This is a genomic window from Oxalobacter paeniformigenes, from assembly GCF_027158465.1.
Taxonomy (GTDB): Bacteria; Pseudomonadota; Gammaproteobacteria; order Burkholderiales; family Burkholderiaceae_D; genus Oxalobacter; species Oxalobacter paeniformigenes.
Genome location: NZ_JAMKYL010000002.1, coordinates 115,343 through 173,013, shown reverse-complemented (window position 1 = coordinate 173,013; position 57,671 = coordinate 115,343). Strand labels below are relative to the sequence as shown.

The window sequence follows — 57,671 nt, the reverse complement described above, 5'->3', positions numbered from 1 at the left end:
GATGATCGCGATCCGGTGCAACAACGTCCCCAGATCCTGGAGCGCCGTATTGTAAGAAAGACTGCGCGCCGCCATTTCATCGGCGACGGAAAGCAATCCCGCACCGTCGCGAGCTGCCAGACAGTCCAGCAAACGTACCAGATAGGTCTGATCCAGCGCGCCCAGCATGTCCTGGACCGCCTGCGCCGTCACATTACCTGCCGTATAGGCAATCGCCTGATCCGTCAGCGACAACGCATCACGCATGGAACCATGAGCCCCCTTGGCCAACAACTGGAGCGCCGTTTTTTCGCAGGCAATTCCCTCTTTCGCCAGAATACCTTCCAGATGCGTCACGATCTGCGGCACCGGCATTTGTTTGAGATTGAATTGCAGGCAACGGGAAAGAACCGTTACCGGAATTTTCTGCGGATCGGTCGTCGCCAGAATGAATTTGACATATTCCGGCGGTTCCTCGAGCGTTTTCAGCATGGCATTGAAAGCCTGCTGGGTCAGCATATGCACTTCGTCGATCATGTAGACCTTGAAACGTGCAGCCGTCGGTGCATAAACCGCCTGTTCCAGAATCTGTAGCATGTCGGCGATGCCACGGTTGGATGCAGCATCCATTTCGACATAATCGACAAAACGGTCCGAATCGATCGCCCTGCATGCTTCGCAGGTCCCACAGGGAGATGCCGTGATGCCTTTTTCGCAATTGAGCGATTTGGCCAGGATTCTGGACAATGTCGTTTTACCGATACCACGTGTACCGGTAAACAAATAGGCATGATGCAAGCGCCCACTTTCAAGCGCGTGCGTCAGGGCACGGACAACGTGATCCTGTCCGACGATACTTTCGAAATCCTTCGGACGATATTTTCGTGCAAGAACCAAATATGACATGGTGGAAATTGTACCTTATTGCTCCCGGTTTCCATACTGGCAAGCCTACCTGTCTTGCGCAGGCACATTTTTCCGGAACCCACTGAACATTCCGCCACGCACCGTTCGTCAGCACCATTCCGGCATCGCACAAAACAGGGAAATACGAAAGACGTAACAAAAGAAAAGGCGAGCCTTGACTGCGGCACTCACGGAGGTTGGCTGTGGCTGCTTCGTTCCCGACCTGACCAGATTCACCATTCCGCGATGCGCAGGGGCCCGCCTGCGTGCATTGTACAGCAATCCGTGGTTTGCGCAAAAAACAATGTCACAACGCCAGCTTTTCCCAGAGCGCATCCACCTTCTTTTGCACGGCATCATCCATGACAATGCGTTTTCCCCAAATCCGAGAGGTTTCCTCCTTCCATTTGTTCGTGGCATCGATCCCCATCTTGCCGCCCAATCCGCTGACCGGCGAGGCGAAGTCCAGATAATCGATCGGTGTATTGTCAACCAGCAGCGTATCGCGTACCGGATCGACACGTGTCGAAATGGCCCAGAGCACATCCGCCCAGTTGCGAATATCGATATCTTCATCAACGACAATAATGAACTTGGTATACAAGAACTGGCGCAAAAAACTCCAGATCCCGAACATCACACGCCGTGCATGGCCAGGATAGGCTTTCCGGATTTTCGCGATGGCGAACCGGTAGCTGCATGTTTCGGCCGGCAAATAAAAATCGGCGATTTCCGGAAACTGTTTTTGCAAAAGCGGTACGAACACTTCATTGAGCGCCAGCCCCAGCATGGCAGGCTCGTCAGGCGGACGCCCTGTATAGGTCGACAGATACACGGGATTGCGGCGCATGGTGATCCGCTCGATGGTCATGACCGGGAACCAGTCCTGTTCATTGTAATAACCGGTATGGTCGCCGAACGGCCCTTCTAGCGCATGCTCATATCCCGTTTCATGACTTTCATCCGGCAAGATATGCCCTTCCAGCACGATTTCCGCATTGGCCGGAACGAACAAATCACTGCCGATCGTTTTCACCAGTTCAGTACGCCCGCCCCGGAGCAAACCCGCGAACTGGTATTCCGACAAATCGTCCGGTATCGGCGTCACCGCACTAAGCATGGTCGCGGGATCTGCCCCAATCACCACGGCGACAGGGAAAGGGCGTCCCTTGTTCACCATCCGGTATTCCCTGAAATCCTGCGCACCACCCCGATGCGGCAGCCATCGCATGATGACTTTGTTCGCACCGATCACCTGTTGACGATAAACGCCAAGATTCTGCCGTTTCTTGCCCGGCCCCCTCGTCACTACCAGTCCCCAGGTAATGAGCGGCCCCGCATCTTCCGGCCAACAAGTCTGGACAGGCAACCGCCCCATATCCACATCGTTCCCCTCCAGTATGATGTCATGACAGGCAGCATCCTTCCGTTCTTTCGGACGCATATCCAGAACGGATTTCAGCATCGCTCCCATACCGACTATTTCAGACAATTTTTCGGGGCGTTCCGGCTCCTTCAGTGAAGCCAGAAACTGTCCGGTACGCCTCAGATCCTGAACGGTTTCACCCCCCATCGCCCTGACAATGCGCGACACACTTCCGAAAAGATTGGTCAGAACCGGCATGTCATAACCTGACGGATTTCTGAAAAGCAATGCAGGCCCCTGCCGCTCCAGCACCCGGCGCGAAATCTCGGTCATTTCAAGACAAGGCGATACGGCATCGGTGATTTCTTTCAATTCACCATCCGCCGCCAACTGGCTCATATAGTCCCTCAGGTCACGATATTTCATTTATTTTTTCTCTTGATGTCCCGCTTTTATTTTTTCACAGATTGCACAACAACTATATGATTCAAAAGGAAATTTTTATTATTCCTTTCTTCTGTGTAATTACATTTTGTAATAAAAAATGACGTCTTTATAATTGACTTGATATAAAACCGCAAATACAATGCGCGCAGTTACATAAATAATTTTTTCAGAAACCAACTATATCATTCAACAAAACCGATGTTGTCGCATATCCGATCGGAATCATTCGATCGATGACACATCAGGAACTCTTGGACACACGTGTGACCTATTTGTAGTTTAACGGTTGCGAAGCTCAACCTTACAAGAAAACTGCAACTCAACAGAGTTCATCCGGTTTATGCCACAGGAGGCATCACCGGACTTTTTTCGGACAAACGAGACTCTTGTACGGAAAACATTTCGCTTTCTTGTGCAGGAAACCCGTTTCCGGGAGGTTTTCATGTTTCATTCTTTTTTTAAACAACTTGATTTGCATTATTTGAAAAACAGAATCCAGCATCCGTTTTCCGCAAAATCCGGAAAAACATCCCTCACATCCCACCCAGTATTCTGGATGTTCTTCATCAGCCTGTTTTTTGTCATTCTGACACTTTGCTGTATCCGTCCTGATCTGTTCAAAACGGTCGGCAATTCCCTGCCGATCCATGAAGCACATGCCGCAGAATCGCGCACGATATCTCCGGATACCGCAGGCCTGTTACCGGTCAATGCATTGGCCGAAAACGAACACCATTCCAAACTGGATGAACTCAAGCAAAAACAGCGCGTCGCCGCATGGATCGCAAAACGCTACCGCATTGCCGGTACAGCGTCGAACCTGTTTGTGAGCACAGCCTACAAAACCGCTTTCGATCTGGGGCTGGATCCTCACCTGATTCTGGCCGTCATGGCTATTGAATCGCGGTTCAATCCTTATGCAGAAAGCGCTGTCGGCGCACAAGGGCTCATGCAAGTCATGTCCAAAGTTCATGCCGACAAATTCGAGGATCACGGCGGTATCCAGAATGCGCTGGACCCTGTCGTCAACATCAAGGTCGGCGCGAGAATCCTTCGTGATTATGTCCGCCAGAAAGGTTCCGTCGAACTCGCGCTGAAAAGTTATGTCGGTGCAGCTGCCATGAGTCACGATGGCGGCTACGGTTCGCGGGTTCTTTCGGAATACAGAATGCTCAAGGCTGTTGCCAGCGGCAAGCGTGCACCATCGCTGATACAAGCGAAATCCCCTGCGAAACAGCGTGCCGCACGTCCAGGCAAAAATACCGGCGATACGGTATCTTCCCGGCAAAAAAACGGCGAAAGCAGCAGTCTGAACGGCAACACGGAAACCATGTTGTAACACGCATCAGATCGTCATTGGATCCACTTCGATCTGCCAGTGCACGGTGCTTTTTTTACCTCTCAGCACCGGCAACCATAATTTGAGCATACGCTGAAGGGCCTGACGCGACGCTGATTCTATCAGCAACTGGGCACGCTCCATATTGGCTACGCGCATCATGGCCATTGGAATCGGTTCGTTGATAATCACGCCATACCGCTCCGGTATGCTCTCTGCCGCTTCGGACAAAAACGCCAGCGCCTTGTCGATACTGCGCGCCTCAGCCGTCAGCAACGCCTGATAGCCAAAAGGTGGCAAGCCGGCATTTTTCCTTTCGGCAAGCAATTCGGACACATATTGCTCATAACGATGCGACAACGCCGCCTGATACAGAGGATGCGCCGGATAGCGTGTCTGTATCAATACTTCGCTGGCGTTGCCGCCCGGTTTGTGCATGGTACGCCCCGCACGGCCTGCGACTTGTATCAACAGCGAAAACAGCCGTTCACTGGCACGATAGTCCTGCGAAAACAACGAGGTATCCGGGTTGATGACTCCCACCAGCGTCAGATTCCTGAAATCATGTCCTTTGGCGATCATCTGGGTTCCGACAATAATATCCGCATCCCCACGATGAATGGTATCCAGCGCCAGTTGCAGGCTTCCCTTGCGGCTTGTCGAATCCGCATCGATCCTCAGAATCCGTGCATCCGGGAAACTGCCGGACAACGTTTCCTCGATACGTTGCGTACCATGTCCCAATGCCTGCAAATCGGCATTGCCGCAATCGGGACATACGCGAGGAAGTGTGCGCTCACAGCCACAATGATGGCAACGCAGCAAACGATGCGCCTTGTGATAAACCATATAGGCGGAGCATCTGTCACATGCGCTGATCCAGCCACACGCTTCACACATCATGACCGGTGCATACCCGCGCCGGTTCAGGAAAAGCAGCGACTGTTCACCTTTTTCCAGCCTCTGTCGCATGGCTTGCAACAGATCGTCCGACAAACCGCCATTGAGCTGCTGCCGCGATATATCGACCAGCCTGATAAGCGGCAAAACCGCATCCGCGACAGCGCGCTCTTTCAGCTCCAGCCGTGTATAGTGTCCCGTCAGCATATGCTGCCAACTTTCCAGCGAAGGCGTGGCCGATCCCAGAACAACCGGTATATCAAGCTGTCTTGCACGCCAGACCGCCAAATCCCTTGCAGAATAACGCAGGCCTTCCTGCTGCTTGTAGGAAGGATCGTGTTCTTCATCCACGACAATCAGGCACAACCGGGAAGCTGGTGCCAGCACGGCCATACGTGTTCCCAGAATGATACGCGCCCTGCCAGTCAGGATCGACAGCCAGTTCCGCAACCGTTCCGTTTCCGTCAAACGGCTGTGCAGTGTCACGATGCATTCCTGCGGGAAACGCTCCCTGACCGACTTTTCCAGCTGGGGCGTCAGGTTGATCTCGGGAACCATGACCAGTACCTGCGCATCTGTTTTTCGCCGCAAAAACGCCTCGATCGAATGCAAATAGATTTCCGTCTTGCCGCTGCCGGTCACGCCATAAAGGACATAAGGCGAAAACCCGTCGGAATGCACGATGGCGTCAACCGCCTGCTGCTGTGCCGGATGCAACTGCGGCCTGACCGGACTTTTCCCTGAAGCCGGCATATCCTGTTTTTCCAGCGCTTTCCATGCCCGTTCAAGCGCTTTTCCGCCATTCGTACGTATTTTTTTCGGAATGGACGGCAATGCCACTTCGCCCAGCGGACGCTGATAGTATCCCGCCGCGAAACGGCACAATGCCAACCATTCGGCATTCAGTGGCGGCATATCCGACAAAATCGTAATAACATCTTTGAGCTTGTCTTCTTCGACATCGGTGTCTTCTTTTACATTCACGATCAGTCCGACTTCTGTACGACGTCCGAACGGCACCACGACCAACTGCCCGATTTGCGGCGACTGAACGGAAGCGAGTTCGGCCGGATAACGGTAATCAAAACAAAAGTCAAGAGGTGTATCAAGAACGACCTGAACGAAAAGACACGACATCTACTTAATGTAAACCCTGTATATGAAAGCTAAACTTCGATTTTGTAACACCTTTTTCAACTATCCACAAAGTTTGTGGATAACTTTGTGGAAAACAGGCTATTGACAAGCGCGCACCCCAGTAAAGACGCGGTCTCCAATAAAATGCACATCCAGACAGCAAAAAAAATCCTGTTTAAAATCAATAAATTGGAAATGCACAAAAATACGGCAAAAAAAATATTTCAAAAATTTTTCCGTATCATTTTGTGCATAACTGTCCATTCACCCCAGATATGATGCAGCCACATCCGGCACATCCATCCAGACTACATACCCATCCCCTGCAAAAGCACCGACAAACGCTGGATCAGTGCTCCGATTTGCGGATGCTCCGTTTCAAAGCGTGCGGCCAGAAAGCGTGCCTGCCGGTCAAGAGACGCCAGTTCCGTCGCAGCATTATCGTTCTGCGCACGCTTCATCGCACGGATATTCTTGTCCAACTCCTGAAATGCCTGCCGGTATTGCGGATCGATCCGGTCCGCTTTCGCCATATGTTCATGAATCCTGTCCAGTACATTACCGATTTCATCCATTTTTATCTCCTTTTATACAATGGCCGATTGCCAGTCGTTTGCAAGAAATATTGAAAAGGCAATCCGGATATATCATCTTGACTCACGTCATGGACTGGCTCTGCCATTAGTGGCAACCTTCTCTTGCATCAACAGAAACGGAGGCAACATGTACAGAAAGATTCTCGTTCCCACTGACGGCAGCGTACTGTCTGAAAAAGCGATTTCGGCCGCCATTGAATTTGCAAAAAACCATCCTGGCTGTGAGATCATTGGTTTTTCTGTTGCCGAGCCTCTGTCATTCAACCAGATCGAATCCCTGACCAAATCCGGTGAATCTGATTATATGGCACGTGAACAGCTTTCCGCCAAATCCCGTGTCAACCGCATTGCCGAACTGGCCAAGGCCGCAGGCGTTCCATGCGAAACCGTCGTTGCACAATCCACAAAACCCCATGAAGAAATCGTCCGTGCCGCCAACCAGTACCAATGCGACTGCATTTTCATGGCATCCAACGGGCGCAAGGGGCTGAACAAGCTGTTTATCGGCAGCGAAACCCAGAAAGTTCTGACGACTTCCGACGTTCCGGTTCTGGTTTACCGCTAGGATTCGTACCCTGCCAGTTCTGGCTCAATATTCTGGCTGTTTCGGCAGAAGCAGCCAGAGTTTGAGTTTTTGTTTCATTTTTCCTGCCTGCTCGCCTGCCTGCGCGCCGAACCCCCAGAAATAGTCGATCCGTACCGGCCCCCTGATCGCACCGCCCGTATCCTGCGCGACCATCAGCTGCCGTATCGGTTCGGAACTGTATGGACGTGTAGTATCCACATAAACAGGCGCACCCAGCGGAATATGTTTGGGGTCGACTGCGACGGAACGTCCCGGTGTCAATGGAACACCCAGCGCCCCTTTCGGACCTTCCGAAGGATCCGCTATTTTTTCTTCCCGGAAAAAAACATAGCTCGGATTGGAATCCAGTACTTCCCTGAGCCGCTCCGGATGCTTGCGTATCCATTGCCGGATCTGCTGCGCTGACGCCTGTCCGGGTTTCAGTTCACCCTTGTCCAGCAAATAACGGCCGATGGAACGGTATGGCCGTCCGTTCTGGTTGGCGTATGCCAGGCGAATCGTTTCATCAGATTCAGGCAGATAGACCCTGCCAGACCCCTGGATTTCCAGGAAAAAAGCATCCATGACATCATCGACCCAGACGATCTCATTGCCTGCCAGTTTGCCTGAACGTTCGATTTCTTCACGTGTGTCATAAGGAACGACACGGTTTCCGTCCAGTTTTCCTCGCAATCTCATCCCCTTGAGCTTGGGATAGGCATCTGCCAAATCGATGACCAGCAAGTCTTTCGGCTGCCGGTACAACGCGGTTTTGAATTTGCCCTTGCGGTGACGACTGCCTGTCAAAAGCGGTTCATAGTACCCTGTCGCCATCCCCGTCTCTTCGCCGCTTTCCCCAACAATCCGGTAAGGAATGAAATTCGATTCAAAAAAAACGCGGATAGCGGCAGGATTTTCTCCGTCCACATAAACAGACTCGTTGCAGACATCACGCCATTCCGATTTTTTGCCCAGTACACGGCAGGAATTCTTGAAAGCCGGCCAGAGTGTCGTCATGTCGTCGTTTTCCCATCCCGGCAAGTCCGAAAACGAAACCGGTTGCCGTTCCTGAGTCAGTGCTCGCTCCGGCTCCTGTACCTCTTTCTCCGGCGTGGTTGTCGTACAGGCTGCGAGCCAGATCGTGAGACAAACAAGGGAAAAATAGGAAACAAAACGATTTCGAAACATGAGCTGCACCTGCATTGCTTGCCCTGAAAGGGGCATCTTTCCATCAAAGGTTTCATACTATCACAAGCCTTTTCCGGCAAACATCCCGCAACAGGGCGACATCCTGCCACCTAATGCAATGTTCTGGGCAACGACAATACGAATTCCGGAATTTTGACCTGAAACTGTTCTCCTCTTTCAGTCACACACAGAAATTCTCCCTGCATGGAACCCTGCGGTGTGGCAAGCGCAGTGCCGCTTGTATATTCGAATTCCTCACCGGGCTTGATCAACGGTTGTCTGCCAACGACGCCCAGCCCTCGTACTTCCTCGATATGATTGTTCGCGTCGGTAATGATCCAGTGCCGCGCGATCAACTGCGCACCGACCTGTCCTGTATTCCGGATCGTGACGGAATAGGTAAAGACGTAACTGCCCCGTTCAGGAGCGGATTGATCATCTATATATCGGGTCGTCACCGAGACATCCAGTATCCGTTCACTCATGGCCGCTCCCTTTGCTCTGCAAATAAAATCCATTATCCGATGTCACAAAATCACCGATTTGCGACGTGCCAAATTTCTTTTCGGATCAGCCGGTATAAAATAACGATTTACATTCATCTATCTGTTTTTTCTCATGACTACCTACCGTATCGCCCCCAGTATCCTCTCCGCCGATTTCGCGCAATTGGGTAACGAAGTTCGCCATGTCGTCGCGGCAGGCGCCGACATGATCCATTTCGATGTCATGGACAACCATTACGTTCCCAACCTGACGATCGGCCCCATGGTCTGTTCGGCGATCCGTCCGCTGGTTGACGTGCCGATCGACGTTCACCTGATGGTCAAACCGGTCGACCGCATCATTCCTGACTTCGCCAGGGCCGGTGCCAATATCATTTCGTTCCACCCGGAAGCATCGGAACATATCGACCGCACCCTGCAACTGATTCTCGACAATGGCTGCAAGGCGGGTCTGGTTCTCAATCCCGCCACACCGCTGGATTACCTGCAGCATGTCATGGACAAACTCGACCTGATTCTCATCATGTCCGTCAATCCGGGATTCGGCGGGCAATCTTTCATCCCGCACGCCCTGAAAAAAATCGAAGCTGCGCGCGCCATGATCGATGCCTCCGGCAAACCCATCATGCTGGAAGTCGATGGCGGCATCAAGGTCGACAATATCGCCGAAGTCGCACGTGCCGGTGCGGACACCTTCGTTTCGGGATCCGCCATTTTCAATGCACCGGACTACCATGCCGTCATCCGCCAGATGAGAGAGCGCCTGGATACCGTCACCCCCCAGAAAACCGAATGAACACTATGCAAAAACCGACTGAAAAATTTCCGTTACGCGATATCCGGCTCGTCATTCTCGACCTGGATGGCACGATGATCGATTCCGTTCCGGATCTGGATGTCGCATTGAACGGCATGCTCCGTGAGCTGAATCTTCCGCCGGTCGATGTCCCGTCCATCCGGATGTTCGTCGGCAAGGGCACCCAGAATCTCGTCCGCAGCACCCTGACCGTCCATCTCGACCCCATCGATGCCGAGAAAACCATGGACATCGCCATGACGCTGTTTTACAAATACTACCGTATCGTCAACGGCGAACACAGCACGGTTTTTCCGGGCGTTGTGGAAGGATTGCAACGCATGAAAGAAAAAAATCTTCATATCGCCTGCGTCACGAACAAGCCATCCATCTTCACCGAACCCCTGCTGGCAAAAAACGGCCTTTATCCCTATTTCCAGCTGATTTATTGTTCGGATACCTTTCTGGTCAAGAAACCATCGCCCTTTCCGATGCAGATGGCTTGCAAAAAGTTCGGTTGTCGTCCGGAACAGGCCGTCGCTATCGGTGACTCGGTCAACGATGCACAGGCGGCACGTGCGGCAGGCTGTTGCCTATTCATGGTGCCCTATGGTTATAATTACGGCAGGCCCGTGGAAGAGATGAACCCGGATGCTACGGTTTCCAGTCTGCTGGAAGCCGCCAATCTTGTTTCCTGAGATTTTTTACCGATCATGTTTCTCGTCAAAAAACCGGTTTATTCCCAATCCCGACTGATTTCCGGCGGATTGTGGCGACGCTGGCAAACGTTATCTGACTGAACCGTTTGCGGCCGTACCGCTGTATTGCGCGGCCTGTTTTTTGAACATTTCGCCTTTGCGAACCGGAGAAACACATGACTGAACTTGAATTCAAGGCCCTGGCAAACCAGGGTTACAACCGTATTCCGCTGATTGTCGAAGCCATTGCCGATCTGGATACGCCCCTGTCGCTTTATCTGAAACTCACCCGTCATAATCATGACGGCAAAAATTCGTTTCTGCTGGAATCCGTCGTCGGCGGCGAGCGTTTCGGACGTTATTCCTTTATCGGCCTGCCCGCATCGACCGTACTTCGTGTACATGGCATGAAAACCGAAATCGTACGCGACGGCCAAATTATCGAAACGGACAATGGCAACCCCCTCGATTTCATCGCATCGTATCTCGCCCGCTTCAAGGTCGCAGTCAGACCGGGAATGCCCCGTTTCTGTGGCGGACTGGCCGGCTATTTCGGCTACGACACAATCCGTTATATCGAGCCGAAACTGCGTGATTCGGCTCCTGCCGACGATCTGGGTTTCCCTGATATCCAGCTGATCCTGTCGGAAGAACTGGCCGTCATCGATAACCTGTCCGGCAAACTCTATCTTATCGTTTATGCCGATCCGACCCGTCCGGAAGCCTATTCGCAGGCAAGGCAGCGCTTGCGCGAACTGCGTGCCATGCTGGATGCGCCTGCCATTGCACCGGCCATGAACGGCAGTGCCAGAACCGATGTCATCCGTGATTTCAAAAAAGAAGATTTTCTTTCGGCTGTCCGCAAAACGAAAGCATATATCGCCAACGGCGATTGCATGCAGGTTGTCTTGAGCCAGCGCCTGAAAAAACCTTATACGGATTCGCCATTATCGCTTTACCGTTCCCTGCGTGCACTGAATCCATCGCCCTATCTTTATTATTATCATTTCGATGACTTGCACATCATCGGTTCGTCACCGGAAATTCTGGTCCGCCAGGAAAATACGCCAGAAGGACGCAAGGTTGTCGTACGTCCGCTGGCCGGAACTCGCCCTCGCGGCGCCACGCCTGAAAAAGACCGTCAACTGGCATCAGAACTGCTTGCCGATACCAAGGAAATCGCCGAACACGTCATGCTGATCGATCTGGCGCGCAACGATATCGGACGCATCGCACAAATCGGCAGTGTCCATGTCACGGAAAAAATGGCGATCGAAAAATATTCACATGTCCAGCATATCGTCTCCAACGTCGAAGGATTGCTCAAACCCGGATTGTCAAACCTCGATGTTCTGAAAGCCACTTTCCCTGCCGGTACCCTCTCGGGTGCGCCGAAAGTCCGCGCCATGGAAATCATCGACGAAATGGAACCGGTAAAACGCGGTATTTACGGGGGAGCCTGCGGGTATCTGTCTTTCGGCGGCGAAATGGATCTGGCCATTGCGATCAGAACCGGTGTCATTTACAAAGGCATGCTGTATGTAGGAGCAGGCGCCGGTATCGTGGCAGACTCATCGCCTGAGTCCGAATTGCAGGAAACGGAAAACAAGGCGCGTGCCGTCATTCGTGCAGCCGAACAGGTTCAGGACGGCCAGGACTACACATTGCAATAACTTCGAATCCAGCGGCGGCAGGAGCCAGCGTGACCGATCAGAAACACTTCCGTACCCAAAACGCAACACTGAGGCCCGATTCACTGGCGTTTCGCCTGCTGGTCGCCGCCGATGTTTTTTGCCGTGTCGCTCGCGGACAGTCATTACCAAATGCACTTTCCCAGTCACTGGATGCGATTGCTGCCGACACGACAATCCGCGGCGCGGTTCAGGACATTTCCTATCATGTCATGCGCAAGCGTGGCATGACTGCATTCCTTTGCGCAGAGCTGACCGACAAACCACCGAAACCGCCGCTACTTCAAGGCTTGTTGCATTGTGCGCTTTCCCTGCTGTTGCACGGAAATGATGCCGCACGTTACGAATCCTATACGATTGTCGATCAGGCCGTTCGTGCCGCCGGATCACACCCCTCCTTGTCACGTGCCAAAGGACTGGTCAATGCCGTTCTCAGGCGCTTCCTGCGCGAAAAGAATTCCCTGCTCGAAAAAGCCGCGCAAAACCGGAGTGCTCACTGGAATTATCCCGACTGGTGGATCGACAGGACAGAAAAAATATACCCGGATCAATGGATGTCCATTCTTGCCGTCGGCAATATGCCGCCGCCCTTGACTCTTCGCGTCAACATACGCAAGACGACAGTCGCCGCTTATTGCCGGCTTGCTGAAGCGGCCGGTTTCAGAACTGCTGCCATCGGCCCCTTTGCCATCAAACTGCTCGATCCGGTACCTGTACAGGAAATACCCGGCTTCATGGACGGGCTGGTTTCGGTACAGGATGCCGCCGCCCAATTGGCCGCCCCTCTGCTGGCACTGAAAGACGGCATGAAAGTGCTGGACGCCTGTGCCGCTCCCGGGGGAAAGTCAGGACATATGCTGGAACTGGCCGATATTGATCTGCTGGCGCTCGACCGTGACAGGCACCGCTTGCGCATGATCGACGAAAATCTGGCGCGTCTTGGTCTGAAAGCGAAAACCCGTCAGGGAGACGCCACCCGCTCCGACTGGTGGGACAAAACCCCCTTCGACTGCATTCTGGCCGATGTTCCCTGCACTGCATCCGGCATCATCCGGCGACATCCCGATATTCGCTGGTTGAGAAGACCATATGATGCACGTGAACTGGCAATGCTTTCCCGAAAAATCCTGGAAAACCTCTGGACCATGCTGAAACCGGGCGGGAAACTGCTACTGGCCACCTGTTCCATCTGGCCTGAAGAATCCGAACGACAGGCTGCCTCACTGGCTTCCCTGCCGGGAGCCGTCAGGCTGCCTGCTCCCGGCCAGCTCCTGCCGATTTCCGGAGAGCGGGAAGACCACGACGGTCTTTTTTATGCTTTGTTCAGCAAACATAACGGGTTATCATATTGAAAGCACATTTTATTATCCATTTCTACCCGTGATCCGCCGACTGTCAAAATTCCTGTTTTTCATCGCTTTCATCGTCATGACGGCAGGATCGTCTGTTGCCCTCGCCTCGGATGATATCCAGATCAAAACGGCACGAATCGAATACACCGACAATACCTACCGTCTGCTGACCAGCTATTCACTCGACTTCAATCACAGTCTGGAAGAAATGCTTTCGCATGGTATCCCGTTATATTTCAAAACGGAAATCGAAGTCGTCCGGCCACGCGCCTTCTGGTTCAACGAGATTCCGGTCTCCAAATCCAGAACGACACGTATCTCCTACAATGTATTGACACGCCAGTACAGCATTTCCATTCCAGGAACCATCCAGCGCAATTACAGTACGCTGGAAGAAGCGCTTTCCGCCATCCGTTATCCGCCCGGCTGGTCCATCGCGGATCAGTCAGATCTCTCTCCAGGCGAAGAATATCAGGTTGCGGTCCGCATCATGCTGGACATTTCACAACTGCCCAAACCATTCCAGATAAACGCCCTGAACAATCATGACTGGCGTCTTGTTTCCGACTGGAAGCGGTTTTCTTATGTTCCATAACCGAAAACAAAAGTGAACCGCGTTTTACGTTATCTGTGGATCGTCGGCGGCGCCGTGATGAGCATTCTGCTTTTCCTGCTCGCGTCCGCTTCTGAAAACTCCGAATTTTTCGATCGGAACTATTCCTGGCTGGTCGGCGTGAACATTCTGGTCGCAGCCGCCCTGCTGGTACTGGTCGTATGGATGCTGATCCGGCTGTACAACCGGTACCGGCGGGGCAAGTTCGGCTCGAAACTGATGACCCGTCTGGTGCTGCTTTTCGCATTGATGGGTATATTGCCGGGCGCCATCATCTACGTCGTCTCCGTCCAGTTCGTATCACGATCTATCGAATCCTGGTTCGATGTCCGCGTCGAATCCGCACTGGATTCCGGTGTCAAACTGGCGCAATCCATTCTCGATACCTCACGCGAAAACCTGACCATTCAGGCAAACCGTCTTGCCAATGAACTCGCGGGACAGCCTCTGTCGGAACAAACGCTCATGCTGACCCGCTTCAGAAACGACAAGGACGGCATCGAAGCGGCCATTATCAACGGCCGTGGTCACCTGATCGCCACCTCCGGTTCCGTCAATACCGCACTGGTCCCCGATCTTCCTTCACCGTCGATACTGCGCCAGCTGCGCACGACTGCGCATTATTCAGCCATCGAAGGGGAAATCGACGATCCGTCCACAGCAGACCAGCAGGAAGCCGATCTGATGATCCGCGTCATCGTTCCCATACCGGTGCACAGTCTGTCGATCTCGCTGCAAAACGATCCTTATTACCTCCAGCTGCTGCAAAAAATGCCAGCCAATCTGGCCAACAACGCCGAGGCACTGCGCGCGGCATACAGCGAATACCAGATCCGTTCCCTGTCACGCTCCGGATTGCGGAAAATTTATATCGTCACACTGTCGCTGACACTGTTGCTGGCCATTTTCGGCGCGATCGCCAGCGCCTTCCAGATCGCCTCCAATCTGGCACGCCCCCTGTTGCTGCTGGCACAAGGAACGAAAGCGGTTTCGGAAGGCAATCTTTCGCCACGCCCCATCGTCTCCAGCAACGATGAACTGGGAACACTGACCCAATCCTTCAATGCCATGACCCACCAGCTTGCCGAAGCACGCGCTCAGGCTGAAAAAAGCCGTGCCGATCTGGAAGCTGCGAAGGTTTATCTTGAATCGGTACTGGCCAACATGTCTGCGGGCGTGATTGTTCTCGACCACGAATTCAGGCTCGTCGGATGCAATGCACCGGTCGCACGGATTCTGCGGCACGATCTGACACCGCTGGTCGGCAGAAAGTTGTCCGAAATCAGCGGACTGGCCGACTTTTCGGGCACCATCACAAAAGCTTTCTCCGAATTTTCCGCACAGGCTGCCGCCAACGATCACTCCACGGATTTCCACTGGCAACAGCAAATCGAAATCGCGCATGATCCTGACAAACCGAACGAATCGGACATCACCTTGCTGGCACGTGGCTCGTCCCATCTGGTCAACCATGAAAACCGCTACATCGTCGTTTTCGATGACATTACGGAAGTCATTTCCGCACAACGATCCATCGCGTGGGGCGAAGTGGCACGCAGACTGGCGCATGAAATCAAGAATCCGCTGACGCCGATCCAGCTTTCGGCAGAACGCTTGCAAATGAAACTGCACGACAGACTGTCCGAGCAGGATGCCGCCATTCTGAAAAAGAGCACCGACACGATCGTCAACCAGGTCACTTCCATGAAACAGATGGTCAACGATTTCCGGAATTTCGCCAGAACACCACCTGCTTTCCTCAAACCACTGAATTTGAATGCACTAGCCGAAGATATCGTCCATCTTTATGCTGGAGATGATTCCCATGAAATCGTCCATACGCGCCTGGATGCACAACTGCCCGATATCATGGGCGATGAAACCCAGTTACGTCAGGTCATCCACAACTTGCTCCAGAATGCGCAGGATGCGATCAGTGAAGTGCAAAATCGTGAACACTATACGCCTAGCATCGAATTAATCACCGAAAAAGTCCACTACCAGAATGCTTCGGGCAAAATCTGCATTGCAGTCCGACTTTCTGTCATGGATAATGGACCCGGGTTCTCACAAAAAATACTGGCACGCATCTTCGAACCTTACATCACGACAAAAGAACGCGGCACAGGCCTTGGCATGGCTGTGGTCAAAAAAATTGTTGAGGAACACGGTGGTCGTATTGACGTGCAAAATCGAACCGATACAAATGGAGCAAAAGTTTCGATTCTGTTCCTGCAACTGGCTTCCCCGGAAAACCGGCAAGCCTAGCCCCCCGGAGCGGAAACGGAACAACAATATTCAAGATTTAAAATATGGCAAATATTCTGGTCGTCGACGATGAAATGGGAATACGTGAACTGTTGTCGGAAATTCTTTCCGATGAAGGGCACGTCGTACAAACCGCTGAAAACGCACAACAGGCACGTGAGGCACGTGCCGCAGAAACACCCGATCTGGTTCTGCTGGACATCTGGATGCCCGATACCGATGGCGTTACCCTGCTCAAGGAATGGCAACGTGACGGTTATCTGACCATGCCGGTCATCATGATGTCCGGTCACGCCACCATCGATACCGCTGTCGAGGCCACACGCATCGGCGCCATGAATTTTCTCGAAAAGCCGATCGCGCTCCAGAAACTGCTTCAGGCTGTCCAGCAGGGTCTGGCACGCAATCAGGAAAAAAACAGGCCGACTCCCGTCACGATGGCACAGCACAATACGGTGATGGGGGATACACGTACGGTCGCGCCCGTCACCGGTACCATGCCGATACCAGCGCAAGTCAATGTCGCTGCGCCGTCCAATACCATCGATGCCTCCATGCTTTCATTCGACCTGCCATTGCGCGAGGCACGTGACATGTTCGAACGCCTCTACTTCGAACATCATCTGGCACAGGAAGGCGGCAGCATGACCCGCGTCGCCGAAAAAACAGGACTGGAACGAACCCATCTCTACCGAAAGCTCAAGCAGCTGGGTGTCGAGCCGGTCAAGACATCAAAAAAACACCATTAACGAAAGGATCTACTGATGGAGTACGTCAATCTTGGATCAAGTGGATTGAAAGTATCCCGGATCTGTCTGGGGATGATGACTTACGGCTCACCCAAATGGCGGCCATGGGTTCTGGATCGCGCGGCTTCGCGTCCGTTCATCAAGCGCGCCATTGAAGCGGGCATCAATTTTTTCGATACGGCCAATCTGTATTCCAACGGTCTGTCCGAAGTCCTGACCGGCAAACTGCTGAAAGAATACGCCAAACGTGATGAAATCATCATCGCCACGAAAGTTTATTTCCATGTTTCTGACGATATTACGGCAGATGCGGCTTCCGCCAATGCATCGGCCATTCCGCCGAACACCAGCGGTTTGTCCAGAAAACATATCTTCGCCGCTGTGGATGCATCGCTGAAACGGCTGGGAACCGACTATATCGATCTCTACCAGATACACCGCTGGGATCCATCGACTCCGATCGAGGAAACGATGGAGGCCTTGAACGATCTCGTCCGTTCCGGCAAAGTACGCTATATCGGCGCATCCAGCATGTGGGCCTGGCAATTTGCCAAGGCACAACAGATCGCCCGCGAGCATAACTGGTCTCGCTTCATCTCCATGCAAAATCATTACAATCTGGCCTACCGCGAAGAGGAACGCGAAATGATTCCGCTCTGCAAGGATCAGGGCGTTGGCCTGATTCCATGGAGTCCGCTGGCTCGCGGTTTTCTGGCAGGCAACCGCAAACCGGACGATCGCGACACCTCGAAAAACAATTCCGCCACGTCACGTGCCAAAACGGACGAAATGGCATTGCGCGTCTTCTACTCCGACGCGGACTTCGATGTCGTCAATGCGCTCTCGCGTGTCGCCAAACGACTCGGTCTTTCCAATGCGCAAGTGGCCTATTCATGGTTACTGCACAAAGGCGTAACCGCCCCGATTATCGGCGCATCCAAGCTGTACCAGCTCGACGAGGCACTCTCAGCCGTCTCCGTCAAGCTTTCCGACGAAGATATCGCCGAACTGGAAAAACCGTATCAGCCGCATCCTGTACTGGGACACCGTTGATCAGGCAGCACAACCTCGTACAAAAAAGGAGGCTTTCGCCTCCTTTTTTGTTGTCTGCCGATACAGCATCCGTCATACCTGGCCATCTGTCGTTTCTTTTTTGACGGTTCTTTTCCTGCCAGCTGTTTTGCGTGCCGAAGTCGTCTTTGCGGTTTCCGTTTTTTTCGCAGTAACAGAAGATGCCGCTTTTTTCCGTGCAGATGCCGCCTTGCCTGCCGTTTCGTCGAACTTGAAACTGACCTTGCCATCTTTATCCAATGCAAGATATGCCTTGAAAGGCCTGTGAGTCCGCTGTGAAACGAAACCTGCCAGCAAATCGGTCTGTCCTTTTTCCAGTAATTTCGTCATCTGTTCAGGCAGGATTTCCTGCTGGAGAATAATGCGCCCACTTCTGAAATCGCAGGTTTTCGGTTTCGCGACAGCATTTTCACATACATACGACAAACCGGATTCATAAACCTTGCCATGACATTTCGGGCACTGGCCAAGCGGTGTCTTTCCGGAAAAATCCGGAACTTCCGCATTTTCCTCCTCTTTGGGTTGCCCGAAATCGAATTCCAGTTTGAAATTGTCTTTTTCAGTATCCGGAACGATCTTCAGGATAGCGGCGAACGGACGCCCCATTTTCGAACGGAATCCTTGCAGGGGACCGATCTGTCCGTTCCTGATCAGTTCTTCGACTTCCGGTATGGAAAACTGTCGGCTTCCCGGTGTCTTGCTGATGGAGAAATCGCACTGCGTACAAGCAAACCGGCGATAATTTTCACGGATTTCGCCACCACATTTCGGACAAGGTGTTTGCAAGGTCGCATAATCGCCCGGAATCGTGTCCTCATCATATTCCTTGGCACGTTTGACGATCACCTGCGCCATTTGGGCGATCTGCTCCATGAATTCTTCGCGACTGATCTGTCCCTGTTCCATCTGCGCGAGCTTGAACTCCCATTCGCCCGTCAATTCCGGCAACGTCAGCTCCTTGACGCCCAGCCCCTTGAGCAGAGTCATCAACTGGAACGCCTTGGGTGTCGGAATCAGTTCCCTGCCTTCACGCAAAAGATATTTTTCTCCCAGCAACCCTTCGATAATGGCGGCGCGGGTAGCAGGTGTTCCCAGCCCCTTGCCTTTCATGGCTTCACGCAATTCATCATCCACCAGTTTCCCTGCCCCTTCCATGGCGGAAAGCAACGTCGCTTCGGTATAGCGTGCCGGTGGTTTCGTGGCCAATGCATCGACAGTGACCTTGTCGGTCATCACGGTTTCTCCAGGAGAGACCGGAACCAGCAGACGATCGTTCTCACCCTGTCGTCCCGATACCGGAACTTCCTTGCCGTAAACGGCGAGCCAGCCCGGTCGGGTCATGATACGTCCCTCGCTCCTGAAACAATGTCCGGCTACTTCGGTAAACCGTGTCGTGACCAGAAATTCGGCTGCCGGGAAAAACACGGCCATGAACCGGCGCGCGACCAGATCGTACAATTTCTGTTCAGGCTCCGACAGGTTTCTTGGCAACTGCGTCGTCGGAATAATGGCGAAGTGGTCGGATATCTTCGTGTTGTCGAAAATCCGCTTGTTCGGTTTGACCCAATGTTTTTCCAGAATCTGCGACGCATAAGGCTGATAGTCGGCACGCCCGGCCAGACTTTCCAGCGTCTGCATGCTCGTTTGCAGATAATCTTCAGGCAAATGACGTGAATCCGTTCGCGGATATGTCAGCACCTTGTGTCTTTCGTACAATGCCTGTGCCAGCGCCAGCGTATTCTTGGCAGAAAATCCGAAACGTGCATTGGCTTCACGTTGCAGACTGGTCAGATCGAACAATGCCGGCGACATGGACGTCGTCGGTTTCGATTCCTCTGTCACCGTTCCGTTTTGTCCTGCACACGCCGAAACAATGGCATCGGCATCGGCACGGCTCCACAAACGTTCCGCTCTCTTTTCGGGATCGTTTTCGTCCTTCCTGAAATGCCTGTCGGTCCACCGTCCTTCATAGACCCCTTGCGCGCAGGAAAATTCCGCACGAACTTCCCAATAGTCCCGCGCAACGAAATTCTTGATTTTTTCTTCGCGCTGCACCACGATCGACAGGGTCGGTGTCTGGACACGTCCCACCGTCGTCAGAAAAAAACCGCCCTCTTTTGAATTGAAAGCCGTCATGGCTCTCGTGCCGTTGATTCCGATCAGCCAGTCCGCTTCGGAACGGCTTCTGGCCGCTCTGGCCAAAGGCAGCATTTCCTCGTCATCGCGCAAATGCATGAAGCCATCACGTATCGCCGACGGCGTCATGGATTGCAACCACAGCCGTTTGATCGGCTGTTTCGCCTTGGTATATTGCGCGATCAACCTGAAAATCAGTTCGCCTTCACGTCCCGCATCACATGCATTGACGATTGTCGAAACATCCTTGCGCCGGATCAGTTTACCCAGCAATTTGAGCCGCGACTCGGTTTTCGCAATCGGTTCGAGTGCAAAATGCGGCGGAATGACGGGCAAATTGGCGAAACTCCACTTTCCGCGCTTGACCTCATACTCTTCAGGCGCCTTGATCTCCAGAAGGTGCCCGACTGCCGAAGTCAGGACATACTGATCCGACTCGAAATAGTCACCCTCTTTGGTAAATCCGCCGAGGCTTTTCGCAATGTCATTCGCGACAGACGGTTTTTCGGCGATGATGAGTGTTTTGGTCATACAAACGAAACGCGTAAATGGATAATGAAATTCAGCCGGATTCCCGGATCATGCACAGGAACATCCGCAAACAGAGCGGAAAATGATAATGTGAGAAGGGTGCACACTGCAAGCGGGCGATTCAATGCCAGGAAAGAAAAATGGCAAATTTCATTTTTTCTCCAACAGCGTGCCCGATAAACGCGCATCTTTCCGCACCGTGTACAATTTCGCGGCGTAACCGTCACGTATCGGGCTTGGACAATCGACGGTAAAAGCCGCCCGGAAGACACTCAATATTTCCTGCCATTTCCAGATCGAACAGCGCGACATTCAATGTCGCCGCATCCAGCTGGCAACGCTCGCACAGGGTATCGGCATCGACAGGATCGAATCCCATCTCGGCAAGAATATCTTCCTGCAGTGAAGACCCTCCGGATGCCTGAATACAGGTATCCTTCCGATTCGCGCCATCGTAATACTTCAGTTCTTCCAGAATATCGCGTGATGTCTCGACCAGTTTCGCACCCTGTCGTATCAGTTCGTGGCAACCACGCGATAGCGGCGAATGAATGGAACCCGGGACGGCAAATACCTCGCGTCCCTGTTCGAGTGCCATTTGTGCTGTAATCAGCGATCCTGATCTGGCGGCCGCCTCGACCACGACAATACCGGCCGACAAGCCACTGATGACGCGATTACGTCTGGGAAAATTGGAAGCCAGCGGTTTTGTACCGAGCGGAAATTCGCTGACGATACAGCCTTCCCGCGCGATCTCGTGAGCCAGTTCCCTGTTTCTGGCGGGATAAACCATATCGGCGCCCGTACCAATAACCGCGACGGTGGATCCCTTTCCTTTCAGGCCACCGCGATGCGCTGCAGCATCGATACCCAACGCCAGACCTGACACGATGGTCAGTCCTGCGTCACTGAGCGACGCGGCGAACTCGCCTGCATCAATGCGCCCCTGTGTCGTGGCATTGCGACTGCCGACGATAGCCACCGATGGCGCGGAAAGCAATTCGCTTTTTCCCTTGACATAGAGCATCAGCGGCGGATCGGGTATTTCCAGAAGCGTCCCCGGATAAGCGCTGTCTGACAAGGTCAAAATCGTATTGCCTGGTTCTTCCAGCCATTTTTCAGTCAGTTCGATCTGGCGAGAGATCGCCGGCGAAACCGGCGCATATACGGCATCCGCTATCTGTGGAGAGACGATACGCTGCAATTCACGGTACGATGTCCCGAAAACATGTTGCGGCAAACCATAAGCGCTCAACAACTTGTGCGCAGTCCGTATGCCGATTCCCGGCGTCATGACAAGGCGTATCCATGCCGCCAGTTCTTCTTTATCGTAGATTGACTGTTTATTCACGCTTGCTTTTCCATTCCGGGAAACAGACCTCCCCGGACAAAACGGCGTCATGTAAAGCACAGACAAAACGGCTATGCTAAACTTTTGGTTTTGGCGCATATGCCCATATCCCGAAAGGAAACGGCAATATGCAAAATAACCATTCCACCCGGATTCTGCACAGAAAATTTTCTGCTGACAAGATTTCCGGACCGACAGTTGTTCCCGACTAGACTCATGGCCCGTTTACCGATTCTGCGCTACCCCGATCCCCGTCTTTTGAAGCCTTCCAGTCCTGTCACCCGGTTCGATGCCGACCTGAAGGCTCTGGTTCAGGATATGGCACAAACCATGTACGAGGCTCCCGGCGTCGGTCTGGCAGCACCACAAATCAATGTCCACAGACAGATCGTCGTCATCGATGTATCGGAAAAACGGGATGAACTGCGCGTGTTCATTAACCCGGAAATCATCGGCGCCAGCGAAGAAAAAAAACGGTTCGAGGAAGGCTGTCTCTCCCTGCCCGGCATTTACGATGAAATCGAGCGTCCGGCACAAGTCAGGGTACGCGCCTTCGATACGGACGGCAACAGCTTCGAAACCGATGCAGAAGGATTGCTCGCCGTCTGCATCCAGCATGAAATCGACCATCTCAAGGGACGCGTATTCGTTGATTATCTCTCGCCGATGAAACGCAACCGCATCAAGAAAAAACTGCTCAAGGAAGAACGCGAGCAGAAAAAAACGACATCCGGGACAAAAGGGCAACATCAGGGGAAAAAACGATGAAAACAGTATTTGCCGGCACACCGGAATTCGCCGCAGTGGCACTGGACGCGCTCATCCGTGCCGGCCACCGGATCGAACTGGTTCTGACCCAACCGGACCGACCCGCCGGACGCGGCATGAAATTGCAGCCTTCAGCCGTCAAGAAACTGGCACTGGCACATGGACTACCTGTCGAACAACCGCTATCCCTGCGTCTGGACGGCCGGCACGGCGACGAAGCCAAAAAAGTCCATGAACGCATCGCGCAAATCGCTCCCGATGTCATGGTCGTGGTCGCCTACGGCCTCATCCTGCCCAAAGACTTCCTGTCGCTGCCCAGACACGGCTGTCTGAACATCCATGCATCGCTGCTCCCGCGCTGGCGTGGTGCAGCGCCGATCCAGCGCGCCATCGAAGCCGGCGACAGCCTGACCGGCGTATCCATCATGCAAATGGAAGAAGGTCTCGATACAGGCCCCGTTCTGGTCAGTGCCTCACTGCCGATCACGCAAGACTGCACTGCATCCGTTTTACACGACCGGCTGGCAAAAATGGGAGGCCAACTGATTCTGTCGGCATTGCAGGATATCGAACAGGGACGCGCCAGCTTTACGCCACAACAGGACAATGACGCGATTTATGCAGCGAAAATCCGCAAGGAAGAAGCTGCGCTGGATTTCAGCCAGCCTTGCACAGCTATCGCAAACAAAATCCGCGCATTCAACCCGTTTCCGGGCTGTCTGGCGCGATATGGCGATGTTCCGGTCAAAATATGGAACGCGACCGCCACCGATTGCCCTGCCGGTATGAAAGCCGGCAAAATCCTGTCTGCAGATGAAAACGGCATTGTCGTGGCATGCGGGCAAGGCGCCATCCGTATTCACGAATTGCAAAAACCCGGCGGCAAACGGCTTGCCGCCTCGGAATTCATCAAGGGTTTTTCGCTTGAAAACGGGTATTTCGACTAGTTTGCACCGACGACGCGTCATACAGGCCAAAACGGTTTTCTGCGACCATCCACCAACCGATACCTATTCACATGAAATTCGAACATCTGATCGAAATCAACAACTTTGACAACCCGGCAGCCGACAGACTCAACCGTGAACAACTGTGGTACGGACTGCTGTTGAGAGTAAGGGAACCGACACTGTTCATCCCACACATGGATGCATGCGACCTGACCGAAGTCTCGGAAAACGTCGTTACACGCGTTCTCGATTTCGGAAAATTCAAGGTCAACGACAGGGTCGAACTCGTCCCCATGCAAAAATTGCGCTTCCATGTGCCGGCGCAAGGCGAAATCATCGAATCCCGTCTCGAAATCTCGATTGACGAACCTTTCCCGGGACGGTTCTTCGTCCGTTTCATCTACGAAGATGACGCACTCGACGAAGGTCCGGAAGCCATGTACAACGACTTCCGTCGTTCGGCCTACAAGGAAACCGACGTCGATTCGATCCGCATCATCCGGCAATTCGCCGCGCAAGGCCTGCTGGACGGCCCTGCGAACGGCAAGGATATATCCCGGCTGTCGTGAATTACAGCACGTCCAGGGGCATTTTGTGATCGGGCGGCGGGAAAATACCGTCAAGTTCAGCCAGCACTTGCGTATCGAGCACGATATCCCAGGCCTTGCGGTTTTCCTCGACGCGCTTGACACTGGATGTTTTCGGAATCGGTACCGTTCCCTGATGCAGCAGCCATGCCAACGCAAGCTGTGCCGGTGTGATCGACAATTCCTGCGCGACACGCTTGAGTCCCGGGCTCTTCAGAAGACGCGTCTGGTAAAGGGGTGAGTACGCCATGACAGCAATATTGCGTTTCTGCATCCATGGCATCAGATCCCATTCGATTCCGCGCGATGCCAGGTTATACAGCACCTGATTGACGCAAATATTGCCGTTATCGTACTGTGCAGCTTCCTGCATGTCGTCCAGATCGAAGTTCGACACGCCGTAAGCCCTGATCTTGCCGTCGGCCAGCAGTCTTTCCATGGCTTCGAATGTTTCATCCAGCCCATATCCGCCGCGCCAGTGCAACAGATACAAATCGATATAATCCGTATTCATGCGCTTGAGACTGCGTTCGAATGCCGCGATCGTTCCACGACGGCTGGCATTGCCCGGCAATACCTTGCTGACCAGAAACACCTTGTCGCGCCGTCCGGCAATGGCTTCCCCCGTCACCTTTTCGGCACCGCCCGAAGCATACATTTCGGCCGTATCGATCAGCGTCATGCCCAGATCGATCCCGCGTTGCAGTGCGGCGACCTCGTCCTTTTTCGCCATTGACGATTCACCCATGAACCATGTTCCCTGACCCAGGGTCGGCATCGTGATACCATTCGGCAAGGTAATAACATGTGAAGGCATAGTACTTTCCTGAATAAACGTTTATCAATCCGGATACGGCAAACCGGCATTTTCCGCCCCGGAAAGCCGAAACCGTACCCACAATATGGCGTTCATTATTGCATCGAGACTCCGTCAAGGACAAGAACCCCGGCATACTGATCGCAGAAAGTGACCGATAACAACAGCACTGGCAAAACGGTATTCCATGACATGAAATCATCCCTTTTGGCACGCTTCGGAGACGCACTGGAACGTCATGGCGCTCTGATTGCATTCATCCAGTGGACGATGGTACTGCTCTACGGCCTGTTGCTGCTGGTACCGCTCGTATCCCCTTCGCACGATACGTCGCGTGTCGCCCGGGTCATATTCTGGGGAATCGGCTGGCCGCTGATCATATCGAGCGTCATGCTCTCCGGACGTTTCTGGTGCGGCCTTTTCTGCCCGGACGGTACGCTGACCGAATTCGCCAGCCGGCATGGCAAAAAACGCTCCATCCCGCGCTGGATACGATGGAAAGGTTGGCCATGTACCATGCTGGCACTCACCACACTGTACGGACAGGCCACCGGATTCCAGAACCACTTCCATACCACACTGGTTTTGCTGGGAATCCCGACCGTGTTCGCGCTGGTAACCGGCTATCTGTACGGAAACGGCAAACGCATCTGGTGCATGTACCTGTGCCCCGTCAACGGTCTTTTCGGCATGCTGGCAAAACAGGCCCCCCTCCACTTTCGTGTGGACAAGGAACAATGGGCAACATTTGCCGGAACACCCAAACGGATCAATTGTGCCCCGCTCATCAATATCCGCCAGATGCAAAGCGCTTCTGCCTGTCATGCCTGCGGCCGTTGCAGCGGCTATCGCAACGCGGTCAGACTCGCAGCGCGACATCCTGCACAGGAACTCCTGTCGGCCGACAGTCATTCGATCGACAATGCCGATCTGTTCCTCCTGCTCTGGTGCATGGCCGGTATCTGCACCGTCTCGCTTGCATGGCCGGAAAGCTTCTGGTACCGGCTGTACATGGAAACCATCCTGTCGGCCGGACTGCCTTTCGATACTGTCTTTCCATGGTGGCTGGCCGAAAGTCCGGCAGCCTTGTACCGCCTTTTTCTGATCGCGGCCGGTGGGACACTGCTCGGCACGGTTCTTTACGGAATGCTTCGTCTGGCAGGCAGGCTGGCAAACCTGCCATCATGGAAACCGCTGGCGCTGTGTCTGATTCCGCTGGTGGGCTGGGGCCTGTTTTCGGGAATTTGCCATATCAGTTTCTCCGTCTGGCAGGAATACGGTCTCTGCGCTATCTGGTACCGTACATTTGAATGGTGCATACTGGGATTTGCCAGCGCCGGTTCTTTATGGCTCGGCATGAAAAACATCCTGCCATACCGCGCGCCGGCACGTCTGGCAGCACTGGCGCTGTACGGCCTGTCCGCCCTGTTGCTGGATCTGGTCTGGCTGGTATAGCGGCTGACGCCGGCCGTCTATTCCAGTTCCAGCACCCTGTTTTCCGGTTCGTCGCGCGCGTGTGCCGGCGTTTCAGGAAATGACAGCCTGATCTCTCCCTTTTCATCAAGATCGACCGTAACGGCACCGCCATCGACGAGACGTCCGAACAACAACTCATCGGCCAGCGCTCTCCGGATCAAATCCTGTATCAGGCGCAACATCGGACGTGCGCCCATCAGCGGATCGAACCCCTTTTGCGCCAGCATCCTGCGCAAAGCATCGGTAAAGACGACCTCGACTTTCTTTTCATGCAACTGTTCTTCCAGCTGCATCAGGAACTTGTCCACCACACGCAGGATGATGGCTTCGTCAAGCGGTCTGAAACTGATAATGGCATCCAGACGATTACGGAATTCCGGCGTGAACAGACGTTTGATATCAGCCATTTCATCGCCCGCCTGACGACTTCCGGTAAACCCGATCGACGCTTTCTGGAGGCTTTCCGCACCCGCGTTGGTCGTCATGATGATAATGACATTGCGGAAATCGGCTTTCCTTCCGTTATTGTCGGTCAGCGTGCCATGATCCATCACTTGCAACAGGATGCTGAAAATATCCGGATGCGCTTTTTCGATTTCATCGAGCAGCAATACGGCATGCGGTTTACGGGTGATCGCCTCTGTCAGCAAGCCTCCCTGATCGAAACCGACATATCCCGGCGGAGCACCGATCATGCGACTCACGGCATGGCGTTCCATGTACTCGGACATATCGAAACGGATCAGTTCAATCCCCAGCGCAAAGGCAAGCTGGCGCGCCACTTCGGTTTTCCCGACACCCGTCGGTCCGGAAAAAAGAAATGCGCCGATCGGCTTGTCCTGCTTGCCGAGTCCTGCACGTGCCATCTTGATGCTGGCTGCCAATGCCTCGATCGCTTTATCCTGCCCGAATACGACATTTTTCAGGTCACGTTCCAGATTCTGCAATTTGGCACGATCATCCTGATTGACGGACTGCGCGGGAACACGGGCGATCCGTGCGATGATTTCCTCGATTTCAGCCTTGCCGATCGTTTTTTTCTGTTTCGATTTCGGCAAAATCCGCTGGGCGGCACCTGCTTCGTCGATCACATCGATCGCCTTGTCCGGCAAACGCCTGTCGTTGATGAAACGTGCGGACAATTCCGCTGCCGTCGTCAAGGCAGCCACGGAGTATTTGACCTTGTGATGTTCCTCGAAACGGGATTTCAGGCCACGCAGAATCTGCACCGTCTGTTCCACCGTCGGCTCGTTGATATCGATTTTCTGGAAACGCCGCGCCAATGCATGGTCTTTTTCGAACACATTGCGGAATTCGACAAAAGTGGTTGCACCGATACATTTGAGCTGTCCGCCGGACAAGGCTGGCTTGAGCAGATTGGAAGCGTCAAGTGTACCACCCGACGCGGAACCTGCTCCGATAATAGTATGGATTTCGTCAATGAAAAGAATTGCACCCGGATTTTCCCCGAGCTGCTTCAATACCGCTTTCAGACGCTGTTCGAAATCACCACGATATTTCGTCCCGGCCAGCAGCGCTCCCATATCGAGCGCATACACCACGGCATCCTGCAAAACGTCGGGAACCGTCTTCTGAGTGATCCGCCATGCCAGTCCTTCGGCTATCGCCGTCTTGCCGACACCCGCCTCACCGACCAGCAAGGGATTGTTCTTCCTGCGACGGCACAAAACCTGAATGACGCGGTCGATTTCTTCCTCGCGTCCGATCAGCGGATCAATCCTGCCGGCAGAAGCCTCGAGATTGAGATTCTGGGTATAAAGTTCCAGCGGCGACTCCCTGGTCTGTGCGGGATCGCCACGCGTTTCCTCCGCACCTTCCGTCTGCTTGGCCGGTTCCTGCTGCGTATTCTTGCGCACGCCATGCGAAATGTAATTGACCACATCCAGACGGGTCACTCCCTGCTGGTGCAGGAAATAGACGGCATGTGAATCCTTTTCTCCGAAAATGGCGACCAACACATTGGCGCCGTTGACTTCCTTTTTGCCATTGGACGAGGATTGCACGTGCATGATGGCACGCTGGATGACTCGCTGGAAACCCAGTGTCGGCTGGGTATCCACGTCAGCCGTTCCGGGAACCACCGGCGTATTGTCCCTGATGAAATCGCCCAGCATTTTCCTGAGATCATCCAGATTGGCGTTGCATGCCCTGAGCACATCCGATGCGGACGGATTGTCCAGCAATGCCAGCAGCAAATGCTCGACGGTAATGAATTCATACCGCGCCTGACGCGCCTCGACAAAGGCGGTATGCAAACTGACTTCCAATTCCTGCGCAATCATGCTTCCTCCATTGTGCACTGCAACGGGTGTCCTTCCTGGCGTGCATGCCGGATAACCTGTTTTACTTTCGTACTGGCGATATCCCGCGGAAAAATGCCGCATACACCTTTTCCTTCGTGATGCACCTTGAGCATGATCCGCGTCGCCATTTGTGTATCCTTGTGAAAATATTCCTGCAATATGAAAATCACGAAGTCCATCGGCGTAAAATCGTCATTCAACAGGATCACCTTGTACATCGGTGGCGGTTTCAGAACCGTTTCTTCCCTTTCGAGAAGCGTTTCGTTTCCCTGTCGTGTCACCATCGTTTCAACTTTATATGACTCAATAATATTTTCCTGTGCGCATGCGCAAGCACAGGTTCGATGATACGTGTTTTTGCTATTTCATGCAGCCGGCATGCCACCGGTCAGCCGTTTGCATCCCGAATTTTGGCCCCCCTCAAAAAACCTGTTTTTTTTGGGAAAATCGCTTGACTTTGCCTATCTTTACGCCAACAATGGTTCTGTTGATAAGGGCTTGGTCCCGCTTTTGTCAGCGATAAAAAAAACAAAAGGACTGGTTCGGATCAAATTCCATTTTATCCGATGGTTTCGTGAGTAAATGCATTTATAGAAAGACCCTTTTTTATGGCAACTGGTACAGTCAAGTGGTTTAACGATTCTAAAGGCTTCGGCTTTATTACCCCGGAAGACGGAGGCGAAGATTTATTCGCTCACTTTTCCGCAATTAACATGAGTGGCTTCAAAACCCTGAAGGAAGGCCAGAAGGTTCAGTTTGAAGTTACCCAGGGCCCTAAAGGCAAACAGGCATCCAACATCCAGTCCCTGTAATCCCAGTCATTGGATCAAGCCGGAAAAGCCCCGCTTCACGCGGGGTTTTTTCTTGCATATCACCCCGGCGAATGGTACCACGCCGTTTTTCAGGCCCGGCAGCGCAAATTCCTGTACACTGTCCAGATGTACATGACACTGGAAAAAATATTGCAAAGCCAAGGGTTCGGCAGCCGAAAATACTGCCGTGCCCTGATACTGGATCATCGGGTTTCGATTCATGGCAAACCATGCACCGACCCGAACGCCTCTTTTGAAACGACCGGTCTGGTATTTTCTCTGGAAGATCGAAACTGGACATACCGGGACAAACTGTATCTGGCGCTGCACAAACCCGCCGGTTATGAATGCTCGCACCAGCCGCAACACCATCCAAGCGTGTTTTCCCTGTTACCGCAACCGTTCATCCGGAGAGGCCTGCAATGCGTGGGCAGGCTTGATCAGGATACCACCGGCCTGCTGCTCCTGTCTGACGACGGCAATTTCATCCACCGGTACACGTCACCACGCAAAAACATCCCCAAGACCTATCATGTCACGACCGTCCACCCTGTGGACGACGGACTGATTTCCCGACTGAAAAACGGCGTGACGCTGCGCGACGAAAACATTGTCACCCGCGCGCTGCATTGTCAGGCGAATACGCACCGTCAGGTCACGCTGGTCATCGCGGAAGGCAAATACCATCAGGTCAAACGGATGATCGCCGCTGCGGGTAACCGGGTAGAGAACCTGCATCGCGCCGCCATCGGCGGATTTTCGCTGGATGTATCCCTTCCCGTCGGACACTGGCGCTTTCTCGATGAAACCGATCTGGCATCGCTCGACACACCAGGCACAATGTGAACGTCATCCCCCTTTTCGTTTCGGAATGAAAAGATCCGTAATCGTTCCAAGCCCTGCTTCCGCCGCCATCATGACTGTTTCCGACAGCGACGGATGCGGATGGATTGTCAGCGCGATATCGTCCAGATCGGCTCCCATTTCCAGCGCCAGTGTCATTTCCGAAAGCAGCTCGCCGGCATGTACACCGGTCACTGCCGCGCCCAGCAAACGCCCTGTTGTCTTGTTCCATAACAGCTTGGTTCGCCCGTCCTGCCTCCCCATCGCCAACGCACGCCCGGAAGCACTCCAGGGAAATACGGACTTTTCATAATCAATTCCCAGGCTGCGTGCCTCGCGTTCAGTCAGCCCCATCCATGCCACCTCCGGATCGGTATAGGCTACCGAAGGTACCGTCATGGCATCGTACTCCGTCTTGAGTCCCGCGATCGCTTCAGCGGCCACCCGCCCTTCATAACTGGCCTTGTGCGCCAGCATGGGTTCTCCGCAAATATCCCCGATGGCATAAATATGGGAAACATTCGTTTGCTGTCGCCGGTTGACGGCAATGAAACCGCGATCATCCACCTTGACACCTGCCGCTTCCGCTCCCACTGCCTTGCCGTTCGGTACCCGACCGACGGCCACCAGTACCCGGTCGAAGACCTGCGGTTCCGCCGGTGCGTTTTTTCCTTCGAACGTCGCCCTGAGCTGATGTCCGGATACTTCCAGTTTCTTGACCCGCGTATTCGTCAGGATCGCTTCATAACGCTTGCCTATCCGTTCCTGCAAGGGGCGTACCATATCCGGATCAGCCGATGCGATCAAGTCGCCGGAAAGTTCCGCGACCGTGACTCGCGAACCCAGTGCATCGTAAACACAGGCCATTTCCAGTCCGATAATGCCGCCACCGATCACCAGCATACGCTGCGGAATATCGTCCAGCCGCAACGCGCCGGTGGAATCGACCAGTGCCGGATGGCCGTACGGAAATCCCGGCAACTTCACGGCAGACGAACCGGCAGCGATGATGGCGTTCGAAAACTTCACTTGCCACTTGCCCTGCGAGCCCGATACCGTCATGCCATGCGCGCCCGAAAATGTCCCGACACCATGCAAGACCGTTATTTTCCTTGCAACCGCAAGCCCTGACAGTCCTTCGGTCAATTGATCGACCACTCGCTGTTTCCATTGCCGCAACTTCGCAATATCGATTTCCGGTTTGCCGAAACGGATGCCGCAAGCCGCCATCCCCTGCGCACCGGTGATGACACCGGCAGCATGCAACAATGCTTTCGACGGAATGCAACCGACATTCAGACATACTCCGCCCAATACCGGATAACGTTCGACCAGTACGACTTTCTGCCCGAGATCGGCTGCACGAAAAGCTGCCGTGTACCCGCCAGGTCCCGCGCCGAGCACCAGCGTATCGCATTCGATCGACATAACTTTTTCCGTGGCCGTATTTGCGGAAACGGCTATTGTCTTTCCGGCATCCTCCACATCCAGCAACAGCAATAACGAACCCTCCGATATACGGTCGCCCAGCCTGACTTTCATTTCCCGGACGATACCTGCCTGCGGCGACGGAATTTCCATACTCGCCTTGTCGGATTCCACCAGCACCAGCGACTGGTCACGTGCGATCTTCTCTCCCGCGGCAACCATCAGTTCGATGACTTCCACATCCCTGAAGTCGCCGATATCCGGCACACGTACTTCCACTGTCTTCATTTTCCGTATCCTTTCCGGTACTCCATCAACTCGCTATAACAGGGTTTCTTTCATATCGGAAAGCACCTTCGCCAGATACGTCGCAAACCGTACACCCTGTACACCATCGATCACGCGATGGTCGTATGACAATGACAGTGGCAGTATCAGCCGTGGCCGGAACTGCTCGCCATCCCAAACCGGCTGTGTCGTAATACGCGACAACCCGACAATCGCCACTTCAGGCGCATTTATCAACGGGGTGAAATACGTTCCGCCGATACTGCCCAGCGATGTAATGGTAAAGCTGGCACCTTGCATATCGGACGGATTGAGTTTACCTTCCCGTGCAAGCGACGAAAGCTGTGTCATTTCACGGGCGATCTGTATCACTCCTTTCCTGTCGGCATCGCGGATGACCGGAACCACCAGACCTTGTGCGGTATCGGTGGCGAAACCGATATGGTAATAACGCTTCAAAATCAGATTTTCGCCGGTCGCATCCAGCGAAGCATTGAATTCCGGATATTTTTTCAGCGCTGCCACACAAGCCTTGACCACGAAAGCCAGCACCGTCAGCTGGATATCTTCCTGACGGTATCTGCCATTGACTGATTTCCTGAAGGCTTCCAGCTCGGTCACATCCGCCTGTTCATACTGCGTTACATGGGGAATCATGACCCAGTTACGATGCAAATTGGGACCGCTGATCTTTTTGATACGCGACAACGGCTGCAGTTCCGTTTCGCCATACTGGCTGAAATCCAGCGATGGCCAAGGCGGCAAATTCATGACATTGTCGAAACGGTTTGGCGACCCCTCACGATTGAGCAAGGCACGGACATATCCCTGAACATCCGTCTTCATAATGCGTTCTTTCGGTCCCGTTCCGCGTACATGTCGCAAATCCACACCCAGCTCGCGTGCATATTTTCTGACTGAGGGAGAAGCATGCGGAAGAGCACCTTGCGCACGCGCGGCTTTCGTATCGTCCACCGCATGTCGCAGTCCGTTGTCCTGTGAAAGAGGAGATACCACGGAAACGGCGTCTTCCCGCCATTGCATTTCCATCCCCGCCTTTTTCCCGTTATCCGGCACATCACCGACATCGGCCGCCGCTTCTCCATCGTCTTCCACGTCGAGCAACAGCAATAACGAACCCTCCGATATACGGTCGCCCAGCCTGACTTTCATTTCCCGGACGATACCTGCCTGCGGCGACGGAATTTCCATACTCGCCTTGTCGGATTCCACCAGCACCAGCGACTGGTCACGTGCGATCTTCTCTCCCGCGGCAACCATCAGTTCAATAACTTCCACATCCCTGAAGTCGCCGATATCCGGCACACGCACTTCCACTGTCTTCATTTTTCGTATCCTTTCCGGTTTGTATGCATCAACATCCAGCCTCGTTCGACCTCATGCGCATGCCATACCGTTTACATGATGATCGGATTCGGTTTTTCGCTGTCAAGACCGTATTTGCCGATGGCTTGTGTCACCGTTTCAGCCGGAATATCACCCGCCTTGGACAAGGCATCCAATGCGGCGACGGTGACGTAATACCGGTCAATCTCGAAAAAGCGCCGCAAGTTGGCACGTGTATCCGACCTGCCGAAACCGTCCGTGCCCAGCACAGTATAGGAACGGCCTTCCGGTATATATGCCCGTATCTGTTCCGCAAACAGCCTGACATAATCCGTGGCGGCAACGATCGGCCCGGAAGTTTTCGCCAGACATTCCGTGGCATAGGGTACTTTCTGTGTTTCTTCCGGATGCATCATGTTCCAGCGAGTGATTTCATTGCCTTCGCGCGCCACCATCGTAAACGAAGTGACGGACCAGATATCGGCCGCGACGTTCCAGTCATCCCTGAGCAATTCGACCGCGGAAAGCATTTCATGCGTGATCGCACCGGAACCCAGCAACTGCACACGATGCCGCAATGCTTTCTCGCCTTCCTGCAACAGATACATTCCCTTGATGATGCCGTCTTCCTGTCCGGGTTTCATGCCGGGTTGCGGATACGATTCGTTCATGACGGAAATATAGTAAAAAACGTCTTCCTGTTCGCCGACCATACGCCTGACACCATCCTGTATGATGACGGCCACTTCATGCGCAAACCCCGGATCGTAGGGCATGCAATTCGGGATGGTGGCGGCAAATACATGGTTCTGCCCATCCTCATGCTGCAAGCCTTCCCCGTTGAGTGTCGTCCGCCCTGCCGTCCCACCGATCAGGAAACCTCTGGCCATCATGTCGGCAGCTGCCCACATCAGATCGCCGGTTCGCTGGAAACCGAACATGGAGTAATAGGTATAAAACGGCAACATGATGCGGTTGTTCGAAGAGTATGATGTCGCCGCTGCGATCCATGATCCCATACCGCCCGCTTCGGTAATCCCTTCCTGCAAAATCTGTCCCGATTTGTCCTCGCGGTAATACATGACTTCATCCGAATCGACCGGTTCGTACAACTGACCTTTCGGATTGTAAATACCGATTTGCCGGAACAAGCCTTCCATACCGAACGTTCTGGATTCATCGACCATGATCGGCACGATCCGCCGTCCGGTTTCCTGCGTCCTGAGCAAAATACCGAGCGCACGGACATATGCCTGTGTCGTGGAAATCGAACGTCCCGGGTGTGTCGGCTCCAGCAGCGCATCGAATGCAGACAACGGTGGAACCGGCAACCGTTCATCGGCCTTCTGGCGACGATGCGGCAGATAACCGCCCAATGCCTTGCGTCGTTCATGGAGATAAACCATTTCCGGCGCATCTTCCGGAGGCTGGTAAAACGGTATCTCGTCGAGCCGTTCATCGGGAATCGGCACACCAGCACGATCACGCAATGTCCGGATAGTACGGTCATCGAGTTTCTTGACCTGATGGGCGATATTCAATGCCTCGCCTGCATCTCCCATCCCATACCCCTTGACCGTCTGGCACAAAATGATCGTCGGCTGTCCGGTATGCTCCTGGGCAGCCTTGTACGCGGCATATACTTTTTGCGGATCGTGTCCGCCACGTGACAGACGCCACAATTCATCGTCCGACATGTTTTTGACCATTTCCAGCAATCTCGGATCCTTGCCGAAAAAGTGTTGCCGGACATAGGCACCGTCTTTTGCCTTGTAACTCTGGTATTCCCCGTCGACCGTTTCCATCATGACTCTTTTGAGGACATTGTCGCGGTCACGCGCGAGCAATTCATCCCAGTCGCTGCCCCAGATCACCTTGATGACATTCCAGCCGGCCCCTCTGAAATCCGCTTCCAGTTCCTGAATGATTTTGCCGTTTCCGCGAACCGGTCCGTCAAGACGCTGCAAATTGCAGTTGACCACCATAATCAGATTGTCGAGCGATTCACGCGAGGCAAGACTGATCGCACCTTTCGCTTCCGGCTCATCCATTTCGCCGTCGCCGCAGAATACCCAGACCTTGCGTCCCGTCGTATCCGAAATACCTCGCGCATGCAGATATTTCAGGAAACGTGCCTGATAAATGGCCATCAGCGGCCCCAATCCCATGGAAACCGTCGGGAACTGCCAGAAACCGGGCATCAGCCTGGGATGCGGATACGACGACAAGCCATTGCCGCCGACTTCACGCCGGAAATGCTCCAGCTGTTTTTCCGACAATCGTCCCTCGATAAAGGCACGTGCGTAAATCCCCGGTGAGGAATGCCCCTGAAAATACACCAGATCACCGTCGAACTCTTTGGTCGGTGCACGCCAGAAATGGTTGAATCCGGTACCGAACATGGTGGCGACCGACGTGAACGAAGCGATATGTCCACCCAGATTGTCGCCATCACGGTTCGCCCTGACCACCATGGCCATGGCGTTCCATCGCATCCATGCTCTCAACCGTGCCTCATAGGCCATATTGCCGGGAGAGCGTTGTTCACGATCGGGGGGAATAGTATTGATATAGGCCGTATTGCTGGAAAAGGGAAGATTGATGCCCTTTTGCCTGGCGACATCGGCCATGCGCTCCATCAGATAATGCGCCCTTTCCGGCCCTTCGTTTTCGATCACGGAATGCAGTGCTTCTATCCATTCCGATGTTTCCTGCTCATCCGGATCCTGGTAGTGAATGAAAACATCATCCTGCTGATTCGCCATAAACTCCTCCCTGTGTCGAGAAACGGAACGAAAACCGAAAAAAGCAAGCCTTTGAAAAAATGATAAACCATAAATCCGTCACGCCTGCCCGGACACAGAGAAAAAGTGATCGCTTACACAGATACCAAACAAAAACCGTGCAACCCCTTCATAAAATACGTATTTTCGTGTAGCGTATAGGGTTTACTTGCTGTCAAGTGCAAGAAACGTTCGAAAATTATCATCGTATAATGCTTTTTTAACGGTTTTTTTATTCATCAGAGAACATGACTGCCCAAATTATCAACGGAAACGATCTGGCCAGGGAAATTCGCAAGGATATCGCCGAACGCGCCGCCAAACTGACGGCTGCCGGCGAAACGCCGGGACTGGCCGTTATTCTGGTCGGAGACAGTCCGGCCTCCATGGTTTACGTACTGAACAAGGAACGTGCCTGCAAGGCGAACGGCATCCGTTCCATTCTCGAAAAATACGACGCCAGCTTTACCGAAGAACAGTTGCTTGAACGTATCCGTGTGCTGAACGCCGATCCGACCGTTCATGGTATTCTGGTCCAGTTGCCGCTGCCGGATCATATCGACCCGCGCAAGGTAATCGAAGCGATCGATCCAGCCAAGGACATGGACTGCTTCAGCGTCTTCAATACCGGCATGCTGATGACCGGCCAGCCGAGAATCAAGCCTTGTACCCCTCACGGCGTCATGAAAATGCTGGAATCCATCAATTATCCGATCCGCGGCGCCCATGCCGTCATCGTCGGGGCATCCAATATCGTCGGCAAACCGATGTCCATGCTGCTGCTTCAGGCCGGTGCGACGATTACCATCTGCAATTCCAAAACCCGTGATCTGGGCCACCACACACGACTGGCCGATATCCTGATCGCTGCCACCGGCCAGCGCAACATCATCAAGGCCGATATGGTCAAACCGGGCGCAGTCGTGATCGACGTCGGTGTGGAACGCGATGAAAACGGCAAACTCTGGAGCGATGTCGATTTCCCGAATGTCAAGGAAGTTGCCGGTTACATCACTCCGGTTCCGGGTGGCGTCGGTCCGATGACCATCACCATGCTTCTGGAAAACGCCATCGAAGCGGCCGAGAAAAAACTGCAAAGCCGGCAAAAACAATAACCGGCCAGCCGCTCGGGAAGGTACGCAATTGCGTACCTTTTTCATTTGAACCGATCTCATCCTGAAGGAGTACCCGATGTCCAATCCACTGCTGAATTTCGAAGGTCTTCCACTGTTCGACGCTATCCGTCCGGAACATGTCACGCCGGCTATCGGAACCCTGCTTGATCGCTGCAAATCCGTTGTCGCTAAACTGGAAGCACCCATGGCTGAAATCACCTGGGACAATTTCGTCACACCACTTGACGACTGCACCGAACAGCTCAGTCGCGCCTGGGGCATTGTCGGCCATCTGAGCGCCGTCGTGGACACCCCCGAACTGCGTGCCGCCTACAACGAAAACATTCCGCGTATCACCGAATTCTGGACATCCCTTTCACAGAATCAGGCACTGTTCGAAAAATACAAGGCGCTTGCCAATGCCGCCTCGTTCGACTCGCTGAGTCCTGCACGCCGCCGCGTCATCGAAAACACGCTGCGCGACTTCCGTCTGGGCGGCGCCGAATTGCCGGACGAAAAGAAAAAACGCTTCGCGCAAATCCAGGAAAAAACGGCGTCCCTCTCGACACGCTTTTCGGAAAATATACTGGATGCCACCAATGACTTCGAACTGCTCGTCGAGGATGCATCCGAACTGAAAGGATTGCCCGAAGACATTCTGCTGGCAGCACGTGCTGCCGCACAGGCTGAAAACAAGACCGGCTACAAGTTCACACTGCATTTCCCGTCGTTCTATCCGGTCATGCAATATGCTGACAACCGTGCCATCCGCGAAAAGATGTATCGCGCGAATGCGACCCGTGCATCGGAATTTGGCGCAAAACCGGAGTGGGACAACACCGGCATCATCCGCGAGCTGTTACAGCTGCGCAAGGAAGAAGCACTGCTTTTGGGATACCCGAACTACGCCGAAGTCTCGCTGGTTCCGAAAATGGCACGGTCTCCTGGCGAAGTCATTTCCTTTCTGGAAGATCTGGCCACGAAAGCACGCCCCTATGCCGAAAAAGACCTTGCCGAACTGAAACGTTTCGCACACGAAAAACTCGGCATTAACGACTTGCAGGCATGGGATCTGGCCTATGTCTCCGAAAAAATGCGTCAGGAACGCTATGCCTTTTCTGTACAGGAGGTCAAACAGTATTTCCCGGAACCGGAAGTGCTGGCCGGTCTTTTCCGTGTCGTCCAGACCCTGTATTCGGTTTCCATCCTTCCCGACAAGGCTCCGGTATGGCATCCGGACGTCAAGTTTTTCCGTATCGAAAAAAACGGCAAACTGATCGGACAGTTCTATATGGACTTGTACGCCCGCCCTGGCAAGCGGGGCGGTGCATGGATGGACGACGCACGAAGCCGCCGCGTCACAATACATGGCATCCAGACACCGGTCGCCTATCTGACATGCAATTTCTCCTCGCCACTTGAAAAAGACGGCAAACGGCAACCTGCGCTTTTCACGCATGATGAAGTCATGACGCTGTTCCACGAATTCGGTCACGGCATGCATCACCTGCTGACCCGTGTCGATGAACTGGGCGTATCCGGCATTTCAGGCGTCGAATGGGACGCTGTCGAACTGCCTTCACAATTCATGGAAAATTTCTGCTGGGAATGGCAAGTGGTTTCTCACATGAGCTCGCACATCGACACCGGAAAACCCTTGCCGAAAACCCTGTTCGACAAAATGTTGGCCGCCAGAAACTACCAGTCCGGCCTGCAAATGCTGCGCCAGGTCGAATTCTCGCTTGCCGACATGCATCTGCATTACGATTACGATCCGGATGGTTCGCGCACACCACAAGACGTTCTGGATGACATCCGTCGACGGTATGCCGTCGTCATTCCGCCGTCGTTCAACCGTTTCCTGCAATCGTTCAGCCACATCTTCGCCGGCGGTTATGCCGCAGGCTATTACAGCTACAAATGGGCGGAAGTTCTCTCGGCCGATGTTTACAGTGCTTTCGAGGAATCGCTGGCACAAGGAAACGATCTGCTCTCCCCTGCCATGGGGGCGCGACTGCTCGAAGAAATCCTCTCGGTCGGCGGTTCACGTCCTGCGCTTGAATCGTTCATCGCTTTCAGGGGCCGTCCTCCATCCATCGACGCCTTGTTGCGGCATAACGGGCTCGTTGCGCAAACCGCTTCGGCTTGCTGACCACTCCAGGGACGGCACAACCTGCCGTCCCTGCATGTCCCGTCAAAAGAAAATATCTCTGACCCGTACATTTCCCGGAAAAGCAGGCTGTCAAAATCTTTGCTAAGCGCCAGAAATCGTTTCATAATGAAGCCCGCTTTCCGGATCCATTTCGAGCCATTGCACAGACTGCATGTGACATGACCAGAATCGAATTTCGTACACACATCGCCGACAAGATCGGTTATACCTGCCGTCTGGTGCGCAAGGCGTTGTCCAGCGCACCCGGTAGCAGAATCATCCTATTTTCAACGGACAGAGTCCTGTTGAACCGACTGGACGATGCGCTCTGGACATTTTCCGAATCCGATTTTCTGCCGCATGCCATGATCGGCGACCGCCAGTCACCGTATTCCCCCGTCATTCTGGCATCAGACGATCACGCCGATATGCCGCATTACGATATTCTGGTCAACTTGTCCCCTGTCGTTCCTGCCTGCTTCGCACGGTTTGACCGTATCATCGAACTGGTATCGTCAGATCCTGACGACACACAGGCCGGACGGCAACGATATATCCATTACCGAGAACAGGGATATACCCTGCATCATGAAACAGCACAATAATGAATAATCAGAACGACTCCCCATCTGCCGGCCGTCTGCCGCACCCGGTTCAGGAAAACCGTGATACCGGCAATGCATCATTCGTCGCCGACGACTATCCGGTACTGACCGATATTCTTTCCGATCTGCCCGATCTGGCCGACGCCCTGCAAAACGAAACGGCATGGAACGAACTGGAACAACGCCTGTCGGATCGCATCCTGCAACGGATCGAAGACCGCATCCAGTTCATTCTTGAAGAAACCATCCGGCAAAACCTGACCGACAGTATCGGCAAAATGACCGGTACGCTGGTTTCCGAAATCAAGAACGACCTGCAAAGCACCCTGGATGTCGTCGTCACCCATGCCGTGACCGATGAGCTGCACCGGTTGAGGCAAAAAGAATTTTTTTCCGAAAGCAATCATCTTAAAATAACGGGAAAAAACGGTTCCACAAACTGACGGAACCCAAACAGATCGACAAAGAGGCAAATTGTGAAAGTCATCGTATTAGGATCGGGTATAACGGGAACGGCCGCCGCCTGGTTTTTGCGCCAGGCCGGACACGAAGTCACTGTCATCGAACGCCGTCCGGGAGCTGCACAGGAAACCACTTTCGGCAACGGCTCGCAAATTTCTGTTTCCCATTCGGAACCCTGGGCCAATCCTTCCGCCCCCTCGAAAATCCTGAAATGGCTGGGCAAGGACGATGCACCGCTTCTCTACCGTTTCCGCGCCGAACAGCTTCAGTGGGAATGGGGCGCACGTTTCCTGCTGGAATGTACCCCGAAACGGACGGCACACAATACACGCCAGTGCGTTGCCATGGCCGATTTCAGCAAACGCACCTTGCGTGCACTCCGTGAAGAAGCCGGTATCGAATATACTCACCTGTGCCGCGGCATCATGCACTTTTACACCGACAAGGCTGACTACGAAGCCTCGAAAGCCGGCGCGAAACTGATGACCTCGCTCGGATGCCCACGCAATACGATCACACCTGACGAAGTGATACAGCTCGAACCGGCACTTTCACCGGTCAGGGACAAACTGGTCGGTGGTGATTTCACGCCTGACGATGAACACGGTGACTCGCGCGAATTCACTGTCGCGCTTTCGCAAAAAGCTGCCGAAAAAGGCGTCGATTTCCGCTTCAATACGACAGCTACACGGCTTCTGACTGCCGGTACCGGCGCAGCCGCACGTATCGTCGCGGTGGAAACGATTTCACCGACCGGCGAATTCGAGGTATTCCATGCCGATGCTTTCGTCATCTCACTGGGCAGTTTTTCGGCACCATTCCTCAAACCGCTCGACATCCATCTGATGATCTATCCCGCCAAGGGGTACTCTGCGACATTCCCTGTCATCGATCCCGACAAGGCACCTTACATATCGCTGATCGATGCCGGACACAAACTCGTATTCTCCCGGCTGGGCAACCGGCTTCGTGTGGGGGGGACAGCCGAAATGAACAGTTATGGCCGCCAACTCAACGAAGCACGCTGTCAGGCACTGGTACGGCGTACATCGGAACTTTTCCCGGAAGCATGCGACTTCAGCCAGCCGCATTTCTGGACCGGGCTGCGTCCGATGACACCTTCCAACATTCCTTATATCGGCAAGACACCGTACGGCAACCTCTTTCTGAATACGGGGCACGGCACACTGGGCTGGACGATGGGTTGCGGTTCCGGACGTGCCATCGCCGACATCGTCTCCGGCAAAAAACCGGAAGTCGATTTCGAGTTCTGCGGAATGAAATAAAACGACATGTCGAAAAAGAAAACGTCCGCACCACAACCGTGCCCATGCGGTAATCCGTCATTCGAGACATGCTGCAAACCTTATCTGACGGGAGAAGCGACCGCAGGAGATGCATTGTCACTCATGCGTTCCCGGTACAGTGCCTATGTAACGGAAAACGAAGACTATCTTCGTGAGACCTGGGCCGAGGAAAACCGCCCGTCAGGAACCATCATCGAAAAAAATTCGCACCTCAAATGGGTCGGTCTGAAAATCATCGGTCATCAGGAACACGAAGACCGTGCGACCGTGGAATTCATTGCGCAATACAAGCAAAACGGACGCATGCAAAAACTGCATGAAATCAGCCGCTTCATCCGCAAGGATGCGCAATGGTACTATTTCGACGGCACCTATTTTTAACCTTTAGATTCCATCCGTTCAAGTGAACTCTACGCATTCCCGTTCATCAGACTGGATCAAACGCAGTCTGGCAAGTGTCTGGCATCCCTGCACCCAGATGCAGCATCATGAAACCCGCCCGCTCGTGGCACTGAAAAGCGGCAAGGGCGTCTGGTTGTACGATCAGGACGGCAACCGCTATTTCGATGCCATCAGTTCGTGGTGGACAAACCTGTTCGGGCACAGCAATCCCTTCATCAACCAGGCACTCAAAAAACAGCTCGACACGCTGGAACATGCCATGCTGGCCGGTTGTACCCATGAACCGGTCATCGAGCTGTCGGAAAAACTCTCGGCCCTGACATCCCATACACTGGGACACTGTTTTTATGGTTCCGATGGCGCATCGGCTGTCGAAATCGCACTCAAGATGAGTTTCCATTACTGGAAAAACGCGGGAAAGCCACAGAAACAGGAATTCGTCTGTCTGGAAAACAGCTATCACGGTGAAACCATCGGTGCCTTGTCCGTCACGGATGTCACCCTGTTCAGGGACGCTTATGCCCCACTGATCAGAAACGCCCATATCATCGCGTCGCCTGACAATCGCAAGGCAGCCACGGGGCAAACGGCGGAAGATGTCGCGATTGCGGCAGCAGCCAGACTGGAAATGCTTTTGCAGCAAAACGCCGACCGGATCGCCGCCGTCATCGTCGAACCGCTCATCCAGTGCGCAGCCGGATTCGTCATGTATTCCCCGGAATACATGAGGCGCGTCCGTGCCTTGTGCAACCGTTATCATGTCCATCTGATCGCGGACGAAATCGCTGTCGGTTTCGGCAGGACCGGCAGTTTCTTTGCCTGCGAACAGGCAGGCATCTGGCCGGATATGCTCTGTCTGTCCAAAGGCATTACCGGCGGTTATCTGCCGCTTTCTCTTGTCATGACGACCGACACCGTATTCCGCGCTTTTTACGACAGCGACATCACGCGCGGATTTTTGCACTCCCATTCCTATACGGGTAATCCGCTGGCATGCCGCGCCGCACTGGCAGTTCTTGAACTTTTCAGGCACAACGATGTCATCAACCATAACCGGATCATCGCTGGCAAACTCGACCAGGCACTCACTCCCCTGAAAAGCCATCCGGCCATCCGGCATTTCCGCCACCTTGGCATGATCTGGGCATTTGATGTCACGATGACGCCAGAAGAACAAACGACCTTTGCGGGACGTTTTTTCGAAACCGCGCTCAAACATGAACTGTTGATACGCCCGATCGGCAACACCGTTTACCTGATGCCGCCCTATATCATCGGCGACAGCGATATCGAACTGCTGGCCGCCGGGGTGACTGCCGTACTGAAAGAGGTTATACCATCATGAATCCGCTATCGTATTTCATTACCGGAACAGATACGGAAATCGGAAAAACCACCCTGTCTTGCACCCTGATCCGCGCTCTTGCCGGAAAAGGATTGCGTGTCGCGCCGATGAAACCGGTCGCCGCAGGCGCCTCGCAAGTCGATGGTGTCTGGCACAACGAAGATGTGGATGCGCTCATGTCGGCATCCAACATGACCCTGCCTGTCTCACTGGTCTCGCCTTTTCTGCTGAAAACGCCGATCGCACCACACCTGTCGGCCAAACTGGATGGACAAGTCATCGACTTGCAGCACATCCTCTCCTGCTACCGTACACTGTGCGAACAGGCAGATGCCGTCATCGTCGAAGGTGTCGGAGGATTTTGTGTACCATTCACACAAGACACGTCAAGCGCCGATCTCGCGGTACAATTGAACCTTCCTGTCATTCTGATCGTCGGCCTGAAACTCGGCTGCATCAACCATGCCCTGCTCACGGCCGAAGCGATCCGTGCTCGCGGCCTGAAACTGGCAGGATGGATCGCCAACCGGATAGAACCTTTCATGCCTTACGGCGACGAAAACATCCAGACACTCGAAGCGCTTATTGGTGCACCGAGACTGGGAACAATGCCTTATCTCGAGTCATTCGCGCAGGCAGACAGCTATCTGGACTTTCATCACCTGCCAGACTGGCCCTTGTAAAACCGATACAAAGAAAGAGTGTTATGTCACAACCGATTACGTTTTATCCACGCACCCCCGCATCTCCCGCTTCCGAACCGGAAACATGGCCAGTAAAAGACATTCTGGAACTGTATGAACTCCCGTTTCACGAGCTGATGTTCCGTGCGCAAGAAGTCCATCGTGCCAACTTTCCCGACGGAGACATCGAACTGGCGACACTGATTTCACTGAAAACCGGCGCTTGTACCGAAGACTGCGGTTACTGCTCGCAATCCATCCATCACAAAACAGAAGTAACCCCAAGCAAGATGCTCAGTCTGGATACCGTACTGGCCGCGGCACGTAAAGCCAAAGAAAACGGTGCGACACGGTTTTGCATGGGAGCATCCGGACGTTCTCCCAACGACCGCGATTTCGACAAATATCTGGAAATCGTCCGTGCCGTCAAGGCGCTCGGACTGGAAACCTGCATGACGCTTGGCATGCTCAAGGAAGAACAGGCTCAAAAACTCAAGGAAGCGGGACTGGACTATTACAACCATAATCTGGATACCGCACCCAGCCATTATGCCAACATCATATCCACCCGCACTTATCAGGACCGTCTGGACACACTTGGCCGCGTCCGCAAGGCAGGCATCAAGGTCTGTTGCGGAGGGATCATCGGGATGGGTGAATCCCGGCAACAGCGCGCCGAACTGATTTCGCAGCTGGCCAACCTGAATCCGTACCCGGAAGCCGTACCGATCAATCATCTGGTTCCGATCAAGGGTACACCGTTATTCAACGTCGAACCGCTCGATCCGCTGGAATTCGTCCGGACAATCGCCGTCACCCGTATCGTCATGCCACAAGCGCGCGTACGAATGTCGGCAGGCCGGCACGAACTGGGCGAAGCCATCCAGACACTTTGCTTCCTGGCTGGCGCAAACTCCATCTTCTACGGCGAAAAACTGCTGACGACCGACAATTCCGAAGCCAACGAAGACCGTGCCCTTCTGGCACGTCTGGGGCTGAAAACCCATGAGTCCACCGAGATCAAGGCAAGAATGCCCGGAACCGAAAAACATGACCATACGCATTCTGTACTATAACGAAGGCGAAAATCCGGATGAATGGCTGCCTGCCCTGGCGGCAGCAATGCCACATGCCGATATTCGTCTGTGGCATAAAGGCGATGACGCACCGGCTGACTATGCACTCGTCTGGCATCCGCCCGATGAGCTGTTGCGTAACCGGCGTGGTCTCAAGGCCGTCTTCAATCTGGCGGCCGGTGTCGATGCTCTCCTGTCGCAAAGTCATCTCATTCCGGAAAACGTACCGGTTTTCAGACTGGAAGACGCCGGTATGGCCATCCAGATGGCGGAATATGCCACGTACGCCACGCTGCGTTATTTCCGCCGATTCGACGAATATGAACGACAGGCACGCATGAAAGTCTGGGACATGCTAACACCCCACGTGCGTGAGCATTTCACCGTCGGCATCATGGGAATGGGCGTCATGGGAACAGCCATTGCACGATCACTCATGCCGTTTCGCTTTCCGCTTCGCGGCTGGAGCCGCACCAGAAAAGAAATCGATGGCGTCACCGGCTATTACGGCAACGATCAGCTCGCCGGATTTCTGGATGGCCTGCACCTGCTCATCTGCGTATTGCCACTGACACCTGAAACGGCCGGCATCCTCAATCTGGCAAATTTCCGCCATCTCGGACATGGCGCATGCCTCATCAATCTGGGACGTGGCGAACATCTCGTCGATGATGACCTGCTTTGCGCCATGGCAGAAGGCCGGATACGTGCCGCCACGCTGGATGTCACCTCCAGTGAACCGCTTCCTCCGGAACATCCGTTCTGGAATCACGACGACATCACCATCACACCCCACATCGCCGGACTGACCTTTTGCCAGGAAACAGTCATGCAAATCGCACAGATGATCGCCGCCTTCGAACGAGGCGAAAAACTGACCGCATGTGTCGATCGCGTCGCCGGCTACTGAAAAACGAAAAGGCTGCATGCAACGACATGCAGCCCGTCAGAAAGGGAACCCCGCCTGTGCCGCTATGTCGGCATCTTGAACCGAAGGTTCAAGGTGGTCACGGTAAGTCGGATTTCGGGTTCATCGAACGAGCGATGATCACGCCCATCCGTCAAGATTCCGCAACCTGTGCTCAGAAATGGTTCAAAGAATATATGACAATCACGAACACCGCAGGGTAGTTTTAGTCTACCTGAATAAGAGTATCTGTCAACCGCCGATTTTCGAAAAATCGCGCCCTTCAGAAAAGATCGTCCTGCGGGACCAGCGCCTGATCCAGCACACTGTTCATGGCATCTATCTTCTGCTTGATTTCCGCCATGGACATCCCGGATAGCGGACCGCTCGGCGACTTGATCGCCAACAGTTCCGCCGCGATAGACAGCGACGCCATGATCGCGATCCTGTCGTTACCCTTGATCTTTCCGGTATCGCGAATCGCGCACATTTTCTTGTCAAGATACGCCACAGCTTCTTTCAACTTGTCCTTTTCGTCATCATGGCATGCCAGACGATAGGACTGCCCCATAATGGTCACATCAATTTGTATCATTGGACACTCCTTCTGCATTTTCTACGGCCGGCAAGGTTTGGATCAGCGAAGACACACGCTGCCGCGCTCCCTCCATCCGTTCCGAAAGCTGCTGGTTTTCCATCGTCAATTCCGCATTCTTCAAACGCAGATCGGCATTCTCACGTCTCAAGGCCTGAGTCAGACTGGCCAGCTGACTGATTTTTTCCGACAATACATCAAATTCTGAAATCATATTCAAAGGTCACCAATAGAATAAACATTGACACCCGGCAAAAACGGCTGGTTGCGCGCTGGCACGCTCTTGTGTAGCATTTTTACCCCAAATTCTAACGCCGTCCGGATATTATCCGGAATATTTTGTTCAATCCGGATAACATATCGCTATCGCTGGCGCCGAAAGACGAGTTTTCCATTTCATCTGGTACATCACGCCGTGTCAAACCCATCCATGAACATTTCCATCATCACCATCGACGGCCCGACCGCATCCGGAAAAGGAACCGTTGCACGAATCGTCGCCGAAAAACTCCACTTTCATTACCTCGATTCCGGAGCATTGTATCGTCTGACCGCCTTATCCGTCATACGTTCCGGCATCAATCCGGATGATACAGGTCAAATCGCCGAAATGGCCCGCAACCTGCCCTGCCGTTTCGAAAAAGAACACATTTTTCTCGGCGATGAAGATGTCACCGATGCCATCCGCTCGGAAACCATCGGCAATATGGCTTCGAAAATCGCCGCCATTCCTGCGGTAAGACAAGCACTGACCGATTTGCAAACCGGCTTTAGAAAAGCGCCCGGTCTGGTGGCGGACGGACGGGACATGGGAACTGTCATTTTCCCTGAAGCCGATCTCAAGATATTTCTGACCGCCAGTGTCGATATCCGTGCGGAAAGACGATATAAGCAGTTGTTGGAAAAAGGAATTCCTGCTAACATTGACAATCTGCGCAATGATTTGATCGAACGGGACAAACGCGACACCCAACGTCAGACTGCACCGCTTGTCGCTGCACCTGACGCCATCACGCTCGATACATCGACCCTGAATATCCAGGAAACGGTCGAACGTGTACTGGATCTGTTTGCCCGTACCATCCGATCGCGCAGTTGAGGTTCCCACCTCTTTGGCCCCGTCAAGGTGCAAGGCCTTTGCGGGTATTTGACAACCTGACCCGGTTCGTTCCACAGGGAATGACCGGCTTTTCACAACTTATATATGCCTACTGCTGCATCTACCCAGGATTCCGGAATGGAAAGTTTTGCCGCTTTATTTGAAGAATCTCTTGCCCGTCATGACATGCGCTCCGGCGAAGTCATCTCGGCCGAAGTCGTCCGCATCGACCACAATTTCGTCGTCGTCAATGCCGGACTGAAATCCGAATCCTTTATTCCTATCGACGAATTCAAAAACGACGTCGGCGAACTGGAAGTCAAGGTCGGTGACTATGTCTCCGTTGCCATCGAATCGCTTGAAAACGGTTATGGCGACACCATCCTGTCCCGTGACAAGGCCAAACGCCTCGCCTCCTGGCTGGCACTGGAAAAAGCCATGGAATCGGGCGAAATCGTCACCGGTACCGTCAACGGCAAGGTCAAGGGCGGTCTGACCGTACTGACCAACGGTATCCGCGCTTTCCTGCCGGGTTCCCTGGTGGATACCCGTCCTGTCAAGGACACCACGCCTTATGAAGGCAAGACCCTGGAATTCAAGGTCATCAAGCTTGATCGCAAGCGCAACAATGTCGTTCTGTCCCGCCGTGCCGTCGTCGAAGCCTCCATGGGCGAAGAACGCCAGAAACTGATGGAAACCCTGAAAGAAGGCACCATCGTCAACGGTATTGTCAAGAACATCACCGATTACGGTGCATTCATCGATCTCGGCGGCATCGACGGTCTGCTGCACATCACCGATCTGGCATGGCGTCGTGTTCGCCATCCGTCCGAAATGCTGACGGTCGGCCAGGAAATCACCGCCAAGGTTCTGAAATACGACCAGGAAAAGAACCGCGTTTCGCTGGGCGTCAAACAGCTCGGAGACGATCCATGGACCGGACTTTCCCGCCGTTATCCGCAGGGTACCCGCCTGTTCGGCAAGGTCACCAACCTGACCGATTACGGTGCTTTCGTTGAAGTCGAACAGGGCATCGAAGGTCTGGTACACGTATCCGAAATGGACTGGACCAACAAGAACGTCGCACCGAACAAGGTCGTCAAGCTGGGCGACGAAGTCGAAGTCATGGTACTGGAAATCGACGAAGAACGTCGCCGTATCAGCCTGGGCATGAAACAGTGCAAACCGAACCCGTGGGAAGAATTCGCCGACACCCACAAGAAAGGCGACAAGGTCAGCGGTGCCATCAAGTCCATCACCGACTTCGGCGTATTCATCGGCCTGCCTGGCAATATCGACGGTCTGGTTCACCTCTCCGACCTGTCCTGGACGGAACCTGGCGAAACAGCTGTCCACAACTTCAAGAAGGGTGATGAACTCGAAGCAGTCGTTCTGGCCATCGACGTCGAACGCGAACGTGTTTCGCTGGGCGTCAAACAGCTCGAAGGCGATCCGTTCAACAACTACATCGCCATGAACGACAAGGGTTCCGTCGTGACCGGTACGGTCAAGTCGGTAGAACCGAAAGGTGCAGTCATCCAGCTCAACGATGACGTCGAAGGTTATCTGCGCGCTTCGGAAATCTCCCGCGACCGTGTGGAAGATGCCGGTTCCCATCTGAAAGTCGGCGATCAGGTCGAAGTCATGATCATCAACATCGATCGCAAGTCCCGTTCGCTGCAGCTGTCGATCAAGGCAAAAGACCAGATGGAAACCCAGGAAGCCATGCAGAAGATCCAGAACGATTCGAGCGCTGCTTCCGGCATGACCAGTCTGGGCGCCTTGCTCAAAGCAAAATTCGACAACAAGCAATAATCACGAGTGCACAATGACCAAATCCGAATTGATCATTTCTTTGGCAAACAGCTATCCACAACTGTTGGCCAAAGACGCTGAACTGACCGTGAAAACCATACTGGATGCCATGGCAGACGCCCTGGCGGGCGGTCAGCGCATCGAAATTCGCGGTTTCGGCAGTTTTGCACTGAGCGTCCGTCCGCCAAGAATCGGTCGTAATCCACGTTCCGGCGAAAAGGTACACGTAGAAGCCAAGCGGGTACCGCATTTCAAGCCCGGAAAGGAATTGCGGCAACGTGTCGATTCAGCAGCAAAAGCGGACTGACAGCGCTTGTTTCGATTAAGCTTTCTCAATCCAAAAGGGCATCTTCGGATGCCCTTTTTCACGTACAATCATACCTTCGCAGCAATATGCGCTTTATGAAAACCGTCACAAGGACTGAATCATGAAATGGCTCTCCCGTATAATCGCTGCGGTCCTTTTCATATTTTTTTTCATACTGGCCCTGAAAAATACCCAGGAAACAGCCTTATACTTTTTCTGGGGATATGAACTGCGCGGACCGCTGGTACTGATTGTGCTGTGTTTCTTTCTGGCAGGCGCCGTCCTCGGTCTGCTCGCGATGATTCCCACGGTATTCAGAAGCCGGCTCGAGTTGTCCAGACAGAAAAAGAAATTCAACGAAATCATGCAAGTACAGGAAGCGCAGAAAAAAACCGGTACCGAACCGACTTCCGGCAATACGGTTTCCGACGGCAAACCGTCTGAAACACAAACCGACTAGTTTATTTTTAGATAGTGTATGGAATTTGAAATCTGGTGGCTGCTAAGCATCCCGCTATTCTTCGGACTGGGATGGATTGCCGCACGTATCGACATCAAACAACTGCTTTCAGAATCGCGCAGCCTGCCAAAAGGCTATTTCAAGGGGCTGAATTTCCTGCTGAACGAGCAACCCGACAAGGCAATCGACGCATTTATCGAAATCGTCCGTCTGGATCCGGAAACGGCGGATCTGCACTTCGCGCTGGGCAACCTGTTCCGTCGACGCGGCGAAACGGAACGTGCCATCCGCATGCACCAGAATCTGTTGTTGCGCCCCGACCTTCCACCGGAACAACGTATGCAGGCCAGCTATGAACTGGGACAGGATTTTCTCAAGGCTGGCCTGCTCGATCGTGCCGAAGAAGTTTTCCGCGAACTGACCGAAACCCCGTACTCCGTTCAGGCACGTCGTGCGCTGCTGGAAATCTTCCAGCGGGAAAAGGAATGGAAACAGGCCATCGATGCCGCGCGTGCCCTGCAAAATTCTGGGACAGGCAACCGAAACAAACAGATCGCGCAGTTCTATTGCGAACTGGCTGAAGATGAACTCGTCAACACTCACCCGGAAAAAGCATTGCCGCTACTGGATACGGCGCTTTCCATTGACCGCATGAGTGTCCGTGCCACCATACTGACAGGCGATGCCCTCATGGCGCTCGGCAAACCGGAAGAAGCGCTCTCGACATGGCGACGTGTCGAAAAACAAAGCATGCCGCACACCGTACTCGTCGCGCAACGCCTGATGGAAGGCTACCAGGCGGCAGGACGCGCACCGGAAGGTATCAGTCTGCTCAAGTCCTATCTGGCCGAAACGGCCTCGATCGATCTGCTTGAAATCCTGTTCAAGGCTGTCCTGAAACAGGAAGGTGCCGAAGCTGCAAACCGCCTTGTCCATGATGAACTGCGACGTACTCCGACACTCCTGGGACTGGACAAGCTGCTGGAAGCGCAATTGCTGGTCGTTCCGCCTGAAATCCGCGAAGATTTGTCCTTTGTCCGCACACTCGTCCAGCGATACGCATTCAGACTGTCACGTTATCAATGCAACCATTGCGGATTCGAGGCGCGCCATTATTACTGGCAATGCCCGGGATGCCATCAATGGGAAACTTATCCGCCAAGGCGGATCGAAGAAATGAAACTTTCATCCTGAACTCCGATTGCCTCCGTTCAAACCAATATCTCGCACCGGACATGAACAACATGAAAAATCCCAGCATATTGATCGTCGGCGATGTCATGCTCGACCGTTACTGGTTCGGCGATGTCAACCGGATATCGCCGGAAGCTCCTGTACCGGTTGTCCTGATCGGCAGAAACGAGGAACGTCTGGGCGGTGCGGCCAATGTCGCACGCAATGTCGCCGCACTGGGCGCTTCATGCAGCCTTCTGGGTGTAATCGGCGATGATGAAGCAGGTACCGTAATCGGCAAACTGCTGGAACAATCCGGCATCACCCCCTGCCTCCATTCGGCTCCCGGTATTTCGACAACCGTCAAACTGCGCGTCATCGGAAGACAACAACAACTCTTGCGTCTGGATTTCGAAAAAAGACCTACTCACGAAATACTGGAAAACGCACGTGAACAATACCGGGCTCTGCTGGCCGAACACGACATCATCATTTTGTCGGATTACGGCAAGGGCGCACTCGATCACGTATCCGACATGATCGACGATGCCCGCAAGGCAAACAAAATCACCCTGATCGATCCGAAAGGCGATGATTTTTCCAAATACCGTGGCGCCACGATCCTGACACCGAACAAATCCGAACTGCGGCAAATCGTCGGCAGCTGGAAAGACGAAACGGAACTGACGCAAAAGGCGCAAAAACTGCGTGAAACGCTGAACCTGCAATATCTCCTGCTGACACGTTCCGAAGAAGGCATGTCGCTTTACGGTGCCACCGAGGTATTGCACATTCCGACCGTGGCACGCGAAGTGTTCGACGTATCGGGTGCCGGCGATACCGTCATCGCCACGCTGGCGACCATGCTCGGCAACGGCAAATCCGTATCCGAATCCGTACAGATCGCCAACCGTGCCGCGGGCATCGTCGTCGGAAAACTCGGAACGGCTACCGTCACGCGGGAAGAACTGTTTTCCGCCTGACTCAGGACACGCGCTCCAGCTTTGCGATACTGAGGTCCAGCAATTTCATGCCATAACGGCCGAAATTGATATTGGCCCGAATGCTGGCGCCCTGTCCCTCAAGACTGACGATCACACCCTCCCCGAACTTCTTGTGTAAAACGGTTTGACCGATCCGCCACTGGCTGCTTCGCCCAAAGGAAGCCGTGGCTCCGTTCTCGGTAGCTCGTGTATCCGGACGGACAGGCGACGCTTCAGCACCACTCCGGTATCCGGCATACACCGATGTTTTTCCGGGCGTCAGCCATTTCAGCGACTCCTCCGGCAATTCACTCAAAAAACGCGACGATACGTTATAGCGCATATGTCCGTGCAGCATACGTGTCTGGGCACAGCTCATATACAGCCGTTTCCGTGCGCGTGTGATCGCTACATACATCAGACGCCGCTCCTCTTCGAGACCACCGTTTTCCGACAGACTGTTTTCATGCGGAAAAAGCCCTTCTTCCAGTCCGGTAATGAAAACCGCACCGAATTCCAGTCCTTTTGCTGAATGCACCGTCATCAGCTGCAATGCGTCTTCCCCCTCACCAGCCTGATTGTCGCCCGCTTCGAGCGATGCATGCGTCAGGAAAGCCGACAAAGGCGACATCGCAAGGGAAAGCAACTCATCCCCGTCCATCACCTGATCGGCCACAGGTGGCAAACGCGGCGCATTGCTGTCATTGTCCGGCAAATGCTCGATACGCAAGGCAGGTGCATCCAGCGAAAACCCTTCTTCCGACAAAAACACTGTGGCTGCCGATATCAGCTGTTCCAGATTTTCCACACGTTCGGCGCCTTCTTTTTCCGAACGATACTGCTGCATGATGCCGCTTTTTTCCAGCACGGTCTGTATCAGCTCCGGCAACGGCATATCGTTCACTTCCGCACGCATCTGCCCGAGGAGCTGTGCAAAGGCATTGAGCGCGGCGCCTCCCCTGCCCGTTACATACGGCAATGCGGCATACAGGGAACACCCTTGCGACTTCGCAATTTCCTGCAACTGCTCGATGGTACGGGTTCCGATACCCCGTGTCGGGAAATTGACCACTCGCAGAAAAGCCGTGTTATTGTCCGGATTGTCGATCAGCTGAAGATACGCCACGGCATTCCTGATTTCGGCACGCTCGAAAAACCGCAAGCCGCCATATACCCGATAGGGAATCCCAGCGCTGAACAAACCATGCTCGAGTACACGCGACTGGGCATTGGAGCGGTACAAAATGGCGATATCGCTTCGAGAAAACCCCTCGTCAAGCAGATGACCGACTTCATCCAGAATCCATTGCACCTCGTTCAGATCAGACGTCGCCTCGCATACACGGATCGGTTCACCGGCCCCTGCACTCGTATGCAGATTCTTGCCCAGACGGTGCGTATTGTGTGCGATCAGTGTATTGGCAGCATCCAGAATATGGGCATATGAGCGGTAATTCTGTTCCAGCCTGATCAGGTTCTTCACCTTGAAGTCATGCTGGAAAGAAAGCATATTCCCGACATTGGCACCACGGAACGCATAAATGCTCTGATCGTCATCGCCCACCGCAAAGATCGCCGTCCTGTCCCCCGAGAGCAGTTTCAGCCAGCGGTACTGAATATCGTTCGTATCCTGGAATTCATCCACCAGAATGTGCAGAAAACGCGACCGGTAATGTTCTCGCAACAGTTCGTTTCGTTCCAGCAACTCACAACTGCGCAAAAGCAATTCAGCGAAATCGACCACCCCTTCGCGCTGGCATTGCTGTTCATACAATTCATACAATGCGGCCCGTTGCCGGTCATAATCATCGTATGCATCGACATCGGCGGCACGCAAACCTTTTTCCTTCGCGGCATTGATGTAATGCATCAACTCGCGTGGCGGAAAATTTTCCTCATCAACCCCGTTCGCTTTCAAAAGCCGTCTGATCGCCGAAAGCTGGTCCTGCGTATCGAGAATGGAAAACATCTGGGGCAACGCCGCATCAAGGTAATGTCTGCGCAAAAACCGGTTGCACAACCCATGAAATGTGCCGATCCACATGTTTTTCGCATTGACATGCGCCATCGCGGAAAGACGCGCCATCATCTCGCGCGCTGCCTTGTTGGTAAACGTGACCGCCATGACACCGCCTGCGGAAACCTGCCCTGTTTTCAGCAACCATGCAATCCGTGTCGTCAGTACACGCGTTTTGCCGGATCCCGCTCCGGCCAATATCAGGGCCGACTGGGGCGGCAATGTCACGGCCGCAAGCTGTTCCGGATTGAGATTTTCCAATAGTTTGTCCATTTCGACATTATCCCGTAAATAACAGGCGTATGCTTGCCCAACACACCATTTTTCGCTGCATGCTCCGCCCGATACTGCGTAACGATGGCACAATATCGCCATTCTTTATCCAGATCGCCATTTGAAGCGTATGATACTGACTCCGTTTTTCCGGCAAGAACCGGTCAGGCGGTATGTTTACCGGTCTTCATCATGTTTCCATACAACGAACTGTTCAGTTTTTCATCAGGCACCTTCTTCATGAAGTGGCTCGGAGTTGCATGGCTTGTATACATCATTTGCCTGTCGCTCTGGATCATTCTGCAAAAACGTCCTCCCGTTTCAACGCTGAGCTGGATTCTCGCACTGGCATTCATCCCGTATGCCGGATTTCTGATTTACCATTTTCTCGGTCCGCAAAAACTCAAACGCCAGCAATTCAGACGATTGCCGTCCAAAACCGCACTGAAGGAATATTCTGATTACCTGCAATTGCGCAACCGTATTCTGGCGTCCGGCTCGCACTCCGGCGAACTGATGCAGCTGGCCAGCCTGATCCGGACGACGACCGGTTTCCCGTTGACGACCGCAAAATCACTGGATTTGCTGGTCGACGGAAAACAGACCTTCACCGCCATACTGGATGCCATTGCCAACGCCACCCATCATATCCATCTTGAATATTACATTTTCGATCCCGACAAAATCGGAACGACACTGCGTGATTTGCTGATCACCAAAGCCCAGGCTGGCGTGAAAGTCAGACTGCTCGTCGATGGTATCGGTTCTTCGCGATTGAAAAACAAATTCCTGTCTCCCATGCTGCAAGCCGGCGTGCAATTCGCCTTTTTCCACAAACCGCACATTTCGCAGTTGATAAAACCGCTTGTCAATCTGAGAACCCACCGGAAAATCGTGATCTGCGACGGACTGGTCGGTTTCACGGGCGGTCTGAATATCACTGACGACGAAGATGAACGTGTACAAGATTCCGCCTACCATGACACCCATTTGCAACTGACCGGCAATGCAGTTCACTGGCTGCAACTGATCTTTATGGAAGACTGGGTCTATGCCAGCGGCGAAAGAAACATTCCCGACCTCGCCGGTTATTTTCCCATCCAGTCATCCGGCCAGCATCCGGTCCAGATCATTCCTTCTGGCCCCGACAACGACTGGGAAATCATCCATCGTACCTATCTGGCCATGATCCAGAACGCCAGAAACCGGGTATGGCTGACCACACCCTATTTCGTTCCGACAGAAGCGACCCTGTTCGCATTGACATCGGCAGCCCTGCGCGGCATCGATGTCCGTCTGCTGGTTCCCGAAAAAAGCGATTCACGACTGGTCACTGCGGCGGCACGTTCCTATTTCGACGAACTCATGCATGCCGGTGTCAAGATATGGGAATACAAGGGACGCATGCTCCATTCAAAAACCATCGTCATCGACCAGCATTACAGCCTGATCGGAACCGCCAACTTCGATTCACGCAGTTTCCGGCTGAATTTCGAAGTCTGCGTGATGGCGTATGGCGATAAACTGGCCGGCATGCTGTCCAGGCAATTCGAATGCGACCTTATTTCATCGGAACGCGTCCTGCCAAAACGTACGACAGGCTGGATACAGAAACTGGCAGAAGCCATCGCACGTCTTTTCTCGCCGCTGCTATAAAAAAAACCCGGCTTTTGACAGCCGGGTGGAAATCATCGTTGAACACGTTTATCGTCGTTATCCAAACAGCGCGGCAAACTGGCCAGCGACCTTTTCCGGGTCTTCCTGGAAATAAACGCCACTGACTACCGCTACCATATCCGCCCCCAGATTGACCAGCGGCGTCGCATTATCCACATTCATGCCACCGATGACACAAACCGGCATCGATGGCATTTCCTTTTTCCAGTCCGACACGATATTCTGCGGTGTCGTCACCGGATATTTTTTCACGCGTGAAGGATAAAAACCGCCGAACGCAACATAGCTTGCACCATCCCGCGTCGCCTTGCGTGCCAGTTCGATATCACCGTAACAGGAGGCGCCGACGATCTTGCCGGGGCCAACGGCCGCACGAACCTTCTTCACAGGAGCATCCGTTCCACCGACATGAATGCCATCCGTATCCAGTTCCAGACAAAGATCGACATAATCATTGATAATAAACGGCTTGCCATAACGACGGCAGAGCACCTGCAATGCTTTGGCCTGTTCCTTGCGCAATTCCGGAGTCGCCGTCTTGTGTCGGTACTGCACGATTTCCGCACCGCCCTTCAAGGCTTTTTCCGTTACTTCGACCATCCTGGCCGTA

At 53.6% G+C, this 57,671-nt stretch carries 51 protein-coding genes and 2 other RNA genes (2 of these 53 running past the window's edge); 33 read left to right on the top strand and 20 right to left on the bottom strand.

The features are described from left to right. The 3 genes from dnaX to NAI64_RS04740 all read right to left on the bottom strand — a co-directional run. Positions 1-885: the start of a DNA polymerase III subunit gamma/tau gene (dnaX, locus tag NAI64_RS04750; protein WP_269298302.1), read on the bottom strand. Its footprint begins 906 nt before the window's first position; 885 of the gene's 1,791 nt are visible here — the first part of the coding sequence; it begins with the start codon at positions 883-885; the stop codon falls past the left edge of the window. 164 nt (positions 886-1,049) lie between these two features. Next, an RNA gene (gene ffs / locus NAI64_RS04745) (signal recognition particle sRNA small type) lies at positions 1,050-1,148 on the bottom strand. A gap of 44 nt (positions 1,149-1,192) precedes the next feature. Beyond that, on the bottom strand, positions 1,193-2,677 hold the full coding sequence (locus NAI64_RS04740; RefSeq protein WP_269298300.1) for a UbiD family decarboxylase: 1,485 nt from the start codon (positions 2,675-2,677) through the stop codon (positions 1,193-1,195). A gap of 577 nt (positions 2,678-3,254) precedes the next feature. Here NAI64_RS04740 and NAI64_RS04735 point away from each other — a divergent pair. Further along, the gene (locus NAI64_RS04735; RefSeq protein ID WP_331282609.1) at positions 3,255-4,037 is read left to right on the top strand and encodes a lytic transglycosylase domain-containing protein; all 783 of its coding nucleotides are present in this window, start codon (positions 3,255-3,257) and stop codon (positions 4,035-4,037) included. Between the two features lie 6 nt (positions 4,038-4,043). On the opposite strand, the gene NAI64_RS04730 is transcribed toward NAI64_RS04735, so the two are convergent. Together NAI64_RS04730 and NAI64_RS04725 are read right to left on the bottom strand one after the other, a co-directional pair. Continuing rightward, positions 4,044-6,074: a primosomal protein N' gene (locus tag NAI64_RS04730; protein ID WP_269298296.1), complete on the bottom strand. Its 2,031-nt coding sequence runs from the start codon at positions 6,072-6,074 to the stop codon at positions 4,044-4,046. Between the two features lie 308 nt (positions 6,075-6,382). Continuing rightward, a complete protein-coding gene (locus tag NAI64_RS04725; protein ID WP_269298294.1) occupies positions 6,383-6,649 on the bottom strand; it encodes a DUF4404 family protein in 267 nt (88 codons plus the stop codon). A 148-nt stretch (positions 6,650-6,797) separates the two neighbouring features. Between NAI64_RS04725 and NAI64_RS04720 the strand changes: the two genes are divergently transcribed. Next, positions 6,798-7,235: a universal stress protein gene (locus NAI64_RS04720; protein ID WP_269298292.1), complete on the top strand. Its 438-nt coding sequence runs from the start codon at positions 6,798-6,800 to the stop codon at positions 7,233-7,235. A gap of 24 nt (positions 7,236-7,259) precedes the next feature. Here the strand turns inward: NAI64_RS04720 and mltA are convergent, their stop codons facing one another. Together mltA and apaG are read right to left on the bottom strand one after the other, a co-directional pair. Beyond that, positions 7,260-8,423 (bottom strand): murein transglycosylase A, encoded by a 1,164-nt coding sequence (mltA, locus tag NAI64_RS04715; protein WP_269298291.1) that lies wholly within the window; start codon positions 8,421-8,423, stop codon positions 7,260-7,262. 110 nt (positions 8,424-8,533) lie between these two features. Further along, positions 8,534-8,908, bottom strand: coding sequence for a Co2+/Mg2+ efflux protein ApaG (apaG, locus tag NAI64_RS04710; protein WP_269298289.1), 375 nt, complete (start codon positions 8,906-8,908; stop codon positions 8,534-8,536). A 133-nt stretch (positions 8,909-9,041) separates the two neighbouring features. On the opposite strand from apaG, the gene rpe reads away from it, so the two are divergent. From rpe to NAI64_RS04670, 8 genes are all read left to right on the top strand, one after another. Continuing rightward, entirely contained in the window at positions 9,042-9,725 is a 684-nt protein-coding gene (gene rpe / locus NAI64_RS04705) for a ribulose-phosphate 3-epimerase (protein WP_269298287.1), read from the top strand. Further along, entirely contained in the window at positions 9,722-10,423 is a 702-nt protein-coding gene (locus NAI64_RS04700; RefSeq protein ID WP_331282608.1) for a phosphoglycolate phosphatase, read from the top strand. The genes rpe and NAI64_RS04700 overlap by 4 nt, the downstream gene beginning before the upstream one ends. 176 nt (positions 10,424-10,599) lie before the next feature. Beyond that, complete coding sequence (gene trpE, locus NAI64_RS04695; protein ID WP_269298285.1) at positions 10,600-12,096, top strand: anthranilate synthase component I; 1,497 nt, start codon at positions 10,600-10,602, stop codon at positions 12,094-12,096. A 29-nt stretch (positions 12,097-12,125) separates the two neighbouring features. Beyond that, positions 12,126-13,466, top strand: a complete 1,341-nt coding sequence (gene rsmB / locus NAI64_RS04690; RefSeq protein ID WP_269298283.1) for a 16S rRNA (cytosine(967)-C(5))-methyltransferase RsmB — start codon at positions 12,126-12,128, stop codon at positions 13,464-13,466. A 28-nt stretch (positions 13,467-13,494) separates the two neighbouring features. Then, positions 13,495-14,061, top strand: a complete 567-nt coding sequence (locus tag NAI64_RS04685; RefSeq protein ID WP_269298281.1) for a DUF4390 domain-containing protein — start codon at positions 13,495-13,497, stop codon at positions 14,059-14,061. A 12-nt stretch (positions 14,062-14,073) separates the two neighbouring features. Beyond that, complete coding sequence (locus tag NAI64_RS04680; RefSeq protein WP_269298279.1) at positions 14,074-16,347, top strand: sensor histidine kinase; 2,274 nt, start codon at positions 14,074-14,076, stop codon at positions 16,345-16,347. A 44-nt stretch (positions 16,348-16,391) separates the two neighbouring features. Then, positions 16,392-17,096 (top strand): response regulator, encoded by a 705-nt coding sequence (locus tag NAI64_RS04675; RefSeq protein WP_269298277.1) that lies wholly within the window; start codon positions 16,392-16,394, stop codon positions 17,094-17,096. A gap of 15 nt (positions 17,097-17,111) precedes the next feature. Beyond that, a complete protein-coding gene (locus NAI64_RS04670) occupies positions 17,112-18,149 on the top strand; it encodes an aldo/keto reductase (protein WP_269298275.1) in 1,038 nt (345 codons plus the stop codon). A gap of 72 nt (positions 18,150-18,221) precedes the next feature. Here the strand turns inward: NAI64_RS04670 and NAI64_RS04665 are convergent, their stop codons facing one another. Together NAI64_RS04665 and dprA are read right to left on the bottom strand one after the other, a co-directional pair. Next, positions 18,222-20,834 (bottom strand): DNA topoisomerase III, encoded by a 2,613-nt coding sequence (locus NAI64_RS04665; RefSeq protein WP_269298273.1) that lies wholly within the window; start codon positions 20,832-20,834, stop codon positions 18,222-18,224. Positions 20,835-21,057: 223 nt separating this feature from the next. Continuing rightward, positions 21,058-22,128, bottom strand: coding sequence for a DNA-processing protein DprA (gene dprA / locus NAI64_RS04660; protein ID WP_407946914.1), 1,071 nt, complete (start codon positions 22,126-22,128; stop codon positions 21,058-21,060). 273 nt (positions 22,129-22,401) lie between these two features. On the opposite strand from dprA, the gene def reads away from it, so the two are divergent. From def to NAI64_RS04645, 3 genes are all read left to right on the top strand, one after another. Then, positions 22,402-22,953, top strand: coding sequence for a peptide deformylase (def, locus tag NAI64_RS04655; RefSeq protein ID WP_269298269.1), 552 nt, complete (start codon positions 22,402-22,404; stop codon positions 22,951-22,953). Continuing rightward, positions 22,950-23,900, top strand: coding sequence for a methionyl-tRNA formyltransferase (fmt, locus tag NAI64_RS04650; protein ID WP_269298267.1), 951 nt, complete (start codon positions 22,950-22,952; stop codon positions 23,898-23,900). The genes def and fmt overlap by 4 nt, the downstream gene beginning before the upstream one ends. A gap of 71 nt (positions 23,901-23,971) precedes the next feature. Further along, the gene (locus tag NAI64_RS04645) at positions 23,972-24,472 is read left to right on the top strand and encodes an SRPBCC family protein (RefSeq protein ID WP_269298266.1); all 501 of its coding nucleotides are present in this window, start codon (positions 23,972-23,974) and stop codon (positions 24,470-24,472) included. Between the two features lies 1 nt (position 24,473). Here NAI64_RS04645 and NAI64_RS04640 read toward each other — a convergent pair whose 3' ends face one another. Next, entirely contained in the window at positions 24,474-25,307 is an 834-nt protein-coding gene (locus NAI64_RS04640; RefSeq protein WP_269298264.1) for an aldo/keto reductase, read from the bottom strand. A gap of 192 nt (positions 25,308-25,499) precedes the next feature. Between NAI64_RS04640 and NAI64_RS04635 the strand changes: the two genes are divergently transcribed. Continuing rightward, the gene (locus tag NAI64_RS04635) at positions 25,500-26,762 is read left to right on the top strand and encodes a 4Fe-4S binding protein (RefSeq protein WP_269298262.1); all 1,263 of its coding nucleotides are present in this window, start codon (positions 25,500-25,502) and stop codon (positions 26,760-26,762) included. 17 nt (positions 26,763-26,779) lie between these two features. Here the strand turns inward: NAI64_RS04635 and clpA are convergent, their stop codons facing one another. Next, positions 26,780-29,086, bottom strand: coding sequence for an ATP-dependent Clp protease ATP-binding subunit ClpA (clpA, locus tag NAI64_RS04630; RefSeq protein ID WP_269298260.1), 2,307 nt, complete (start codon positions 29,084-29,086; stop codon positions 26,780-26,782). Next, positions 29,083-29,391 (bottom strand): ATP-dependent Clp protease adapter ClpS, encoded by a 309-nt coding sequence (clpS, locus tag NAI64_RS04625; RefSeq protein ID WP_269298258.1) that lies wholly within the window; start codon positions 29,389-29,391, stop codon positions 29,083-29,085. Before clpS ends, clpA begins: the two co-directional genes overlap by 4 nt. A gap of 324 nt (positions 29,392-29,715) precedes the next feature. Here clpS and cspE point away from each other — a divergent pair, with 324 nt between their 5' ends. Then, on the top strand, positions 29,716-29,919 hold the full coding sequence (gene cspE, locus NAI64_RS04620; RefSeq protein ID WP_269264898.1) for a transcription antiterminator/RNA stability regulator CspE: 204 nt from the start codon (positions 29,716-29,718) through the stop codon (positions 29,917-29,919). Positions 29,920-30,051: 132 nt separating this feature from the next. Beyond that, positions 30,052-30,765, top strand: coding sequence for a pseudouridine synthase (locus tag NAI64_RS04615; RefSeq protein WP_269298256.1), 714 nt, complete (start codon positions 30,052-30,054; stop codon positions 30,763-30,765). Positions 30,766-30,768: 3 nt separating this feature from the next. Here NAI64_RS04615 and lpdA read toward each other — a convergent pair whose 3' ends face one another. The 3 genes from lpdA to aceE form a co-directional block, all read right to left on the bottom strand. Continuing rightward, a complete protein-coding gene (lpdA, locus tag NAI64_RS04610; protein ID WP_269298254.1) occupies positions 30,769-32,478 on the bottom strand; it encodes a dihydrolipoyl dehydrogenase in 1,710 nt (569 codons plus the stop codon). Between the two features lie 33 nt (positions 32,479-32,511). Then, positions 32,512-33,825, bottom strand: coding sequence for a dihydrolipoyllysine-residue acetyltransferase (aceF, locus tag NAI64_RS04605; protein ID WP_269298252.1), 1,314 nt, complete (start codon positions 33,823-33,825; stop codon positions 32,512-32,514). A gap of 71 nt (positions 33,826-33,896) precedes the next feature. Next, positions 33,897-36,590, bottom strand: a complete 2,694-nt coding sequence (gene aceE, locus NAI64_RS04600) for a pyruvate dehydrogenase (acetyl-transferring), homodimeric type (protein ID WP_269298250.1) — start codon at positions 36,588-36,590, stop codon at positions 33,897-33,899. A gap of 266 nt (positions 36,591-36,856) precedes the next feature. On the opposite strand from aceE, the gene folD reads away from it, so the two are divergent. From folD to NAI64_RS04550, 10 genes are all read left to right on the top strand, one after another. Further along, positions 36,857-37,723 (top strand): bifunctional methylenetetrahydrofolate dehydrogenase/methenyltetrahydrofolate cyclohydrolase FolD, encoded by an 867-nt coding sequence (gene folD / locus NAI64_RS04595; protein WP_269298248.1) that lies wholly within the window; start codon positions 36,857-36,859, stop codon positions 37,721-37,723. A gap of 76 nt (positions 37,724-37,799) precedes the next feature. Continuing rightward, positions 37,800-39,875, top strand: a complete 2,076-nt coding sequence (locus NAI64_RS04590; RefSeq protein ID WP_269298246.1) for a M3 family metallopeptidase — start codon at positions 37,800-37,802, stop codon at positions 39,873-39,875. A gap of 179 nt (positions 39,876-40,054) precedes the next feature. Continuing rightward, on the top strand, positions 40,055-40,480 hold the full coding sequence (locus NAI64_RS04585) for a DNA polymerase III subunit chi (protein ID WP_269298244.1): 426 nt from the start codon (positions 40,055-40,057) through the stop codon (positions 40,478-40,480). Beyond that, the gene (locus NAI64_RS04580; protein ID WP_269298242.1) at positions 40,480-40,923 is read left to right on the top strand and encodes a hypothetical protein; all 444 of its coding nucleotides are present in this window, start codon (positions 40,480-40,482) and stop codon (positions 40,921-40,923) included. Before NAI64_RS04585 ends, NAI64_RS04580 begins: the two co-directional genes overlap by 1 nt. A 33-nt stretch (positions 40,924-40,956) precedes the next feature. Beyond that, positions 40,957-42,228 carry a D-amino acid dehydrogenase gene (locus tag NAI64_RS04575; protein WP_269298240.1) on the top strand — a complete coding sequence of 424 codons (1,272 nt, stop codon included), beginning with the start codon at positions 40,957-40,959 and terminating at the stop codon, positions 42,226-42,228. Positions 42,229-42,234: 6 nt separating this feature from the next. Then, positions 42,235-42,630: a YchJ family protein gene (locus NAI64_RS04570; protein ID WP_269298238.1), complete on the top strand. Its 396-nt coding sequence runs from the start codon at positions 42,235-42,237 to the stop codon at positions 42,628-42,630. 22 nt (positions 42,631-42,652) lie between these two features. Beyond that, positions 42,653-43,996, top strand: a complete 1,344-nt coding sequence (gene bioA, locus NAI64_RS04565) for an adenosylmethionine--8-amino-7-oxononanoate transaminase (RefSeq protein WP_269298236.1) — start codon at positions 42,653-42,655, stop codon at positions 43,994-43,996. Next, the gene (gene bioD, locus NAI64_RS04560) at positions 43,993-44,679 is read left to right on the top strand and encodes a dethiobiotin synthase (protein WP_269298234.1); all 687 of its coding nucleotides are present in this window, start codon (positions 43,993-43,995) and stop codon (positions 44,677-44,679) included. The genes bioA and bioD overlap by 4 nt, the downstream gene beginning before the upstream one ends. A 23-nt stretch (positions 44,680-44,702) precedes the next feature. Beyond that, complete coding sequence (gene bioB / locus NAI64_RS04555) at positions 44,703-45,755, top strand: biotin synthase BioB (RefSeq protein ID WP_269298232.1); 1,053 nt, start codon at positions 44,703-44,705, stop codon at positions 45,753-45,755. Beyond that, on the top strand, positions 45,730-46,665 hold the full coding sequence (locus tag NAI64_RS04550; RefSeq protein ID WP_331282607.1) for a 2-hydroxyacid dehydrogenase: 936 nt from the start codon (positions 45,730-45,732) through the stop codon (positions 46,663-46,665). The genes bioB and NAI64_RS04550 overlap by 26 nt, the downstream gene beginning before the upstream one ends. A 43-nt stretch (positions 46,666-46,708) precedes the next feature. Here NAI64_RS04550 and ssrS read toward each other — a convergent pair. The 3 genes from ssrS to NAI64_RS04535 form a co-directional block, all read right to left on the bottom strand. Beyond that, a non-coding RNA gene (gene ssrS / locus NAI64_RS04545) (6S RNA) lies at positions 46,709-46,887 on the bottom strand. A 58-nt stretch (positions 46,888-46,945) separates the two neighbouring features. Beyond that, positions 46,946-47,257 carry a cell division protein ZapA gene (locus NAI64_RS04540; protein ID WP_269298230.1) on the bottom strand — a complete coding sequence of 104 codons (312 nt, stop codon included), beginning with the start codon at positions 47,255-47,257 and terminating at the stop codon, positions 46,946-46,948. Beyond that, positions 47,244-47,471 (bottom strand): DUF904 domain-containing protein, encoded by a 228-nt coding sequence (locus tag NAI64_RS04535; RefSeq protein WP_269298228.1) that lies wholly within the window; start codon positions 47,469-47,471, stop codon positions 47,244-47,246. Before NAI64_RS04535 ends, NAI64_RS04540 begins: the two co-directional genes overlap by 14 nt. Positions 47,472-47,687: 216 nt before the next feature. Between NAI64_RS04535 and cmk the strand changes: the two genes are divergently transcribed. From cmk to rfaE1, 6 genes are all read left to right on the top strand, one after another. Next, positions 47,688-48,356, top strand: coding sequence for a (d)CMP kinase (cmk, locus tag NAI64_RS04530; protein WP_269298226.1), 669 nt, complete (start codon positions 47,688-47,690; stop codon positions 48,354-48,356). A 105-nt stretch (positions 48,357-48,461) separates the two neighbouring features. After that, entirely contained in the window at positions 48,462-50,171 is a 1,710-nt protein-coding gene (gene rpsA, locus NAI64_RS04525; protein ID WP_269298224.1) for a 30S ribosomal protein S1, read from the top strand. A 13-nt stretch (positions 50,172-50,184) separates the two neighbouring features. Then, entirely contained in the window at positions 50,185-50,478 is a 294-nt protein-coding gene (locus NAI64_RS04520) for an integration host factor subunit beta (protein WP_269298222.1), read from the top strand. Positions 50,479-50,599: 121 nt separating this feature from the next. Next, positions 50,600-50,938 carry a LapA family protein gene (locus tag NAI64_RS04515; protein WP_269298220.1) on the top strand — a complete coding sequence of 113 codons (339 nt, stop codon included), beginning with the start codon at positions 50,600-50,602 and terminating at the stop codon, positions 50,936-50,938. A gap of 18 nt (positions 50,939-50,956) precedes the next feature. Continuing rightward, positions 50,957-52,132: a lipopolysaccharide assembly protein LapB gene (gene lapB / locus NAI64_RS04510; protein WP_269298218.1), complete on the top strand. Its 1,176-nt coding sequence runs from the start codon at positions 50,957-50,959 to the stop codon at positions 52,130-52,132. Positions 52,133-52,173: 41 nt separating this feature from the next. Further along, positions 52,174-53,094, top strand: a complete 921-nt coding sequence (rfaE1, locus tag NAI64_RS04505) for a D-glycero-beta-D-manno-heptose-7-phosphate kinase (RefSeq protein WP_269298216.1) — start codon at positions 52,174-52,176, stop codon at positions 53,092-53,094. Position 53,095: 1 nt separating this feature from the next. On the opposite strand, the gene NAI64_RS04500 is transcribed toward rfaE1, so the two are convergent. Continuing rightward, entirely contained in the window at positions 53,096-55,384 is a 2,289-nt protein-coding gene (locus NAI64_RS04500) for a UvrD-helicase domain-containing protein (RefSeq protein ID WP_269298214.1), read from the bottom strand. 192 nt (positions 55,385-55,576) lie between these two features. Here NAI64_RS04500 and cls point away from each other — a divergent pair, with 192 nt between their 5' ends. Further along, positions 55,577-57,040 (top strand): cardiolipin synthase, encoded by a 1,464-nt coding sequence (cls, locus tag NAI64_RS04495; RefSeq protein ID WP_269298212.1) that lies wholly within the window; start codon positions 55,577-55,579, stop codon positions 57,038-57,040. Positions 57,041-57,097: 57 nt separating this feature from the next. Here the strand turns inward: cls and thiE are convergent, their stop codons facing one another. Further along, on the bottom strand, positions 57,098-57,671 hold the 3' portion of the coding sequence (gene thiE, locus NAI64_RS04490; RefSeq protein WP_269298210.1) for a thiamine phosphate synthase. Its footprint extends 38 nt past the window's final position; only the last 574 of its 612 coding nucleotides appear in the window; its start codon lies beyond the right edge, outside the window — the gene reads right to left on this strand; its stop codon occupies positions 57,098-57,100.

Excerpts from the sequence above, each read along its gene's own strand:
- NAI64_RS04740 (WP_269298300.1), bottom strand. The coding sequence starts at position 2,677 with ATGAAATATCGTGACCTGAGGGACTATATGAGCCAGTTGGCGGCGGAT.
- NAI64_RS04735 (WP_331282609.1), top strand. The coding sequence starts at position 3,255 with ATGTTCTTCATCAGCCTGTTTTTTGTCATTCTGACACTTTGCTGTATC.
- NAI64_RS04730 (WP_269298296.1), bottom strand. The coding sequence starts at position 6,074 with ATGTCGTGTCTTTTCGTTCAGGTCGTTCTTGATACACCTCTTGACTTT.
- NAI64_RS04725 (WP_269298294.1), bottom strand. The coding sequence starts at position 6,649 with ATGGATGAAATCGGTAATGTACTGGACAGGATTCATGAACATATGGCG.
- NAI64_RS04720 (WP_269298292.1), top strand. The coding sequence starts at position 6,798 with ATGTACAGAAAGATTCTCGTTCCCACTGACGGCAGCGTACTGTCTGAA.
- mltA (WP_269298291.1), bottom strand. The coding sequence starts at position 8,423 with ATGTTTCGAAATCGTTTTGTTTCCTATTTTTCCCTTGTTTGTCTCACG.
- apaG (WP_269298289.1), bottom strand. The coding sequence starts at position 8,908 with ATGAGTGAACGGATACTGGATGTCTCGGTGACGACCCGATATATAGAT.
- rpe (WP_269298287.1), top strand. The coding sequence starts at position 9,042 with ATGACTACCTACCGTATCGCCCCCAGTATCCTCTCCGCCGATTTCGCG.
- NAI64_RS04700 (WP_331282608.1), top strand. The coding sequence starts at position 9,722 with ATGAACACTATGCAAAAACCGACTGAAAAATTTCCGTTACGCGATATC.
- trpE (WP_269298285.1), top strand. The coding sequence starts at position 10,600 with ATGACTGAACTTGAATTCAAGGCCCTGGCAAACCAGGGTTACAACCGT.
- NAI64_RS04675 (WP_269298277.1), top strand. The coding sequence starts at position 16,392 with ATGGCAAATATTCTGGTCGTCGACGATGAAATGGGAATACGTGAACTG.
- NAI64_RS04670 (WP_269298275.1), top strand. The coding sequence starts at position 17,112 with ATGGAGTACGTCAATCTTGGATCAAGTGGATTGAAAGTATCCCGGATC.
- NAI64_RS04665 (WP_269298273.1), bottom strand. The coding sequence starts at position 20,834 with ATGACCAAAACACTCATCATCGCCGAAAAACCGTCTGTCGCGAATGAC.
- dprA (WP_407946914.1), bottom strand. The coding sequence starts at position 22,128 with ATGACGCCGGGAATCGGCATACGGACTGCGCACAAGTTGTTGAGCGCT.
- def (WP_269298269.1), top strand. The coding sequence starts at position 22,402 with ATGGCCCGTTTACCGATTCTGCGCTACCCCGATCCCCGTCTTTTGAAG.
- fmt (WP_269298267.1), top strand. The coding sequence starts at position 22,950 with ATGAAAACAGTATTTGCCGGCACACCGGAATTCGCCGCAGTGGCACTG.
- NAI64_RS04645 (WP_269298266.1), top strand. The coding sequence starts at position 23,972 with ATGAAATTCGAACATCTGATCGAAATCAACAACTTTGACAACCCGGCA.
- NAI64_RS04640 (WP_269298264.1), bottom strand. The coding sequence starts at position 25,307 with ATGCCTTCACATGTTATTACCTTGCCGAATGGTATCACGATGCCGACC.
- NAI64_RS04635 (WP_269298262.1), top strand. The coding sequence starts at position 25,500 with ATGAAATCATCCCTTTTGGCACGCTTCGGAGACGCACTGGAACGTCAT.
- clpA (WP_269298260.1), bottom strand. The coding sequence starts at position 29,086 with ATGATTGCGCAGGAATTGGAAGTCAGTTTGCATACCGCCTTTGTCGAG.
- clpS (WP_269298258.1), bottom strand. The coding sequence starts at position 29,391 with ATGGTGACACGACAGGGAAACGAAACGCTTCTCGAAAGGGAAGAAACG.
- cspE (WP_269264898.1), top strand. The coding sequence starts at position 29,716 with ATGGCAACTGGTACAGTCAAGTGGTTTAACGATTCTAAAGGCTTCGGC.
- NAI64_RS04615 (WP_269298256.1), top strand. The coding sequence starts at position 30,052 with ATGACACTGGAAAAAATATTGCAAAGCCAAGGGTTCGGCAGCCGAAAA.
- lpdA (WP_269298254.1), bottom strand. The coding sequence starts at position 32,478 with ATGAAGACAGTGGAAGTACGTGTGCCGGATATCGGCGACTTCAGGGAT.
- aceF (WP_269298252.1), bottom strand. The coding sequence starts at position 33,825 with ATGAAGACAGTGGAAGTGCGTGTGCCGGATATCGGCGACTTCAGGGAT.
- aceE (WP_269298250.1), bottom strand. The coding sequence starts at position 36,590 with ATGGCGAATCAGCAGGATGATGTTTTCATTCACTACCAGGATCCGGAT.
- folD (WP_269298248.1), top strand. The coding sequence starts at position 36,857 with ATGACTGCCCAAATTATCAACGGAAACGATCTGGCCAGGGAAATTCGC.
- NAI64_RS04590 (WP_269298246.1), top strand. The coding sequence starts at position 37,800 with ATGTCCAATCCACTGCTGAATTTCGAAGGTCTTCCACTGTTCGACGCT.
- NAI64_RS04585 (WP_269298244.1), top strand. The coding sequence starts at position 40,055 with ATGACCAGAATCGAATTTCGTACACACATCGCCGACAAGATCGGTTAT.
- NAI64_RS04580 (WP_269298242.1), top strand. The coding sequence starts at position 40,480 with ATGAATAATCAGAACGACTCCCCATCTGCCGGCCGTCTGCCGCACCCG.
- NAI64_RS04570 (WP_269298238.1), top strand. The coding sequence starts at position 42,235 with ATGTCGAAAAAGAAAACGTCCGCACCACAACCGTGCCCATGCGGTAAT.
- bioD (WP_269298234.1), top strand. The coding sequence starts at position 43,993 with ATGAATCCGCTATCGTATTTCATTACCGGAACAGATACGGAAATCGGA.
- bioB (WP_269298232.1), top strand. The coding sequence starts at position 44,703 with ATGTCACAACCGATTACGTTTTATCCACGCACCCCCGCATCTCCCGCT.
- NAI64_RS04550 (WP_331282607.1), top strand. The coding sequence starts at position 45,730 with ATGACCATACGCATTCTGTACTATAACGAAGGCGAAAATCCGGATGAA.
- NAI64_RS04540 (WP_269298230.1), bottom strand. The coding sequence starts at position 47,257 with ATGATACAAATTGATGTGACCATTATGGGGCAGTCCTATCGTCTGGCA.
- NAI64_RS04535 (WP_269298228.1), bottom strand. The coding sequence starts at position 47,471 with ATGATTTCAGAATTTGATGTATTGTCGGAAAAAATCAGTCAGCTGGCC.
- cmk (WP_269298226.1), top strand. The coding sequence starts at position 47,688 with ATGAACATTTCCATCATCACCATCGACGGCCCGACCGCATCCGGAAAA.
- rpsA (WP_269298224.1), top strand. The coding sequence starts at position 48,462 with ATGCCTACTGCTGCATCTACCCAGGATTCCGGAATGGAAAGTTTTGCC.
- NAI64_RS04520 (WP_269298222.1), top strand. The coding sequence starts at position 50,185 with ATGACCAAATCCGAATTGATCATTTCTTTGGCAAACAGCTATCCACAA.
- NAI64_RS04515 (WP_269298220.1), top strand. The coding sequence starts at position 50,600 with ATGAAATGGCTCTCCCGTATAATCGCTGCGGTCCTTTTCATATTTTTT.
- lapB (WP_269298218.1), top strand. The coding sequence starts at position 50,957 with ATGGAATTTGAAATCTGGTGGCTGCTAAGCATCCCGCTATTCTTCGGA.
- rfaE1 (WP_269298216.1), top strand. The coding sequence starts at position 52,174 with ATGAACAACATGAAAAATCCCAGCATATTGATCGTCGGCGATGTCATG.
- NAI64_RS04500 (WP_269298214.1), bottom strand. The coding sequence starts at position 55,384 with ATGGACAAACTATTGGAAAATCTCAATCCGGAACAGCTTGCGGCCGTG.
- cls (WP_269298212.1), top strand. The coding sequence starts at position 55,577 with ATGTTTCCATACAACGAACTGTTCAGTTTTTCATCAGGCACCTTCTTC.